Annotated in this window: 34 protein-coding genes, 5 tRNA genes, 2 rRNA genes, 1 pseudogene and 1 other annotated feature; of the genes and pseudogenes, 35 read left to right on the top strand and 7 right to left on the bottom strand. The window is 28.3% G+C overall.

What is annotated here, in order from left to right; genetic code table 11:
* The 15 genes from GPX08_RS06675 to GPX08_RS06605 form a co-directional block, all read left to right on the top strand.
* A 23S ribosomal RNA gene (locus GPX08_RS06675) occupies nt 1-125 on the top strand; the annotation flags it as partial.
* A gap of 86 nt (nt 126-211) precedes the next feature.
* Nucleotides 212-328 (top strand): 5S ribosomal RNA (gene rrf / locus GPX08_RS06670).
* Between the two features lie 8 nt (nt 329-336).
* Nucleotides 337-412: transfer RNA gene (locus GPX08_RS06665), tRNA-Ala, on the top strand.
* 212 nt (nt 413-624) lie between these two features.
* Nucleotides 625-1134 carry an HDIG domain-containing protein gene (locus GPX08_RS06660; RefSeq protein ID WP_156626060.1) on the top strand — a complete coding sequence of 170 codons (510 nt, stop codon included), beginning with the start codon at nt 625-627 and terminating at the stop codon, nt 1132-1134.
* Nucleotides 1135-1152: 18 nt separating this feature from the next.
* The gene (locus GPX08_RS06655; protein WP_156626059.1) at nt 1153-1659 is read left to right on the top strand and encodes an HTH domain-containing protein; all 507 of its coding nucleotides are present in this window, start codon (nt 1153-1155) and stop codon (nt 1657-1659) included.
* Nucleotides 1660-1672: 13 nt separating this feature from the next.
* Entirely contained in the window at nt 1673-3085 is a 1413-nt protein-coding gene (locus GPX08_RS06650; RefSeq protein WP_156626058.1) for an FAD-dependent oxidoreductase, read from the top strand.
* Nucleotides 3078-3329 (top strand): DUF1667 domain-containing protein, encoded by a 252-nt coding sequence (locus GPX08_RS06645; RefSeq protein WP_156626057.1) that lies wholly within the window; start codon nt 3078-3080, stop codon nt 3327-3329. Before GPX08_RS06650 ends, GPX08_RS06645 begins: the two co-directional genes overlap by 8 nt.
* A gap of 51 nt (nt 3330-3380) precedes the next feature.
* Nucleotides 3381-3579, top strand: a binding site (T-box leader).
* Nucleotides 3580-3637: 58 nt separating this feature from the next.
* Nucleotides 3638-4915 (top strand): serine--tRNA ligase, encoded by a 1278-nt coding sequence (gene serS / locus GPX08_RS06640; RefSeq protein WP_156626056.1) that lies wholly within the window; start codon nt 3638-3640, stop codon nt 4913-4915.
* Nucleotides 4916-5209: 294 nt separating this feature from the next.
* Nucleotides 5210-5300: transfer RNA gene (locus GPX08_RS06635), tRNA-Ser, on the top strand.
* Between the two features lie 245 nt (nt 5301-5545).
* A tRNA-Ser gene (locus GPX08_RS06630) sits at nt 5546-5636 on the top strand.
* Nucleotides 5637-5659: 23 nt separating this feature from the next.
* A tRNA-Ser gene (locus GPX08_RS06625) sits at nt 5660-5750 on the top strand.
* Between the two features lie 276 nt (nt 5751-6026).
* The gene (locus tag GPX08_RS06620; protein WP_156626055.1) at nt 6027-6971 is read left to right on the top strand and encodes an ROK family protein; all 945 of its coding nucleotides are present in this window, start codon (nt 6027-6029) and stop codon (nt 6969-6971) included.
* Nucleotides 6972-7161: 190 nt separating this feature from the next.
* Nucleotides 7162-10593, top strand: coding sequence for a helicase-exonuclease AddAB subunit AddB (gene addB / locus GPX08_RS06615; protein WP_156626054.1), 3432 nt, complete (start codon nt 7162-7164; stop codon nt 10591-10593).
* A gap of 3 nt (nt 10594-10596) precedes the next feature.
* Nucleotides 10597-14391 (top strand): helicase-exonuclease AddAB subunit AddA, encoded by a 3795-nt coding sequence (gene addA / locus GPX08_RS06610; protein WP_156626053.1) that lies wholly within the window; start codon nt 10597-10599, stop codon nt 14389-14391.
* Between the two features lie 172 nt (nt 14392-14563).
* Complete coding sequence (locus GPX08_RS06605; protein WP_156626052.1) at nt 14564-15199, top strand: DUF4428 domain-containing protein; 636 nt, start codon at nt 14564-14566, stop codon at nt 15197-15199.
* Between the two features lie 92 nt (nt 15200-15291).
* On the opposite strand, the gene GPX08_RS06600 is transcribed toward GPX08_RS06605, so the two are convergent.
* A complete protein-coding gene (locus GPX08_RS06600; RefSeq protein ID WP_156626051.1) occupies nt 15292-16650 on the bottom strand; it encodes a CCA tRNA nucleotidyltransferase in 1359 nt (452 codons plus the stop codon).
* A gap of 933 nt (nt 16651-17583) precedes the next feature.
* On the opposite strand from GPX08_RS06600, the gene GPX08_RS06595 reads away from it, so the two are divergent.
* On the top strand, nt 17584-18009 hold the full coding sequence (locus GPX08_RS06595) for a L,D-transpeptidase family protein (RefSeq protein ID WP_156626062.1): 426 nt from the start codon (nt 17584-17586) through the stop codon (nt 18007-18009).
* A gap of 96 nt (nt 18010-18105) precedes the next feature.
* Here GPX08_RS06595 and GPX08_RS06590 read toward each other — a convergent pair whose 3' ends face one another.
* Nucleotides 18106-19341, bottom strand: a complete 1236-nt coding sequence (locus GPX08_RS06590) for a L,D-transpeptidase family protein (RefSeq protein ID WP_156626050.1) — start codon at nt 19339-19341, stop codon at nt 18106-18108.
* A gap of 151 nt (nt 19342-19492) precedes the next feature.
* Here GPX08_RS06590 and GPX08_RS06585 point away from each other — a divergent pair, with 151 nt between their 5' ends.
* From GPX08_RS06585 to GPX08_RS06560, 6 genes are all read left to right on the top strand, one after another.
* Nucleotides 19493-20254 carry a DUF1189 domain-containing protein gene (locus GPX08_RS06585; RefSeq protein ID WP_156626049.1) on the top strand — a complete coding sequence of 254 codons (762 nt, stop codon included), beginning with the start codon at nt 19493-19495 and terminating at the stop codon, nt 20252-20254.
* A 227-nt stretch (nt 20255-20481) separates the two neighbouring features.
* Nucleotides 20482-21390, top strand: coding sequence for a sensor histidine kinase (locus tag GPX08_RS06580; protein WP_156626048.1), 909 nt, complete (start codon nt 20482-20484; stop codon nt 21388-21390).
* Nucleotides 21391-21471: 81 nt separating this feature from the next.
* Nucleotides 21472-21548, top strand: a tRNA-Arg gene (locus GPX08_RS06575).
* A gap of 167 nt (nt 21549-21715) precedes the next feature.
* Complete coding sequence (locus tag GPX08_RS06570) at nt 21716-23125, top strand: NAD(P)-binding protein (protein WP_156626047.1); 1410 nt, start codon at nt 21716-21718, stop codon at nt 23123-23125.
* A gap of 148 nt (nt 23126-23273) precedes the next feature.
* Nucleotides 23274-24413: a DUF1887 family protein gene (locus tag GPX08_RS06565; RefSeq protein WP_156626046.1), complete on the top strand. Its 1140-nt coding sequence runs from the start codon at nt 23274-23276 to the stop codon at nt 24411-24413.
* An 86-nt stretch (nt 24414-24499) separates the two neighbouring features.
* Nucleotides 24500-25864, top strand: coding sequence for a 6-phospho-beta-glucosidase (locus GPX08_RS06560; protein ID WP_156626045.1), 1365 nt, complete (start codon nt 24500-24502; stop codon nt 25862-25864).
* Nucleotides 25865-26111: 247 nt separating this feature from the next.
* On the opposite strand, the gene GPX08_RS06555 is transcribed toward GPX08_RS06560, so the two are convergent.
* Both GPX08_RS06555 and GPX08_RS06550 read right to left on the bottom strand, forming a co-directional pair.
* Entirely contained in the window at nt 26112-26915 is an 804-nt protein-coding gene (locus tag GPX08_RS06555; protein WP_156626044.1) for an SIS domain-containing protein, read from the bottom strand.
* 35 nt (nt 26916-26950) lie between these two features.
* Entirely contained in the window at nt 26951-27844 is an 894-nt protein-coding gene (locus GPX08_RS06550) for a phosphatidylserine decarboxylase (RefSeq protein ID WP_156626043.1), read from the bottom strand.
* A gap of 348 nt (nt 27845-28192) precedes the next feature.
* Between GPX08_RS06550 and GPX08_RS06545 the strand changes: the two genes are divergently transcribed.
* From GPX08_RS06545 to GPX08_RS06530, 4 genes are all read left to right on the top strand, one after another.
* A complete protein-coding gene (locus GPX08_RS06545; RefSeq protein ID WP_156626042.1) occupies nt 28193-28519 on the top strand; it encodes a DUF1622 domain-containing protein in 327 nt (108 codons plus the stop codon).
* A gap of 150 nt (nt 28520-28669) precedes the next feature.
* Nucleotides 28670-30394 carry a 2Fe-2S iron-sulfur cluster binding domain-containing protein gene (locus GPX08_RS06540; RefSeq protein ID WP_156626041.1) on the top strand — a complete coding sequence of 575 codons (1725 nt, stop codon included), beginning with the start codon at nt 28670-28672 and terminating at the stop codon, nt 30392-30394.
* A gap of 344 nt (nt 30395-30738) precedes the next feature.
* Nucleotides 30739-31521 (top strand): flagellar motor protein, encoded by a 783-nt coding sequence (locus tag GPX08_RS06535; protein ID WP_156626040.1) that lies wholly within the window; start codon nt 30739-30741, stop codon nt 31519-31521.
* A gap of 1 nt (nt 31522) precedes the next feature.
* On the top strand, nt 31523-32257 hold the full coding sequence (locus GPX08_RS06530; protein WP_156626039.1) for an OmpA family protein: 735 nt from the start codon (nt 31523-31525) through the stop codon (nt 32255-32257).
* A 37-nt stretch (nt 32258-32294) separates the two neighbouring features.
* Here GPX08_RS06530 and GPX08_RS06525 read toward each other — a convergent pair whose 3' ends face one another.
* Nucleotides 32295-33116: a pentapeptide repeat-containing protein gene (locus tag GPX08_RS06525; protein WP_156626038.1), complete on the bottom strand. Its 822-nt coding sequence runs from the start codon at nt 33114-33116 to the stop codon at nt 32295-32297.
* Between the two features lie 195 nt (nt 33117-33311).
* Here GPX08_RS06525 and GPX08_RS06520 point away from each other — a divergent pair, with 195 nt between their 5' ends.
* From GPX08_RS06520 to GPX08_RS06485, 8 genes and pseudogenes are all read left to right on the top strand, one after another.
* On the top strand, nt 33312-34121 hold the full coding sequence (locus GPX08_RS06520; protein ID WP_156626037.1) for a Cof-type HAD-IIB family hydrolase: 810 nt from the start codon (nt 33312-33314) through the stop codon (nt 34119-34121).
* 268 nt (nt 34122-34389) lie between these two features.
* Entirely contained in the window at nt 34390-35643 is a 1254-nt protein-coding gene (locus tag GPX08_RS06515) for an MATE family efflux transporter (protein WP_156626061.1), read from the top strand.
* Nucleotides 35644-35776: 133 nt separating this feature from the next.
* Nucleotides 35777-36064, top strand: coding sequence for a hypothetical protein (locus GPX08_RS06510; RefSeq protein ID WP_156626036.1), 288 nt, complete (start codon nt 35777-35779; stop codon nt 36062-36064).
* Nucleotides 36065-36145: 81 nt separating this feature from the next.
* Nucleotides 36146-36603 (top strand): annotated as a pseudogene (locus GPX08_RS06505) (GNAT family N-acetyltransferase).
* 22 nt (nt 36604-36625) lie between these two features.
* Nucleotides 36626-37081 (top strand): NUDIX domain-containing protein, encoded by a 456-nt coding sequence (locus tag GPX08_RS06500; protein ID WP_156626035.1) that lies wholly within the window; start codon nt 36626-36628, stop codon nt 37079-37081.
* Nucleotides 37082-37131: 50 nt separating this feature from the next.
* Nucleotides 37132-37704 carry a methyltransferase domain-containing protein gene (locus GPX08_RS06495; RefSeq protein ID WP_156626034.1) on the top strand — a complete coding sequence of 191 codons (573 nt, stop codon included), beginning with the start codon at nt 37132-37134 and terminating at the stop codon, nt 37702-37704.
* Nucleotides 37705-37764: 60 nt separating this feature from the next.
* Nucleotides 37765-38010, top strand: coding sequence for a hypothetical protein (locus GPX08_RS06490; protein WP_156626033.1), 246 nt, complete (start codon nt 37765-37767; stop codon nt 38008-38010).
* A gap of 116 nt (nt 38011-38126) precedes the next feature.
* Nucleotides 38127-38585, top strand: coding sequence for a GNAT family N-acetyltransferase (locus GPX08_RS06485; protein ID WP_156626032.1), 459 nt, complete (start codon nt 38127-38129; stop codon nt 38583-38585).
* 212 nt (nt 38586-38797) lie between these two features.
* On the opposite strand, the gene GPX08_RS06480 is transcribed toward GPX08_RS06485, so the two are convergent.
* Complete coding sequence (locus tag GPX08_RS06480; protein WP_156626031.1) at nt 38798-40408, bottom strand: ATP-binding cassette domain-containing protein; 1611 nt, start codon at nt 40406-40408, stop codon at nt 38798-38800.
* A 475-nt stretch (nt 40409-40883) separates the two neighbouring features.
* Between GPX08_RS06480 and GPX08_RS06475 the strand changes: the two genes are divergently transcribed.
* Nucleotides 40884-42194 carry a sodium-dependent transporter gene (locus GPX08_RS06475; protein ID WP_156626030.1) on the top strand — a complete coding sequence of 437 codons (1311 nt, stop codon included), beginning with the start codon at nt 40884-40886 and terminating at the stop codon, nt 42192-42194.
* A 396-nt stretch (nt 42195-42590) separates the two neighbouring features.
* Here the strand turns inward: GPX08_RS06475 and GPX08_RS06470 are convergent.
* A partial coding sequence (locus tag GPX08_RS06470; protein WP_156626029.1) for a UTRA domain-containing protein occupies nt 42591-43147 on the bottom strand: 557 nt, incomplete at its 5' end.

Raw genomic sequence — 43147 nt, 5'->3', positions numbered from 1 at the left:
ATGAGATTTCCCATAGCATAAGCTAGTAAGACCCCTTGAAGAACACAAGGTTGATAGGTCAGAGGTGTAAGTGTGGTAACATATTTAGCTGACTGATACTAATAGGTCGAGGGCTTGACCAATAAAAATTTGGAAATGTTAAAATTATTCATATGCAATTTTCAGAGAACACTCTGAAAAAAACAAATTAGAGATTTTAAATCTCACAGCATCTGGTGATGATGGCGTAGAGGAAACACTCCTTTCCATTCCGAACAGGAAAGTTAAGCTCTACAGCGTCGATGGTACTGCACGGGCGACTGTGTGGGAGAGTAGAACGTTGCCAGGTTTTTTCATGGGGGTATAGCTCAGTTGGGAGAGCACTTGCCTTGCACGCAAGGGGTCAAGGGTTCGAATCCCTTTACCTCCACCAAGAAGTTATGGAAACATAGCTTCTTTTTTTTATAAAAATTTATATATTAGTGAATTATCAGATAAAGTAAATAAAGTGATACATATAATTGATAATAAAAAAATATAGTGTTATTATTTTTATTGTAGTAAGTATAATATAATCTAGTTATAGATTTTAAATATATAAATTATATTAGTTTATGTACAATAGGTAATTAAAAGGGTGAAAAAATGGCTTTTTATAGAGTAAAACAATTTATTTGGGGATTTACTTCTTTATTTAAAGAAATAGATTATACATATGTAACTAAATTTTTAGATGAAAAGGAAATGGATATTTTTAATAAGATTAAGCATAATGATAAGCATCATTGTATTAGAGTTTGTAAGGACTCTATAAAGATGAGAAATGATTTAAATATTGATGTAGATATGTATATGCTAGGTAGAGCTGCTCTTTTACATGATGTCGGTAAGAGCTTTCGTCATTTATCTTTAGTAGAAAAGTCTGCTGTTGTTTTATTAGATAAAGCTACTAAAGGTAAAATAAAAAGATTTAATAATATAAAGCAAATAAACGTATATTATAATCATCCTAAGATAGGACTTGATATACTTAAGAATAATGGGTTTGAGAATGATAAGGAATTACTACAGGTAGTTAGATATCATCATAATAAAGTTATTGATGAGAGTAATGAAATTCTTAGAATAATAAAGGTATGTGATGATAAAAATTAAGTTTAAAGAGGTGAGGTTATGACTTCAAAGAAAAGAAGAGAAGAAATAATAAAGTTATTGGTTAATAGTAATTCAGCTATTAAGGGAACAAAACTTGCAGAATTATTTTCTGTAACTAGGCAGATAATAGTTAAAGATATTGCTATTCTTAGAGCTGAAGGAAAAAACATTATTGCTACTCCAGATGGATATATATTTAATAAGGATATAAATAAAATTAAAACTATAATAGCAGTTAATCATAATAGTAAGGAAACTATGGAAGAATTAGAGATAGTAGTTAAATATGGTGGAATAATAGAAGATGTTATAATAGAACATCCTCTCTATGGAGAATTAAGAGGCAATTTAATGATTAAAAACCTAAATGATTTATATAAATTTGAAAAAAAATTTAATAATAATAATGCAAAACCACTTTCAAATCTGACAAATGGAATACATCTTCATACTATTGCAGCAGATAGTGAAGAAAACATTGAAGAAATAAAAAGGGAATTAAAAGAAAGAGGATTTTTATTATAGGGGGTTTTAAGTTATGGATTATGATATTCTAATACTAGGTGGAGGCATAATAGGATGTGCTGTAGCTTACGAGTTATCTAAATATAATTTTAATATTGCACTAATAGAAAAAGATTATGATATAGCAGATGATATTTCTTTTGTGAATACATCTATTGTTTATGATGGCTCCGAGACATCTGATGATATTATGGCTGGTCTTGAGTATATAGGAAACTATATAATGGAAGAAATTTGTGAGAAGTTTAATGTACCTTTTAAAAAAATTGGTGCTTTAAGGGTAGTTAATGATGAGAATGGCGTTAAAAAGCTTGAGGAGATGTATGATAGAGCAAAAAGAAGAGGTATTAATGGAGTATATCTAATAGATGATAAAGATGCATATGATATAGAACCTAATATAAAGCAGAATATAAAGAAAGGACTTTATTCAGAAAATATAGGTATTGTAGCTCCTTATGATTTAGCAATAGCTTATGCAGAAGTGGCTGCGGATAATGGAGCAATATTTAGATTAGAAGAAGAAGTTTTAAATATACAAAATCTATCTAAGGGATTTAGAGTAACTACAAATAAAAATAAATTTACTTGTAAGGTTGTTATAAATACGATACCTCATGAGATCTATATTAGGGAAAATGGAAAAGTAGAAGATAAAGAGCTTGAAAATGAAGGAAATAAGTTTAAAAATATGAGCTATTTATTAGTTGATGATAATTATGATAATAAGCTAAATAAAATAGTAATAGAAACTTTTGATAAAGATACATTTGTTTTAAGTACTCCAACGACTACTACTGGATCTTTAATAGGAATAAAGAGCACTGAAAGAACTAGCTTAAATGATAATTTAACCTATGCTAATCAATTACTTGAAGGTCTTGAAAAAAATAATATAAATAATTTATTCAGAGAAAGTTATAATAAAGATTCAATGGTTATAGATGAAAGTGAAATAGATAAGGGATATATAAGAGTTACTGGTACTCATTATGGAAAAATAACTATAGCGCCAGCAATAGCAAAAATGCTATGTGATTCTATTGCAAGTAACTTAAACTGTACTCTAAAGAAAAATTTTATAGATAAAAGAAGAGAAGTATATAAGTTTAGGGAATTAAGCAAAAAAGAAGCTAATGAAATAATAGCATTAGATAAAAAATATGGGAAAATAATATGTGTATGTAATAATATTTCAGAAGGAGAAATTGTTGATTGCATAAGAAGACCATTAGGAGCCAGAACAGTTGAGGGTGTTAAGAGAAGAACTGGTTCTGGATTTGGGAACTGTCATGGATCTTACTGTTATGAAAAAATAGTAAATATACTCGCTAGAGAATTAGATAAGAATGTTACTGAAATAGTTGATGACTCAAAGAATTCTAAAGTAATTTCAAGCAGAATAAAGGAGTTTAATGATGTGTAATTTAAACTATAATGATAGTAATAAGGACATATTTACATCTATAGTAAGAGTAAAAGGAAGTTTAAAATATAAGGTAGTACCTGTTAAATCAAATAAAAAGGTAGATAGAAGCCTATGGATAGAGATATCTAAGGTTTTAGGTAGAATATATGTAAGTACTCCTGTAAAAGTAGGAAATATAATATGTAAGAATGTTCTAAATACAGGCATAGATATTATATGTACAAGGGATTTATCAGATTAACAAATATTATTGACATAAATATTTTTTTATAATATATTAAGAGTAATCTAATAAAAACTGTTGAAGAGGCTAGTAATATAATTTTTATTTTTAGAGAGTCGATGGTTGGTGTAAATCGATATTAATATTATATGAATCCACCTTGGAGGGACTGTGATGAGCAGTACGGTCTAAACCGTTATATTTTTTGAGTGAATAACAGCTTTTTGTTATTAATTAGGGTGGCAACGCGGAATCTTTCGTCCCTTTATAGGGGAGATAGGTTCTTTTTTTATTTTTAAAAACAAATTAAGAGAGGAGAAATAATAATGTTAGATTTAAAATTTGTAAGAGAAAATCCAGAGAAGGTTAAGGAAAATATAAAAAATAAGTTTCAAGACAATAAACTTCCATTAGTAGATGAAGTAATAGAATTAGATAAAAAGCTTAGAGGAGCTAAACAAGAAGCAGAAGCTTTAAGAGCTGACAGAAATAAATTCTCAAAGCAAATAGGAGCTTTAATGGCTCAAGGGAAGAGAGAAGAAGCAGAAGAAATTAAAAAGAAGGTAACTTCTAATTCAGAGCGTTTAGCTGAACTAGAAATTAGTGAAGGTGAGTTAGCTGAAAGAGTTAATCAAATAATGCTGACATTACCAAATATAATTGATCCAAGTGTTCCAATTGGTAAAGATGATAGTGAAAATGTAGAAGTTGAACGTTTTGGAGAGCCTAAGGTTCCAGATTTTGAAGTTCCATATCATACAGATATAATGGAAAAACTAAGTGGATTAGATTTAGATAGTGCTAGAAAGGTAGCAGGAAGCGGATTCTATTACTTAATGGGAAATGTTGCAAGACTACATTCAGCAATAATTTCATATGCGAGAGATTTTATGATAGAGCGTGGATTTACTTATTGCATTCCTCCATATATGATTCGTAGTGAAGTTGTAACAGGAGTTATGAGCTTTGCTGAAATGGATGCTATGATGTATAAAATTGAGGGTGAAGACTTATACTTAATCGGAACAAGTGAACATTCTATGATAGGTAAATACATAGATACTATATTACCTGAAGAATCATTACCACATACTTTAACAAGTTATTCTCCTTGTTTTAGAAAAGAAAAAGGAGCTCATGGAATAGAAGAAAGAGGAGTATATAGAATTCATCAATTTGAAAAACAAGAAATGATAGTTGTATGTAAGCCAGAAGAAAGCATGGAATGGTATGAAAAATTATGGGTAAATACTGTAGATTTATTCCGTTCTTTAGATATACCAGTTAGAACTTTAGAATGTTGCTCTGGAGATTTAGCAGATCTTAAAGTTAAATCTGTAGATGTTGAAGCTTGGTCACCAAGACAAAAGAAATATTTTGAAGTAGGAAGTTGTTCAAACTTAGGAGATGCACAAGCTCGTCGTTTAAAGATTCGTGTAAATTCTAAAGATGGAAAATATTTTGCTCATACATTAAATAATACAGTTGTTGCACCACCAAGAATGTTAATAGCATTTTTAGAAAACAACCTAAATGAAGATGGTTCAGTAAATATCCCAACTGCACTTCAACCATATATGGGAAATATGAAGGTAATTAAATAATTTTTAATTTAAAGGCTAAATCTAATAAAACAGATTTAGCTTTTATTTTTTATATAAACAAGTAATGTACATTTATTGATTAAATAGGAAAATTATTCGAAGAAAGTGATGCTATTATTATTTCAACTCCAAATGAAGTAAAAGATTCTATTTTTTCTGAAGAAAAATATAGTTTTAAGATAAATGATGATGTGATAAAAAAGCTATATTAGCACTTTAAAAAAATATTTATATAAAATATTGACATAATATTTTTATGTTGATATAATCATATTTGTCGCGAGGCTAGAATATGGAGAGATGGTCGAGCTGGCTTAAGGCACCGGTCTTGAAAACCGGCGTACCTTTGCGGGTACCGTGGGTTCAAATCCCACTCTCTCCGCCAATTAGAGAACATCTAATTTTAGATGTTCTTTTTTAATAAAAAATATAAAATATAAAATTTAATAATTAATAATATAAGAATTATAGTATTGATTATTAATGAAATAATATTTTAAATCTAAATATAAAAACAGAAGCTTTTTTATATAAATTTAAAATAATAAAATATATTAAAAAAAATTCAAAATAATAATTGACAATATATATAGTGGTTGCTATAATAATATTTGTCGCAAGACGGAATATGGAGAGATGGTCGAGCTGGCTTAAGGCACCGGTCTTGAAAACCGGCGTACCTTTGCGGGTACCGTGGGTTCAAATCCCACTCTCTCCGCCATATAACCTTTATAGAAGGCACATGGAGAAATACTCAAGTGGCTGAAGAGGCGCCCCTGCTAAGGGCGTAGGTCGGGCAACTGGCGCCCGGGTTCAAATCCCGGTTTCTCCGCCAAAAGCATCTAATTTAATTAGATGCTTTTTTTATTATATAAAAGAATATATAGTGCAAATAAAATCGAAAGCATTTATAGAAGAATTAAGTTATTACAAAGATTATTACAATATATAATAGATATCTTGATTCATAATTTAATACAAAGTTTAAATGAAAAATATAGAATTGGGTTACATATTATAAAATGATTTAATGATGTTGTAAACAATTTCCCAAAATGATATACTGTCCTTATTAAAAGAGGAATTAAAAAGACTATATAGGGGGATTAAAATGGATAAGAAATATGTAGTTGGTGTTGATTTAGGCGGAACAAAAATATATACTGCACTAGTTGACTTAGATGGAAACATGATAAAAGAAATAACCATAAAAACTGAAGCTCATAAAGGTGATAAAGCAGTATTAGAGAAGTTAATAAGTACTATAGATACAGTTTTAGAAGGTACAGACATTAATGAAGTTAAAGCAATAGGAGTTGGTTCTCCAGGGCCACTAGACATAAAAAAGGGGTTAATAGTATATACTCCAAATTTACCTTTTAAAAATTTTAATATAGTTCAACCTATAAAGGAAAAGTACAATATACCTACTTATTTAGACAATGATGCAAATGCAGCTACATTAGGTGAATTTATGTTTGGTGCTGGAAAAGGTAGTAGAAATATGGTCTATGTAACTGTTAGTACTGGAATAGGTGGTGGAGCTATAATAAATGGTAGCTTATTCAGAGGAAGTACTGCTAATGCCTTAGAAATAGGACATACAACAGTTATGAAAGGTGGTCCAAGATGTGGATGTGGTAATACTGGATGTGCTGAAGCCTTAGCATCAGGAACAGCTATAATGAAGAGAGGCAGAGAAGCTGTAGCAAGTAAAGTAGAAACATCATTAAAAAATTATGATGAGGTAACAACAAAAGAAGTATTCATAGAAGCAGAAAAAGGTGATAAAGTATCTCAAGATATATTAAATGATGCATTGTCATATCTAGGAATTACAATTGCGAATATTGCAAATTCATTTGATCCAGATAAGATAGTAATAGGTGGTGGAGTTAGCCAAGCTGGTAATATAGTTTTTGAAAAGATAGATTATGAAATGGAAAGAAGATGTTTAAAGATAATCTATGATAACTGTAAAATTGAAAAAGCTGTTTTAGGCGGTAAGGCAGGAGTATTAGGAGCAGCAGCACTAGCTATTTTAGAAGGAAAGTAATATTGTAAATATAAAAGCTTCCAATAATATAAATTAATCTACTTATGAAGTGTTCTAGTAGATTTATATTGTTGGAAGTTTTATTTTGATATAATCCTTTATAATTTCAATTTTGTAATAAAAGAATTATAATAATATAGAAAGCAAAATTTGGATATAATTTAGATATAAAATAAATAGGAGAGTAATTATGGGTATTAGATTTATTTTTGGTAGAGCGGGGACTGGAAAAAGTAGGTTTTGTTTAGACCAAATAAAAAAGAAAATAGATAATAATAATGATAGTAATAAACTAATACTATTAGTTCCAGAACAATATACTTTTGATACTGAAAAAAAGTTTCTAGAAATAGTAACAGAAAAAGGATTCTTAAGAGGTGAAGTATTAAGTTTCAAGAGAATGGCCCATAGAGTATTTGAAGAGTGTGGTGGAAGAACTGACATTAAAATTAGTGATTCAGGCAGAAACATGCTTATATATAAAATATTAAAGGATAAGGCCGATGAATTAGACTATTTTAATAGAATGACTAAAGAGCAAGGATTTTCATCAGTAGTTTCTAAGCTTATAACTGAGTTTAAGAAATATAATATTTCCATGGAAATGTTGAACTCTAAAGAAGAAGAGATAAATGATGATGAATTAAAAGTTAAACTTAAGGATTTAAAATTAATATATAATGAATTTAATGATACTCTTCACAAAAAATTTATTGATGGAGATGATGAGTTAACACTTTTATATCATAAATTAATCGATTGTGATATATATGATGATTCGGAGATATGGATAGATGAATTTACTACATTTACTCCTCAGCAATTAGAAGTAATAAAAATCCTTGCTAAGAAAGCTAAAACTGTAAATATTACTTTATGCAGTGATAGTTTGAGTAATGGAGTAAGCATAGATTATACAGATGTTTTTGATGCTATAAAAAATACAGAAAACTCAATCTTAAACATAATGAAAGAAGGAAATATATCCTATTTAGAACCAATTAACCTAAATAAGGGTGAGTCTTATAGGTTCCTAAATAATGAAGCTCTAAAGCATTTAGAGAAGCATTTCTTCACTTATCCATTTAAACCTTATAAGAGTGAACCTAAAAATATTAGATTATATAAGGCTAACAATAGTTATGAAGAGGTTGAAACTGTCGCTAAAGACATTTTGGAGATGGTAAGGGATAAGGGATATAGATTTAAAGATATTGCTGTTGTATGCAGAAATATAGATGAGTACGAAAAAATAACTACTGTAATATTTAACGATTATAATATTCCCTTCTTTATAGATAAGAAGAGAGAGATTTTAGATAATCCATTAGTTGTACTTATAGTTTCATCTCTAGAAATATTGATAAATAATTGGTCCTATGAAAGTGTCTTCAAATATTTAAAAAGTGGATTAATTAATATTGAAGAAAAGTACATAGATGTATTAGAAAACTATGTATTGGCTAATGGAATCAAGGGATATAAATGGATTAAAGACTTTTATGATAAGGAAGAAATATCAGAAGAGGAAAATATACTATTTGAGATTATGGAGGAAGTTAGAGAACCACTAATAAGTCTTCATAATAAAATAAAAGGGAAGAAGACTGTCAAAGACATAACTACAAATCTTTATAATTTTTTAGTTGAACTTAAAGTTTTTGATACCCTTGAATTATGGCTTGAAGAATTTGAAAGCTTAGGACTTCAAGATAAGATTAAGGAATATATACAAGTACCAGAAATGGTTATAGAAATTTTGGACCAAGTAGTAGATGTCTTAGGTGATGAAGTAATAGATATAAAAGAATTTACTAAGATATTAATATCAGGATTTGAAGAAAAGGAAGTTGGAGTTATTCCAATGGCTTTAGATCAAATAAATATTGGTGATATCTCTAGGGTAAAGGGAAGAGACGTAAAAGCTTTATACCTAATTGGTGTAAATGATGGCGTATTACCAGCTGTTAATAAGGAAGAGGGAATAATAAGTGATAGAGAAAGAGATATGCTTAGAAATATCGGTATTAGATTAGCATCCGATACTAAGAGTAGGGCTTTTGAAGAGCAATTTATAGTTTATACAGCGCTAACTATTGCTTCAGAGTATTTAATGGTAACCTTCCCTATGGCAGATTTTGAAGGTAAGTCGCTAAGACCATCAATAATAATACCTAGGCTTAAAAAGATTTTACCAAAACTAGTTGAGGAAAGTGAAATATATAATTTAAAAGAAAATAATGATAAGTTTAGTAAGATAACAGCACCTACACCTACATTTAATGAACTTATTTCTGCCTTAAGAATGGAGTTTGAAAAAGAGCAAGTAGATGAATATTGGGCTCAAGCATTCAAGTGGTTTGAAGAAAATGAAGAATTTAATAGTAAAGCAAGTAGAATGTTTAAGGGATTAACTTACACAAATTTAGTAGAGAAAGTTCCTAGAGAGAAAATAAGAAGGTTATATCAATCAGAGAATAAAAAACTTATATTTAATGTTTCAAGAATAGAGAAATATGCTCAATGTCCATTTTCATATTATGTTCAATATGGTCTAAAGGCAAAGGATAGAAAAGTATATGAGTTTTCTGCACCTGATTTAGGTTCATTTATGCATAATATATTAGATGACTTTACTAATAAAATTAGAAGTGAAAAGATATCTTGGTCAGAGTTAAACAAAGAGAGATGTAGAGTTATAGTAAATGAATTAGTTGATAGAAAGCTAGAAAGTGATACTAATTCAATTTTAAATAGTACTAAAAAATACAAATATTTTGCTGATAGATTTAAGAGAACTATAACTAAATCTGTTATGGTTATTTCTGAACAGATGAGAAAAGGAAGTTTTGAAATATTTAGAAATGAATTTGAATTTGGTGGATTTAAAGATGGGGAACCTATTAAGATAGATTTACCTTCAAAGGAAACAGTTTATCTAGTAGGTAGAGTAGATAGAATAGATACTCTAGATTTAGATGGAAATACTTATATTAAGATAGTTGACTATAAATCAGGAGCTAAGAAGTTCAACTTAACAGAAGTTTATTATGGTCTTCAAATTCAACTTTTAGTGTACTTGGATGCTCTTATAAAAAATTCAAGATATATATTAAAAAATCAAGCTCTTCCAGGAGCAATATTATATTTTAGAATAGATGATCCAATAATAAAATCTAAAAAACAATTAACAGAAGAAGAAATAAAGGAAAGTATATTAAAAGAGCTAAAAATGAGTGGACTATTACTGAAAAATATTGATGTAGTAAAAGCTATGGATAATGATATGGAAACATATTCTTTAATAATTCCAGCAAGTATAAAGAAGGATGGAGATTTCTCCTCAAATAGCTCAGTAGTTACTGAGGAGCAATTTAATATATTAAGAAAATATGTTAATGATAAGATGGCGGAATTATGTGAAGAAATGTTAAGTGGAGATATTAAGATAACTCCTTGTAAAAATAATAATACTCCATATTGTAATTATTGTGATTATTCATCAGTATGCCAATTCGATACTTCAATAGAAAATAATAAATATAAGATAATATTTAAAAAGAATAATAATGATGCATGGAAGCTAATAAAAGATGAAGTTGAGAGAGGGGGAGAAGCATAAGATATGGGTAGCACAAAATGGACTGAAGATCAATTAAAGGCGATTACTACTAGAGAATGCAATCTTTTAGTTGCAGCTGCTGCTGGTTCAGGAAAAACTGCAGTTTTAGTAGAGAGAATTATAAGAATAATAACAAATGAAGATAATCCTATAGATATAGATAGGCTTTTGGTAGTTACATTTACATCGGCTGCTGCTGCTGAAATGAGAGAAAGAATAGCAGATGCCATATCTAAGGCACTAGAAGTTAACCCTAATTCGAAAGTATTGCAAAGGCAACTTACATTATTAAGTAGAGCTAATATTACTACGATGCACTCTTTTTGCTTAGATGTAATAAAGAACTATTATCATGTAATTAACTTAGATCCAACCTTTAGGATTTCTGATGAAACAGAGAATACTCTATTAAAACTTGAAGTAATAAATGATATGTTTGAAGATTACTACGAAAGTGAAGATGAGGATTTCAGAAATTTAATTGAGGCATATAGTTCTTCAAAAAATGATGATAAGCTAAAGGACATAATTCTAGATTTATATAGATTTTCTATGAGTGGACCATGGCCGGAAAAATGGTTAGTCAATAGCTCTGAGAGTTTTAATATAAGTAGTATTAAAGATTTAGATAATACACCTTGGATAAAGATACTTAAAGAAAGTATTTGGATAGAGGTTGATGGTTATGTTAAGACTTTAGAAAAAGCCATAGATTTAATAAAAGATACAGATGGATTAGAAGCTTACCTACCTACATTTTCCGATGATTTAGAGATGTTTAAAAGAGTTTTGATATCATTAGATAAAGGAATTGAAGATATATACAAAGAGATTAGCAATATATCTTTTGGTAAGCTAAAGGCTGTAAGAAAGAATAATGTTAGTGACTTAGAGGCCTTAGAAATAGTTAAAACTATAAGGGATAGTATAAAAAAGAAAACATCTAAGCTTATAGAAGATAGTTTTTCTATGCCAATTGAGGATGCTTTAGATGGATTAAAAAAGTCGTATCCTTATATGAATATGCTTAGTAAATTAACTTTAGACTTTATAGATAGATTTAAGACTAAGAAAAGAGAAAAAAATATTTTGGACTTTAATGACCTTGAGCACTTATGCTTAAAAATATTAATTAATAATGAAGAACAAAGTAATTCTGATGGAAGTATAAAAGAAGGAAATAGTGAATCTCTAGAGCCTTCTAATGTTGCAATAGGCTTTAGAGAATACTTTGATGAAGTATTAGTTGATGAATATCAAGATTCTAATAATGTTCAAGAAGCTATTATTGAACTAGTATCAAGAAAAAGTCTAGATAACCCTAATGTATTTATGGTTGGAGATGTAAAACAAAGTATATATAGATTTAGGCAAGCAAAACCAGAATTATTTTTAGATAAGTATAACAATTACTCTCTTGAGGATAACGGTAAAAATAGAAAAATACAGTTATATAAGAACTTTAGAAGTAGAGAGGAAGTAATTAACGGAGTAAACTATATATTTAAAATGGCTATGTCTAATACTGTAGGTGAGCTTGAGTATAATGATGAGGAATCATTAAATTTAGGTGCTAATTTCAAGGAGAATGAAGATGAAAGTGCAGAAATAGCAGGACCTATAGAGCTTCATATACTAGATAAGTCTGGTGGTGGAGAAGAAAATAATGAAGAAAATCCAACAGAAGATAATGATAGTAATAATGAAGAAGAGGAAGATATTGATTCAATAACACTTGAAGCAAGAATTGTTGCTTCAAGAATTAAAGAGTTAATGTCAACAGAAAACAAAGATAACAAAGTATTTAAGGTATTAGATAAAGAAACAGGAGAATATAGGCAGCTAAAATATAAAGATATAGTTATACTATTAAGAGCTACTAGGAACTGGTCAGAAGTATTTTTAGAAGAGCTTGGAGCATGGGGAATACCTGTCTATGCAGATACAGGAAGTGGATACTTTGAAACTATAGAAATAAGGACTATTATGTCAGCGTTAAAAATTATAGATAATCCTATGCAAGATGTTCCCATGATTTCAGTTTTAAGATCACCTATAGTTGGTTTCTCTGCCGAGGAGTTAGGGGATGTAAGATTATTAAATAAGGATAAATATTTCTATGAGATAATAAAAGAGATTACAGAGGGTGTACATGAGGTTAATGAAGAGCTTAAAAATAAATGTACGATATTTATTAAAAGTCTAGAGAAGTGGAGAAGAAAATCAATATATACTCCAATAGATGAGTTCATCTGGTATTTATATATGGATACAGCTTACTATGGATATGTAGGTGCGATGCCTAATGGTAAGTTAAGACAGGCGAATTTAAAGATTTTATTCCAAAGAGCAAAGCAATTTGAAAGTACTAGCTTTAAAGGGCTATTTAACTTCATTAACTTCATCAATAAGTTAAGAAGTTCTTCAGGGGATATGGGTAGTGCTAAGGTACTTGGAGAAAATGAAGATGTAGTTAGAATAATGAGTATTCATAAGAGTAAAGGGCTTGAATTCCCAGTAGTATTTACTTCAGGTTTTGGAAAACAATTTAATCTTATGGATTTAAATAAATCAATACTATATCATGATGATCTAGGTTTTGGACCAGATTATGTAGATTTAGAAAAGAGAAATTCTTATAGTACATTAGCAAAGGAAGCAATTAAGAAAAAGATTTTATTTGAAACCTTATCTGAGGAAATGAGAATATTGTATGTTGCCTTTACTAGAGCTAAGGAGAAACTTATAATTACTGGAGCAGTTCGAGATTTAGAAAGCTCTATAAATAAATGGATGACTTCAGCTGCCTTAGACAATGATATAATTCCAGCATCAGAAGTCCTTAAAGGTAAGAACTATTTAGATTGGGTTGGAATGGCTTTATGTAAACATAGAGATGGTGAAAAGTTAAGAAATGTAATTGGAAGCAGAAGTAGTTTAATAAATAATGATGAATCAACATGGGATGTGAAAATGTGGACTAAAAACAAACTGACTGTGGATAAAGATGAAGCAGCTGTTGATGAAAATTCAGAAGATGAATTGTTTATTAACTCTCATATAAATTATATAGATAAGGAAATAGAAAGAAGACTGGGATATAAATATAAGTATAGTTTGGCTGAAGGTTTACCTAGTAATGTTTCAGTATCTGATTTAAAGAGGGCTCTTTATGAACATGAAGATGATAGTGTATTGACTGTAAATATATTTAAGGATAAGCAAGTATTAAAACCTAAATTTCTTCAAGAAAAAAGGGGATTATCGCCTTCAGAAAGAGGTACTGCAGTTCATTTTATAATGCAAAAGTTAGATTTAAACAAAGTATCTACTAAAGAAGAAATAAATAATCAAATATATGAAATGAAGGAATTAAGTTTAATTTCTGAGGAAGAAGTTAAAGCTGTGGATAAGGTTAACTTCTTAGGATTCTTTAATAGCAAACTAGGAAAAAGAATGTTATCATCATACGATGAGGGAAGTTTAGTAAAGAGAGAATTACCATTCTATACTGAAATAAGTAGTTTAAATGTGGATAACTCTTTACCAGGGGAAATATACGAAAATGAGAAGGTAAGGCTTCAAGGGATAATAGATTGTATATTTGAAGAAGAGGATGGAATAGTTTTATTAGATTACAAAACAGATTATGTAGAAGTAGGTAATGAAGACAAAGTTATAGATAAATATAGAGTTCAATTAAAGTACTATAAAGAAGCAGTTGAAAAGATTACAGGAAAGAAAGTCAAAGAAAGCTATTTATACTTATTTGGGATAGGTAAGGAAGTTTTATTATAATTTTAGAAGTATGTGAAATATTAATAGCTATATCAATTTATAAATGTATTGATATAGCTATTTTTTCTATTATTTTATTTCAATTTCTTATTTGTAGACAGATTAATGGGAATAGTGCTATAGTAAAAATCGATAAATTTATATCTAAGTATTTTAACAAGGTGGTTGAACTATGAAAAAAGAATGTGCTGTATGTAATATAAAAATTGGATTATTTAGTCCTAAATTTAACTTAATTGATGGAGTAATTTGTCCGGCTTGTGCAAGTAATGCTATGGCAAAAGATAGGGTTGCTTTAAGAGCAGGAAGGTTGACTTGTGAAGAAGCTAGAAAAAGTATATTAAATAATAAGGTACATAAAGAGAATATAGATAAGTTTATACCTACTTCATCTCCTCATCCTAATATAGCAATAGATTTAAATAATAAAAAAATTAAATTAGTTTCAAAAATAAATGGAGAGCATTTTGAGGAGATAATAGACTTTGATAAGATTATTTCGTGGGAAGTTCTAAAAGATTCTGAAACAATATATAAAAAAGAATGGTTAGGTAGAGCTGTAGTTGGTGGAATGCTGTTTGGTGAAACAGGTGCAGTAATTGGGGCAGCGACGGGAGATTCTAAAAATAAGACAATAATTAAAAGTATTAAACTTAGAATTACCATTTCAGATATTGATAATCCTATAAGATTTATTCATATCCACGAAGGAGCAGACTTAGAAGTAGGTAGTGATAATTATAATCGAATCGTCGATAGTACGCAAAGGCTAATTGGCGTAATTGAAAATATACAAAACTATCAATAAAACAACAATATATAAACTAATATAAATAACATATAAAATTATATTAGTATATTATCTATAAATACTGTAATGGATATAGAAGAAGAGTTGAATTACTCTTCCTCTATATTAACTAAAAAGCTTGTAGCTAAATTTAATAATTTTTCTTTTGAATTTAAATCAGGATTTTCTAAAACTGAATTTAATAAGAAATTTAAAATATCACCTAGTATTTTTCCGGGTTTTAATTCAAGATTGGAAATTAAATCTTCACCAGTAATTTTCAAATCTTTTATTTTAAGAGGTTCCTTATTATTAATTATTTCATTAGCTAAGTTCTCAGTATATCGTACTTTCTCTAAAAATATTTTTGGATTATCTAAAGAGTTTATATCAGCTCTTTGAAGAGCAAATAATAAGTTTATATTATCAATACCCACATCATTTAATAGTTTCTTTACCTCATATTTAGTAGGCATTACATTAACATTTAAAACAAGATGATGCTCTATAAGTTTTGAGATAATCTTAATAGTATTATTATCAAATCTCAATTTAGATAATATCTTTTTACACATTATTGAACCTTCAAGACAATGTCCAGGAAATCCATAAAAACTTCCATCATGTAATGGTGTTAGAGTATTTAACTTACCTACATCATGCAAAAGTGCAGCTAATCTTAATAATAAATTATTTTCAGTATTATCTATTACTTTTAAAGTATGAGTAAATACATTTCTATTATGATTAGTGCATTTAGGAGAAAAATTATATAGTAAATTAATTTCAGGTAAAATAATTTCTAAAAGATTTGTATCTCTTAGAATTTCAAATCCTTTAGATGGATTTGAAGAAATCAATATTTTACATATCTCATCTCTGATTCTTTCAGCACTTATATTTTCTATTAACTTATAATTATTCTTAATTGCAGTATAAGTATTTTCCTCTATATCAAAATCTAGCTGGCAACTAAATCTTACTGCTCTAAGCATTCTTAATGCATCTTCTTTAAATCTTTTATCAGCATCTCCAACGCATCTAATGATTTTATTTCTTATATCCATAACTCCATTAAAGTAATCAATTAACCCCATATTTTCATTATAGGCTAAGGAATTTATAGTGAAATCTCTTCTAGATAAATCTTCCTTAATATCAGTTACAAAATTAACTGAAGAAGGACGTCTATTATCTATATAATCTCCCTCTGTTCTATAAGTTGTAACTTCATATGGTTCATTGTTTATAAGAATGGTAACAGTACCGTGCTTTAATCCAGTAGGTATTGTTTTATCAAATAAAGATATAGTTACCTCAGGCTTAGCAGAAGTGGTAATATCATAATCTTTAGGTAAATTACCTAATAAAATATCTCTAACACATCCACCTACCATAAAGGCTTCAAAATTGTTTTTATAAAAAGTATCAATAATAAATTTAACTTCAATTGGAGTATTTATTTTCATTGCTTATCCTACCTTTAAAATATATATAAATAAATGATACCATAAAATGAAATCAGTTCAAAAGTTCCATGATATTTTGTATGATATAATACTTATGTAAAGTATAAACGAGGTGGAATAGATATGAAGAATAAAAAAGTCATGGTCTTAATAGCAGTTATTTTATCATTTATATTCTTACTTATTCTTAGCATTTCTATGTATAACTCTAATAAAGAAAAGCTAGAGATAAAAACTATAGAAAATCTAATAATTAGTGGAGAGTATGAAGATGCTTTAGAGGAAATAAAGAATTCTAAGGAGAATGAAGTCTTAAGCTTATACAAAGATATAATTGAGGACTTTTTAACATTGAAGGAAGAGGAAAATATTGAAATCAAGGAGGAAAAGATTTCAATATTTAAAGATAAGTACAAGAAGGATATTGAGAGTGATATTTTTGAGGCGTTAAATAAAGATATCTCAAAGATAGAAGATAGTATTAATGATTACTATGATGAAATTAGTAGTGAGAAAGAAAAAATAAATAAGGCTATAGAAGAGGATATAGATAGTGTAGAAGACTTAATTAAATCTTTTAAGGAGAAATATCCTAAAGAAGATATTTCAGAAATAGAAGGTGAATATAATAAAAAAATTGAAGAAATAAAGATTGAAGAAATGAAGATTAGTAATGAAAAGAGTAATGATGCTAACTCTATATCTGAAAATGGTAGTACAGTAAGTAATAATGATGAGAAAAAGACATTAGGAATAGCAGATACTAATGCAGCGAAAAATTCAAGTCAAATTGTAACAGTAGTAAGCAAGGGTGGCTCCTATGGAGAATTAGTTTTTTGGGAAAAAGATAGTTCAGGTAATTGGAATGAATTAGATAGAGTAGCAGCTAGATTAGGGCAAAATGGTTTAAAAGATGCCAGTCAAGTTTATGAAATGGATAAGTGCACACCTACAGGTATATATACATTAACAGAGGCTTTTGGAATTAATTCTAATCCTGGTAGTGGAGTTACATATAGACAACTTGATGGTACAGAGTATTGGGTAGATGATGAAAACTCTCAATATTATAATACTATGCAGTTTGGTGAGCCTAATGGAAGATGGACGTCAGCAGAAAAGCTTACAGATTTTCCTGGATATTATAACTACTCTTTAGTAATTGACTATAATAGATGGCCTGTGATTCCGGGTAAAAGCTCTGCAATATTTATACACTGCGATATGGGAATATATACTTATGGTTGTGTTGCTATACCACAGCAAAATTTAGTTAATCTATTAAAAAGATTAGATCCATCAAAAAATCCAGTAGTGATTTTAGATTTTGACTATAACAATATTTTTAATAATTATTAATACAGTGACGATTAGATAAATTAGAATTTATTTAAAATAGTTAAATATGAATATCTTAATAAGCCAATGCATTAATGCATTGGCTTTATTTTTAAATTAATTTATTATAACTTTTGTATCATTATCTATATTATCATATATCCATTTAGAATCTTCAACTTTAAGTCTTATACACCCATGAGAAGCAGGTTCACCTAGAGTGTAATCAACTATTTCACTTTGATCCTCATTGTATGGAAGTGAGTGGAATAAGTAATCACCCATAAATTGAACCCAGTACTTGCCTCCTTGTTCATAGTCATGAGAATAGAACCATTCACCTCTATCAGTTACAGAGAAAATGCCTTTAGGGGTTTCTTCCCCTTCTATTCCAGTTGAGCTAGAAAATTCTTTTAGTAGAGTCCAATTATTCTTTTCGCCTTCATATACATAAGTCATCTGATTACTTAAATTTAAATAAATTAAATAAGGGGTTTTACTATCAATAGCTAAGGTATTTATATTATTAGGTGTTATTTCTTGAAGTATAGCGTTAGATGTGTATTCTGAATCTTCACCTTGATATTCTTCTCTAAATTGTGTCACAGAGTTAATTTTATTATTGATTTCAACTATATCATCCTTACTTAATTTACTAGCATCATAATTAGATAATATCCCTAAAGCTTTAGTATAATACTTGTTTGCTACTAACTCTTCAACACTATCTAATAAATAACTTTTATAATTTGAATAAAAGTCATTAATATAATCTTGTGCTATTTCATAGTCTTTAGGTGTATCCTTTGATACTAAATTAAAATAATCTATCGCTTTATTATAATCCTTAGAATTAAAAGCCAATATTCCTAAATTTAAATAGCTATTTTCATTTTGAGTATTGCTAGTTAGTTCATTACTACCTATTTCTGAAGAATTTGTACTAGCTACAGCAGTATTTTTAGGATTTTCTAAAGCTGATATTAATTTATTTAAGGAAGATCCAAGAATATCATAACTATCGATTTCATTTAAAATCTCTAAAGCAGTAGTATTATTTATTTCATTATTAGATAGAGCTATGCATACTTTATTAACTACATCTGTAAAATAGGTTTCTAAATCTTCATTAAGTTTATTTTTTGATATTAGCAGAGTCTTATTTTCTAATAAAGACTTTGCATTAGAATAATCATTTTTATTAAAAGCTGAATAGAATTTAGAAGTTATTTTATCATAATTTGAATTAACAAATATATTCGATGTGAATCCTAATAACGTAAACAAAACTATTAGTGAAAGGATTTTAAATATAGAAAACTTTTTATCAGTACCTTTATTGCTTTTAAACATAAATTCTCCTCCTTGAACTATATTATAATCATTAACCAAATTCACAAAAAATAATCTAATTGTTAAAAAAAATAGAAATTAGATTTATTTATAAAATCAATTTTGTATGATAGAATAGTTATTAATTACTAAAATCTAAGGAGTAACAGAAATGAAAGAAAGATTAGGCTTCTTTAATAAATTAATAATCAGTATAACTAGTGTAAAGAGATATAAAGAGTTAATGAAAGAAGGTCTATCAAAGGCAATTATATATTCTATACTTTTTTCGCTTATAATTGGTGGTATTATTGGAGGATTTAGCTACGCAGCTGTTGGATCTATGCAGGAGACAATTGAAAAGGTAATGTCAACGGATGAATTTAAATTTACCTTAGAAAATGGAATCCTAGACTTTGAGAATTCACCGCTTAAGATTGAGAAAGGACAAAGCATAGTATATGTAGATACAGATATATCATTAAGTGAAGTAGATAGTATTAGGAAAATAGTGGTTCATAAGGATTCTTCAGTATCTTTTTTGAAGGATGGAGTTTCATATAGAATGAATGGTGAAGAATTAAATTTAAAATATACGGAAATGAACTTAGTAGATAAGATAGACAATGAGGATATTATAAGTTCTCTTGGATTAATAGGAATAGTAAAATATATAGTATTTATAATTAACATATTATTAACATATTTTAATTTTATGTTTAATGCATTTATATTATCAATTCTTGGTGTTATTTTAAATAAGATAAACTATCTAAATTTAAATTATGGAGATGTATTAAAACTATGTATTTATGCAACTACACTTCCAACAATTTTAGGATTATTTATACCTCTTGGAGCTTTTTCAATGATAGTATCTGGAACCTATTTGACATTAGCTATTAATCATTTAAGAAGTGAAAGCACATTTTAATAATATATATAAGGGGAAGTATCAAAAAGTATAGACTTTGATACCCCCCTTTTATGTTAAAATAAATAAAAATATGGATAAACTATAATAATATATTTAATTAATAAAAAAACAATAATATAAAAATTGGAAAAAACTACAAAATGTGTTGTTAGAAAAATGTGCATATGGTAAACTTATAATATGGGTAAAAAAATGCTAAGGCTTGTATGAAAGGAATTATGGGGATGATTAACAATGAATTTATTAATAGGGAATTGTTACTTAAAAAAGATGACTTAAATGATTTTTTTTCAGAGAAAAATAATAGCCTTACGAATGATGAATTAATAATGGTCATAACTGAATTAGTAAACAAGAATAATAGACAAGAAAATTTTTTGTTGAATATTTCACATGATTTAAGAGGTCATCTAAATGTTATTTTAAGCATAATGCAATGCATAGATTATGGAAGTGTATCTGTTAATGATAAAAAGGCTTTAGAATATATGGGAATAGTAAAAAGAAATAGCTTAAAGATGTTAAAGCTTATAAATAACCTCATAGATACTACAAAGCTTGAAAATAATTATTATGTTTTAAATAAAAAAAATATAGATGTTATCTCTATGATAGAAAGTACAGTAAGTTGCATAGATAAGTATGCAAAACAAAAAAATATTCAATTAACTTTCGATACAAATGAAGAAGAATGTATTATGTCAGTTGATCCAGAAGTATTAGATAGGATAATTATGAATCTTTTATCTAATGCTATAAAGTTTTCGTATAGTAACACAAATGTCTATATAAATATGAATGTGCTTGAAGATTCAGTGAAGATATCTATAAGAGATGAAGGTCCTGGAATATCAAAGGATAATCAGGAAAAGATATTTAGTAGATTTTATCAAATAGCTAGTGATAGCAATATGGAGTCATCAGGAAGTGGAATTGGACTTGACTTAGTAAATTATTTAGTTAAGTCTATGGACGGTGATATATTTTTAAATAGTGAAGAAAATAAAGGTTGCGAATTTATAATTACACTACCAATTACTTTTGTTGAAGAAAAAGATGATTACTGTATAAGAAGTGATGGTAATAAGATTCAAATGTTAGAAGTAGAGTTTTCAGATTTATATAAGAATTAAGAATCTGTGGCTTGGTAAAAAAATTAGTTGCTTGATTTATTTATGGACTTATGATAATATAATTTTGTTAAAATTTTATATGCGGTGGTAGCTCAGTTGGATAGAGTAGCTGGCTACGAACCAGTTGGTCGGGGGTTCGAATCCTCTCCGCCGTACCATGGAAACCTTGTAAATGATAATTTTACAAGGTTTTTTTATTGTTTAAAAAATTATTTAAAAACATTCGAACTAAGTAATATTAAAAATATGTTGAAATTATCACAAAAAGGCGTATAATATTTGTGGGATTTACAAAAATATTCGCGATGGGGGTTATCGAATAAATATGGTAAAAAATAAATATGACGTTATTATCGTAGGGGCTGGGCCGAGTGGAATATTTACTGCTTATGAACTTACAAAGATTAGTCCAGAAAAGAAAGTTTTAATAATTGAAAAAGGAAGGTCTGTGCATAAGAGATATTGTCCTATTCCAGAGATTAATAAGTGTGTTAAGTGTAAACCTTATTGTAATATTACAACTGGATTTGCTGGAGCTGGTGCTTTTTCTGATGCAAAATTATCTTTATACGACAAAGATACAGAGGAAGTTCTTGTTGGTGGAAATCTACCAGAAGTAATAGGACATCAAAAAACTAAAGACTTAATAGATTATTGTGATACTATTTATTTAGAGTTTGGCGGAGAAAAAAATATTGCTGGAATAGAGCATAAAGACGAAATAAAAAAGATTAAGGATAAGGCTAAGGAAGAAAATATAAACTTAGTAGATATTCCTATTAGACACCTTGGCACAGAAAAATCTAGAGAATTATATGGAAAATTAGAAGACTATTTATTAAATAATGGAGTAGATATAATTTTCGGAAATATGGTTAAGGACATAATTATAGAAAATGGAGAAGCTATAGGTGTTATAGCCGAAGACCAAACTTATTATGGAGATAAAATTATTGTTTCTGTAGGAAGAAATGGAGCTGATTTCTTATCAGATTTATGTGATAAACATAATATTGAAAAAGAAGTTGGAGTTGTGGATATAGGTGTAAGATTTGAAATGAAATCTGAAGGTGACATTAAAAAAGTAAATGAACTAATGTATGAGGGAAAATTTATTTCAAATGTGGCTCCTTTTGATGATAAGGTAAGAACCTTCTGTCAAAACCCAGATGGTTTCGTTGCTGCAGAAGTATATGATAATGGTGTTTCATTAGCTAATGGACATGCATATAAGGAAAAGAAAAGCGTAAATACTAACTTCGCTATTCTTTCATCACATAAGTTTACTGAACCATTTAAAAAACCAATAGAATATGCAAATAAAATTGCTGAAATAACTAATCTATTATCTAATGGAGATGTAGTAGTTCAAAGATTTGGGGATATACTAAATGGTAAAAGAACTTGGCAAGAAGAACTTGATAATAATTCAGTAGAGGCAACTTTAAAGACTGCGATGCCTGGAGATATAACTTTAGGAATTCCATATAGAACAATGACTAATATAGTTAACTTTATCTTAGAGATGGATAAAGTAGTAAATGGATTTGCTAATCCAGATAACTTGCTATATGGACCAGAGATTAAGTTCTATTCAAATGCAGTAAAATTAGATGAGAGATTGGAAACGAATATTAAGAATTTATATGCAATAGGTGATGGAGCAGGCCTTACTAGAGGACTTATGATGGCTTCATGCTCAGGTGTATATTTAGCAAGAAACTTATACAATTAATATAAAAAGAAAGATGTATCAAAGATAGATAAAAGTTTGATGCATCTTTTTTTATTTTTAAATATCTTGAATTTTTAAAAAATCTATAAAATAAATTATGATGGGAATAATAAAGTCTATAATAAAAAATAAACAAAAGGATTGTATTATGAAAATAGATTTACTAATAAATCAAATAGATAATCATAATGAGGCGAATATTTTAGCAACAAAAAAGTATAAACCAAAAGAAGTAATATTTTTATATAGACAAGAAGATAAGGAAAAATTAAAATCACTTATAGATTTCTATAAGAATACTTTTAGGGAAATTATTTTAAGAGATCAAAAGATAGAAGAAGGTTATATAGAAGAATTAGAAAATATAATAAATATCAATAAGAATAAAGAAATTTTAATTAATTTAACAGGAGGCAGTAGAATAAACTCCTTATTATTATTAAATATCATTAAGGAAAAAGGTATTAAGTCAGTTTATTTAGATATAAAAAATAAAGATATATACACTTTCCATAATGGAGTAGATGTGGTCAAAGAGGAGTTTGAGGATATAGAATTAAACACTATATTAAAAGCATCTGGAGGAGAATTTATAAATGATAATACTGATTTTTCAAAGAAGGAAGACTTAAAACTCTTCACAAAAGCTATATATGAAAATCTTGAACTTTGGCATAGTCATAAGCAAAAGTTATATGATAGTAATATCTTTGTACATGATGTTAATAATGCTAAAAATATAAGGATAAAAATAAATACATTTGATAAGAATGAAAAGCAATTATTAATGAAGATAATAATGAAGCTCAAGTATATGGGAGAAATACAGTATGTAGAAGATAAAAATGAAATTAATATTGAGTTCAAGAATGATTATTTAAAGTCTTTTATCTTTAAAAGTGGAACATGGTTAGAAATTGCAACGAATAATATGATAAAAGAAATTAAAGAAATAGATGAAGTAAAAAGTGGAGTTATGTTTTTATGGAATGATAACAGTAATGTGGTGAGGAATGAAGTAGATGTAATAGCAATAAAGGACTCCATTCCTATATGTATTTCTTGCAAAGATAGCGATAAGTATAATGAGGATGCTTTAAATGAACTAGAAGTTTATAGTAAACAGATTGGAGGCGATAATTCTTATAAAATATTAGTAGCAACTAAAGAACCAATTAAGCTTTCAGTTAAAGAAAGAGCAAAAGAGATGAAAATTAATATTGTTATTTTTGACGGAGATGAAGAAAAATTTAAAAAGAATATTAAGAATATTATATTAAAGATTTAATTTTCAAAATTTGAAATTGTTTACCCTTTAATGTAAGTATAATGAAATTATAAGATAAATAAATTTGAAATTAGGGGGTCATTTATATGGAAAGGAAACCTTTAAAGATCGTTACAATAGGTGGAGGATCAAGTTATACACCTGAATTAGTAGAAGGATTAATAAAAAGATATGATGAGATGCCAGTAAGTGATTATTGGTTAGTAGATATTGAAGAAGGTAAAGAAAAGTTAGAAATAGTAGGTGCACTTGCTAAGAGAATGGTTGAAAAAGCAGGAGTTCCAATGAATATTCATCTAACATTAGATAGAAGAGAAGCATTAAAGGATGCGGATTTCGTTACTACTCAATTAAGAGTTGGATTATTAAAAGCTAGATGTAAAGACGAAAGAATTCCTCTAAGTCATGGATTCTTGGGTCAAGAAACTAATGGAGCTGGTGGATTATTTAAAGCTTTAAGAACAGTTCCAGTAATCTTAGATATAGCTAAGGATATTCAAGAATTATGTCCAAATGCTTGGTTAATTAACTTTACAAATCCAGCAGGAATAGTAACGGAAGCATTATTAAGATACGGAGTTCATAAGAAAGTAATTGGAGTATGTAATGTTCCAATAGGATTACAATTCTCATTTGCAGACATATTAGAAGCCGATAGAGATAAGGTAACAGTAGATTTTGCTGGATTAAACCATATGGTTTATGCAGAAAGAATCTACAATGATGGAAAAGATGTTACAGCAGAAGTTATTAAGAGATTAACAGCACCAGATGCTAAGAGTCAAACAATGGCAAATATCAAAGATTTAGACTGGGATGTTGCTACAATAAGAGCTTTTGGAATAATACCTTGTCCATATCACAGATATTACTATAAGACTAAAGATATGCTTAACGATGAATTAGAAGAATTCAAGAAGGGCAGAACTAGAGCAGAAGTAGTAATGGAAGTTGAAAAGAAATTATTTGAAATGTACAAAGACGTTGATTTAAAAGAAAAGCCAGAAGAATTATCTAAGCGTGGTGGAGCACACTACTCAGATGTTGCTTGTAATGTAATCAACGGTATTTATAATGATAAGAACACTGTAATTGCAGTAAATACAAGGAACAATGGAACATTAAAGCAATTTGATGATGATTCAGCAGTTGAAGTAAGCTGTTACATCGGAAAGAATGGTCCAGTTCCAGTAGAAACTGTTACAGATCTTCCAATATTCGCTCAAGGATTAGTTGGTCAAATTAAATCATTTGAAAGATTAGCAGCAGAAGCAGCTTACACAGGAGATTATAACACTGCATTATTAGCAATGGTAACAAATCCATTAGTAGCTGATGATGTAAGAGGAAGAAAGTTATTAAATGAAATGTTAGTTGCTAATAAAGAACATCTACCACAATTTAAGAATGTTATAGAAAAGATTGAAATGGTAGAAAGAGCTGAATTCTAAAATACAGAAGTAGCCCTTAATGAAATAGCTCATCTTAAGATGAGCTATGGATTTAAATAAATTTACCCTTGAAAAAATTGTGAACTACAAAAGAAGTTATCTTACTAATAAAGATAATAATAGTAAACTAAAGAAGAATATTATAGGAAAAAATAATTATTAAATAATATGGCGGAATATTAACCTCTTTAAATATATGTAACTAATTAAAGGTAATATTACGCCATATTTTTATTTATTTATAAAGTTATATATTCTTATATAAAATACCATATCTTAAATAAATATATTCAATTAAAAAGTTCAAATCATATGTATGAGTTTTAATATATTCACTTTTTGATTCACGTTTTGGTAAGTAAATTATGTAATTACTTCTCTTAGTGTATTTTGGATTTTCTTGCTCGGTAATAACTACTAAAGTAGCAGGACTAGCTTCGATTTTCTTCCAAAGTCTTTCATGGTAAATAGTAAATCTACCAGTTGGAGATATTAATATTGCAAGTGATGACTCATCCATTTCAGCTGCAAGTTTTTCTTGCTCTTGGACATCAGTTGCATGATAAAGCAGCTTAGACAAACTAGCTAAGTGATTTTGAAGATTTTGTGCCATGAGCTGAGAATACTGAGTACCAAAAATATAAACATTTTTGGTACTATATATAAGCTCAATAATACTGTCAACTAATTTTAGATCTATAGAATTTTTAAATGATTCTACTTCGTCAATAATTTCATTAGACATATTATTTAACAAATCATTCCTATCCACATCATAATTAATTGCTCTAGGCTTCATAAGTCCCTTATTATAACTATTTATATTAATCTTTATATTTTCCTTAAACTCTATAAAGCTAGAATAGCCAAGCTTGTGACAAAATCTAGTTATAGCAGCAGGAGAAGTATAGCATAGATCAGCTAATTTATTAATGGACATATTAGGAATAATACGTACATTTCTAAGCATTGTAATAGCTATGCTATAATTGATGTCATTTGATTTGCTACTATTTAAAAATAATAATAATCTGTAAATTAAATCCCCCATAAATACCCACTCCTTATTATTATAAATATAAATTATTATAGAATCTTTTTCTTACCGATTACTTCACCTAATAAAACCATAGACTCAAATCCAAGGTTAGATTGTTCAATTATATCTTTATCAATCTCTATAGAATCTTTCTTAAATAAAAGAATAGTTGTAGAACCGCCGAATTTGAAATAACCTTTTTCATCTCCTCTTAATACTTTTTCATTTGCTTTATAGCTTTGAATAATAGTACCAACACAAGTTGCTCCAACTTCAATATGAAGAATATCACCAAAGTTTTCTGACTTAAATGTGCACCATTCTCTTTTATTTTGGCAATATAATTTAGGAATTCTTTCAAGAGCCACTGGATTTACAGAGTAGTAATTCCCCCTAATAAAGTGATTTTCTAAAGGTATTCCATTGTCAACAAAATGAAATCTGTGATAATCAGTTGGACATAATCTTAAAACTAAACATGTTCCACCATCATATTCTTTAGCAACTTCTTTATTAGCAAGTAGTTCTTCTAAACTGTAACTAATTCCTTTAACTTGAATTAATTTATTTATTGAAATATTTTCGTAAGCAAATAATCTACCATCTCCTGGAGACATAAGTAAGTTCGCATCACTAGGAATAGGTCTAGCATCTTTTTTTAGAGTTCTAATAAAGAAATCATTAAAACTAGAAAAAGTGTCAATTGAATTTATGCTTATATCCATATCTATATTAAATTCATCTATAAATTTTTTGATTTTCTTTTTACTGAAAGCTGAATCACAAAAAGTACCATAAAGTTTTGAAAACATCTTTTTCTTTACTAAAAGTTCAGTAAGACTTTTTCCAATAGGAGATTCATAAGACCATTTTATATAATTCTCTCCTGCAACTTTTTCTGTTTCGTAGTTTTTAGTTTTTCTATTATATATGCGTATCATTTGAAACCTCATATTCTTATTTTTTATAGTATAATATGCTTCAATTAATAATCTAAACTATTATTATTTATAGAATCAAAATTTAATAGAATTAATTAAGTAAAATATTAGAATTGAAAGCATACATACTTTTTAATGTTTTTATATAAGTTGCTTAAATACTAACATTGCTTAAACATTATTAATATCAAATTTAATTTAATACAAAATAGTTATTACAACTTATATATTATATTATCATAAAAAAGAAATAAAAATCCCCATATTTATTAATTTTACTTTACTTATTATAAATTATACAAGATAATAGGGATGTTAGATTAAAAAGATTTACGGGGGTGGATCTTCATGGAATACTTTGTAGAGATGATAACGCCATTAGCGATACATATTTTAGAATCTATGGGTATAATAATAATTATTATAGGTGCTATAAAGGCATTTTATAAATTTATTTTAAGCATGATTACTAAAAATGACTATAAAATAAAAATAGAGTTTGCTCAATCTCTAACCCTAGCATTAGAGTTTAAATTAGGAGCAGAAATATTAAAGACAGTAATAGTAAGATCATTAGATGAAATGTATATATTAGCAGCGATAATTATTTTAAGAGCAGTATTATCCTTTGTTATACATTGGGAAATGAAAGCTGACACACATGGAGATCATTAGAAAAGTAAATGATAAGAAGCATTAGGTAATAATGCTTTTTTTATTATAATTTTAACTAAAAGATAGTAATTATTGAAGAGTTGTAGTACAATAGTATTGTTAATTATATAACAATACTACATTCTTTACAAAGTAATATAGGAGGCAAAAATGATTAAAGTAACTATAAATGGGAAAGAAGTTTTAGTAAATAATGAGGATAACTTATTAAAAGCTGCAAAAAGCAATGGAATAGATATTCCAGCATTATGCTTTTTAGAGGACTGTGGAAGTGTAGGGCAGTGTGGAGTTTGCCTTGTTGAAATAGAAGGTCAAGATGACTTAGTTAAGGCTTGTTGTGTAACTCCTGAAGAAGGAATGGTTATTAACACCAATACTGAAAGAGTTCAAGAGGCTGTTAAAGCTAGAGTAGCAAACTTATTAGATAAGCATGAGTTTAAGTGTGGACCATGTAAGAGAAGAGAAAATTGTGAGTTCCTAAAACTAGTTATTAAAACTAGGGCTAAGGCTACTAAACCTTTTGTTGTTGCAGATAAATCAGAGTATGTTGATGATAGAAGTAAATCTATTGTAATAGATAGAACAAAATGTGTTACTTGTGGAAGATGTGTTGCAGCTTGCAGAACTAAAACAGGCACAGAATCTATAAAATTTATTGAAGTTGATGGTGAAAATATAATTGGACCAGAAAATCTAAAATGTTTTGATGATACTAATTGCTTACTATGTGGTCAATGTGTAGCTGCATGCCCTGTTGATGCTTTATCTGAAAAATCTCATATGGATAGAGTTAAGGATGCATTAGAAAATGAAGAAAAGCATGTTATAGTAGCTATGGCACCATCAGTAAGAACTGCTATGGGTGAGCTATTTAAAATGGGATATGGGGTAGATGTAACTGGAAAGATATATACTGCTTTAAGACAATTAGGATTTGATAAGATATTTGATATAAACTTTGGAGCAGATATGACTATAATGGAAGAAGCTACTGAATTAATCGAAAGAATTAAGACTGGTGGTTCATTCCCAATGTTTACATCTTGTTGTCCAGCGTGGGTAAGACAAGTAGAAAACTATTATCCAAATCTTTTAGGAAACTTATCTACAGCTAAGTCTCCTCAACAAATATTTGGAACAGCTAGTAAGACTTATTATCCAACAATTTCAGATATAGATCCAAAGAATGTATTTACTGTGACTATAATGCCTTGTACTGCTAAGAAGTATGAAGCAGATAGACCCGAAATGGAGAACAATGGATTAAGAAATATAGATGCAGTAATAACTACTAGAGAATTAGCTAAGATGATTAAGGATGCAAAAATTGATTTTGCGAAGCTTGAAGATAGTGAAGCTGATCCAGCCATGGGAGAATATACTGGAGCAGGTGCCATATTTGGAGCTACTGGTGGAGTTATGGAAGCAGCTTTAAGAACAGCTAAGGATTTCGTGGAAGGAAAAGACTTAGAAAACATAGAATATGAAGAGGTAAGAGGATTAGCTGGAATTAAAGAAGCTACAGTAGAAATAGGCGGAGAAAACTATAATGTAGCTGTAATTAACGGTTCATCTAGCTTATTTGATTTTATAAATAGTGGAAAGATTGAAGAGAAGAAATATCACTTTATTGAAGTAATGGCTTGTCCTGGAGGATGTGTAAATGGTGGTGGCCAACCTCATGTTAATGCTTCAGATAGATTAACTATGGATATTAGAAGCGTTAGAGCATCAGTATTATATAAGCAAGATAAGAATTTAAAGAAGAGAAAATCTCATGAAAATGTTGCTTTAAATAAGATGTATGATACTTACATGGGTGAACCAGGACATGGTAAAGCTCATGAACTACTTCATATGAGTTATAAAAAATAATAAATGTAAAACTTAATATATTTATATAAAAAATAAGGTGTGAAGTATAATATTATATTTCACACTTTTTTTATAAACTTTATACATAATATTAATCTATAGATTGCTCTTCAAATATAGAAAAACAAGCTGTTACCTAAATTATTAGAGCATTTCTTTGATTTCTTGGACTATAAAAACACTATTTTTAAAGTATTGTAAGGTACATTATTATAGTTACTGTAAACAGTCGAAATTGAGAAAAAAAGGATGAATTTAATATAAATAGTAAAATTGATAGTAAATATAATTATCCATATAATATGAATTATTATATTCTTTGAATAAAAAGTGGATGGTGTACTATGGATGTTACAATTATTATTAGTCTTATTTTTTCTTTTATTTGTATAATATTAGGCTTTACATTAGAGGGAGGAGCTTTAGGAGCATTATTACAACATACTGCAGCAATTATAGTACTTGGTGGTACCGTTGGAGCAGTAGGTATTTCTACTTCAGGAAAGGTTCTGAAGAGATTCCCAAAGGTGTTATTAGTAGCCTTTAAGAAAAGAGAAAGTAATACTATAGAAAATATCAAGTTTTTTAAGGAAATGGCAACAAAGACGAGAAAAGATGGATTACTTAGCATAGAATCAAATATAAATGATACTAGTATAGATCCTTTTATTAGAAAGGGGCTACAAATGATTGTAGATGGAGTTAATCCTGATATAATAAAGAGCTCATTAGAGACAAGACTTGAACAAATATCAGAAAGACATCATCAAGGTATTGATATATTTGAAGCAGCAGGTGGTTACGCACCTACTATGGGTATTATAGGTACAGTTATGGGACTAGTTCAGGTATTAGGAAGCTTAGATGATCCTGATGAACTTGGACCTAAAATAGCAGTAGCATTTATAGCAACGCTTTATGGTATAGCAACTGCTAATTTAATCTGGTTACCTATAGCAAATAAATTAAAAGCTTTAAATGATGAAGAAATAATTGAAAAAGAAATGTGTATAGAAGCATTATTACTTATTCAAGAGGGTGTCAGCCCTACAGCTATAATGGGCAAGCTGGAAGGATATTTAACTGAAAGTGAAATAGAAACACTATACTTGGGTGAGGAAGTTTAAAATGAAGAAGAGAAAAGAAAAACCAGAAAATAGTGAAAGATGGCTTCTTACATATTCTGATCTTATAACATTACTTATGGTATTCTTTGTAGTTTTATATTCAGCATCGAATATAAATCAAAAGAAATATGAGAAATTAGCGAGTTCTATGAACTCTGCCTTTACTGGAGGTACAGGAATAATTGATTCTGGGGCAGGAGGTACTAATGAAGGTTCTAGTGATGAAGGAGAATTGAAACCTTTAGTTCAAAGTGAAGAAGAAAAGCTTCAAGGAATAGAGGGACAAGTTGATGAGATGATTAAAAAAATGGGATTAGAAGGTAGTGTATCTACAAGTATAGAAGAAAGAGGATTAGTAATAAGTTTCAATGACAGTATATTCTTTGAGAGTGCAAAGGCAGAGATAATGGAAGATATGAAATTAAAATTAGTTTCGCTATCTACACTATTAAATAAAATTGATAATTATATTAGAGTAGAGGGACATACAGATAATGTTCCAATAAGAAATGAATACTTTAGTTCAAATTGGCAGTTGTCTTCTACTAGAGCATCTAATGTAGTTGAATATTTAATTAATAATGGAGGAATATCCCCAGATAGATTGTCTGCAGTTGGTTATGGAGAATATAGACCTATTGCAGATAATAGTACTAATCAGGGAAGATCTAAAAATAGAAGAGTAGATATACTTATATTAAATAATAAGTATGACAATATAGAAAATAATAATTAAAGCAAAAGGACTGCCTTTCCAGACAGCCCTTTTTATTTTATCTTAGCCAATGGCTTGGTTTAGTTATGTTAATTGGTAGCTTAGTGTTCCTATCACCTTTAGCTGAATTAATTTGTGCTTGAGTAAGAAATATACTTCTGCTAAGATCGGCTCCACTGAAATCAGCATCACGTAAATCAGCACCAATAAAGTCAGCTCCAGTTAGATTCATACCTTTAAGGTTTGCAGCTATAAGGAATGCACCTCTAAGATCAGCACCTTTTAGATCAAGTTTTCTAAGGTCTTTACCGAAATAGGATTTTGATTTAGGGCTATTATTTGACTTTGATGAATTTCTACGAATCATATCACTAGTTTTTCTAAGAAAAACATTAACTTTATCTCTATGCTCATCAATATTAATTTTTAAAAGTGAATTCATATCTAATAATGTTAAGGTATTAGTGGAATCTAATAATAGCTTAATTTCTTCTTTTATGTTTTTATCCGTTTGTAAATGAAAAGCCTCATTAAGATACCATAACATTTCATGAAGTTGCCTCATTACATAAAATGATTCAAACATTTTTTCTGCATGTTTAGAATCACTTCTCCAATCTTCACCCTTACATGTAATTTGTGAAATCTTTTGACCAGCACCAAAACAGTCATAACCGATACATCCCTTTAGGCCTTTAGTATAAAGGTCTTTATGAACAGAACATTTATTATTCTTCTGTAGATTTATACATGGTTTACCAGCATCTTTATTTTGAGGAAAGCCATCAGATTTTGAGAAGTATAGTGATACACAACAGAGACCAAAACACTTTTCACAATCTATTTTTAAATTTTTAATATAATCATTTCTATTGTTCATATTTATTTACTCCGTAGTTTTATTAATTTTCATATATTCATCCTTTAAAATAATTACTATATTTTAATTATATATTAGTATGGATAATAATTACATATATACTTACTTAAATAAGTCAATTTTATATATTAAAAATTTTATTATCATAATTATGTTATAATCTTTAAGGAATAATTATTTGGAGAGTGGAATTTAATGAAATATTTAGCTAGTGATTTAGATGGAACATTATTAAATGAAGAGCATGGTATAAGTGAAGAAAATATAAAGGGTATTATAGAGTTTAAGAAAGCGGGAAATAAATTCATTATCTCAACAGGAAGAAGTTTAGCTTCAATATATGATTTATTTAGTGATTATCCCGAAATAGAATATGATTATATAGTAGCATGTAATGGAGCTATAGTATTAGACAAAGATAAAAATATAATACATAGCAAATCTGTAAGGAATGATATAGCTGAAGATATATTTAAAGAATTTATAGATAATGAAGATGTATGTGTACATTTTGAATCAGAGGGAGAGCACTATCTTGTAGATTCTAACATACCTGATCTAGAGAGTGTATCTCAAGAAATGAGAGATTTATATAATCATTTTAAATATAGAGTTTCTAAAGAGGAGTTATTTAATAATGTTAGTGAAAGAGAATACTCAATAATAAGCTTATTTTCTAAAAATGCAGATAAGCATGTTGCAGAAAAAGCAAAGAATATTTTATTAGATAAGTTTGGGGATAGTTTAGAGGCTTTTAGAAATCAATTTTTTGTAGATATAGCACCTAAGGATTGCACTAAAGGAAATGGTCTTAAAAAGATACTTGAATTAAATAACGTTAATGAGGACAAGTTATATGCAATTGGAGACTCATTTAATGATATTTCTATGTTTAATTTAACAGAGAACAGCTTTACTTTTCATTATGCCGAAGATGGTGTAAAAGAAATAGCAAATAATCACGTTTCTAGTGTTGAGGAATGCATTAAAAAGATTATGAATTAATAATAAAAAATATTGACAGTATCAATATATTATTATAAGATTTTATAAAATGAAGAGTTTTGAATAATTATATCGCCGGATATATTATTTGTATAACAAGCATTAGAAATTTATACCGTTAGGCCTTGGGTATAAGTTATCTAGTGCTTTTTTATTCTTTATTTAGTGAATTTTTTAGATATTATAGGAGGATATTTCATTGAGAGTAGAAGCTAAGAATAATATTTTAAATGATTTTATAAAATATGTATCTTTAAATGTTTTTAGTATGATAGGGCTTTCTTTTTATATACTTGCAGATACATTTTTTATAGCTAATGGAGTAGGGAGTATAGGCCTTACAGCTCTTAACATAGTTTTACCATTATGGAGTTTAATAAGCGGTATTGGATTGATGATTGGAGTAGGAGGCGGAATAAAGTACTCTATCCAAAGAGGTAGGAACAATGAAAGTGGGGCTAATAAAGTTTTTACCCATTCTGTAGTAATAGGAATAGTAGTAGGTGCAATAATTACTGTAGTCGGAGTATTGTTTCCTTATGATATTGCGAGGATATTAGGTGCAGATAATGAAGTAATACCATTAGCAGGGAAGTATTTAAAAACATTATTATCTTTTTCTTGTGTTTTTATATTAAACAATATATTAACATCATTTGTTAGGAATGATGATGAGCCTAATCTAGCTATGATTGCAATGATTGTAGGGAGTTTAAGTAATGTAGTATTAGACTATATTTTTGTTTATCCTCTTGGAATGGGCATGTTCGGTGCAGCACTTGCAACAGGAGCAACACCTATATTAAGTATATGTATTCTATCACTTCACTTTATAAGAAAGAAGAATAAATTTAAGCTTATTAAGTGTAAAATTAAATTAGGATATATTAAAAATATTGTATCTCTAGGATTACCATCATTTGTTACTGAGTTTTCATCAGGAATAATTATACTATTATTTAATTTCACTATATTAAATATATCTAATAATACAGGGGTAGCAGCATATGGGATTATCACTAATATAGCATTAATAGTAGTTTCAATATTTACAGGTGTAGCACAAGGAATTCAGCCAATTATAAGTAAGAGCTTTGGTGAAGGTAATACTCATGATATAAAAGTTATATATAGGTATGGATTAATAACAGCTGTAGTACTTGGATTAAGTTGTTATGCAATATCATTTGTATTTTCCCAGGAAATAGTCAGCTTATTCAACAATGAAGGAGATGCTTTACTTTCATCAATGGCAGTTGAAGGAATGAAAATTTATTTTGTAGGTTTTATTATAATGGGAATTAATATAGTTACTACATCATTACTGGCATCTATAAGCAAAGCTAAAGAATCCTTTACTATTTCAATATTAAGAGGATTTTTAGCAATAGTACCTTTAATATTAATTCTACCTAGATTTATAGGAATGACTGGTGTTTGGATTACTATTCCTTTAGCAGAAGCTATTACTATTCTAATTATTATATTTGGCTTTAGAAAAACTATTTTATTGAAGAATTAAGATAGTAAATAGTAGGTGTTAAAATTTACAATATAATATAAAATAAAGATAATAGGAATTTGACCAATATATAAATGAAATTAATATTTAAGGGTTTTATATAATAAAAAAAGAATATATAAGGAGGGTTAATATGGCGATTAAAAGTTGTGAAGATTGCTCAAATAAGTTTACTTATGCTGATTCTTTTAAAGCTACATGGGGATTAGGGATAGTTCAGTGTGATAATTGCAACACCAAATATATTATGGGAAATGGGTGGAGACTATTAACATATGTACTGCTTATATTGCCATTGATATTACAAGGCTTTTTAAGGACTTATTTAAAATCAGCTACGCTAGTAGTTATTATGGTTTATTTAGTAACAGTCTTAATAGTAGTTCCACTTTTAACGAGTTTTAATAGAAAATTAAATTAATAGTAATTATAGATAATATTAGTATAAGAAAATTACCTGTAGATTTATAATAATCTACAGGTAATTGATTATGGAGGTAATATGGATAATCTTGAATTTGTAACTGGAGCTAAGGAGTTAATTGATTTAGTACAGCCGTTATGGGAAAAATTAAATAAGTATCATGAGATTACTCAAATTATTTCTCCGATAAATATAAAAATAATACTTTTGAAAAAAGAAAAGGTAAATTTTTAAGTGATAAAACTTCAAAAGTTAAAGTTGATTTAATAAGAGATATAGAGAAAGACTTATATGTAGGATATTGTGTTAGTACTGTAGATGTAGACTTAGTTGGAGAAATTGATTCTTTATTTATTGAAGAAGAGTATCGTAAGTATGGATTAGGAGATAAGTTAATGCAGAGAGCTATAGAGTGGCTTGATGATAATAAAGTAAAGTCCAAGATTTTAGGTGTAGTAGAGGGAAATGAAAATGTATTAGAATTTTATAAAAGGCATGGATTTTATAAAAGAACAATAGTTTTAGAGAAAATTTAATATATGGAAAGTGATAAGGTCAATGGCTAAAGTAGAATTAACAAATATGTGTATGGTATATGATAAAAAGAATAATAAGGTCTTGGTTCAAGATAGAATAAAATCTTGGAAGGGAATCACATTTCCAGGAGGACATATTGAAGATGGAGAAAGTATAGTAGAATCAACAATTAGAGAGATAAAAGAAGAAACAGGATTAACTATATCTAATTTAGAATCTTGTGGAGTAGTATATTGGTATAATAATGAGACTGGAGATAAATATTTCATATTTAATTTCAAAACTGAAGCCTTTGAAGGAGAATTATTAGAAAAAACTGATGAAGGAGAAGTTTATTGGGTAGATAAGAGTTCTTTATTAGATCTAAATCTAGCAGATGGATTTAAAGAAAGACTGCCAATATTTTTAGAAGGTAAATATTCAGAAGGTTTTGGAATTTGGAATAGTAAAGATAATGGAATACTTAAGTACCTATAGTTAATATAGGAAATATAATAAATTTTAAAAAGGGAGATAATAGATAAAGAGTGAAGTATAGAGAATCAGGAATGCCAGAAGAGGAAATGTGGGAATCTTTTTTTAATCCAAGAGAAGTATTAATAAATATGAAGGTTGATAAGAATATAAGAAGTTTAATTGATATAGGATGTGGTTATGGAACATTCCTATTTCCAGCTAGTGACCTTGTAAGTGATAAAGTAATAGGAATTGATATTGATGAAAAAATGATAGGAATATGCAATGAAAAGGTATTAGAAAGTAGAGTATCTAATATACATTTAATAAATGGAGATATATCAAAAGAGGATACAATTAAAAGGATACAAAAGCACAAATCAAGTATCGATTATATAACATTATTTAATATTCTTCATTGTGAAAAGCCAATAGATTTACTTAAAGATGCTTATAATATATTATCAGAAGGTGGAATGATAGGTGTTATTCATTGGAAGTATGATGATACACCAAGGGGACCATCAATGGAGATAAGGCCGAAGCCTTCTGAAATTATTGGATGGGCTAAGGAAGTAGGATTTTCTTTAATAGATGAAATAGAAATTCTACCATATCATTTTGGATTAGTTTTTAGTAAATAAATATTATAGCGTAATGAATAATATGTAATTTTCATATAGTTCATAAAGGTGGTGTATTTAATGAAATCAAGGAAAATTAAATACCTTATTGTTGGAAGCACTATTTTTTGTGCTTTAATATCAACAAATATTTTATTAAAGTTAAATAATAAGGATAACAAGAGTAATTTTATTATTAATTATGATGGAAATAGCATTACTAATGAAGAAAATGAAATTAGAATAAATCCTGAAAGTAAAAATATAGGAGTAGAATTTATACCTGTTCCAGATATAAGTGAACCTATAACTTTAGATGCTTTATAGGAATATATAATAGTAAGAGAGGCACTATTTTGTTTAGAGTACCTCTCTTTTATATAATAAAATTTATAGTTAAAAACTATAATTAAGTTAGTACACAATATTTGAGGGGATTAGGGATGAATATAGAATTTAGAGAGATTGATAGAAGTAATTATAATGAATGTATAGAATTAAAAATAAGTGAGGATCAAAAGAGGTTTGTTGCTTCAAATATGTATTCTTTAGTACAAGCAGCCTATGAGCCTAATTTATATCCACTTGGTATATATAAGGATGATATCATGGTGGGATTTATTTTATATGACTTCGATGATGATATTAACGGATGGTCAATGAGCAGGTTTATGATAGATAAAAAGTATCAGAATCAAGGAATCGGAAAGATAGCAGTACAGAAATTTTTAGATTTCTTCGTAGATAAGTATGGACATATAGAACTTTATACAAGTGCTGAAGTTGATAATATGATTGCAATTAATTTGTATGAAAAAAGTGGCTTTGACAAAAGAGAAGCATTTGAATATGAAGCCTCAGGAGTAAGGTATAGAGAAATTAGAATGGTTATTCAACTATAAATAAGTGATTAAATAGATTTTGAAGTATATAGAGAGTCTAATTAAAATATTTTTTGCTCATATAAACAACAGTAGGTAGTTTTGATGTTACACAAAACTACCTACTGTTTTTATTTAATATCCTATAAAAGAATCATTAATCAACATATTATTAGCAATTCTGAAAGAATTACCTCCTAAATTGTTAATTATTAATTGCTAATTGTACTAGGCTATTTAGTTTTACCTGAGAACTCTAGGTATTCATCGTAGCTCATAGTTCTATCTACAATTGATCCATCTGCTTTTATATCAATTATTCTATTAGCTATAGTTTGAATAAATTGATGGTCATGAGAAGCAAATAAAACAACGCTCTTATAATCTCTTAATCCGTTATTTACAGCAGTGATTGATTCAAGGTCTAAGTGGTTAGTAGGTTGATCTAAAACTAATACATTAGCATTTGTAAGCATCATTCTAGATAACATACATCTAACTTTTTCTCCCCCTGATAATACGCTAGCTTTCTTTAAAGCTTCTTCTCCAGAGAATAACATTCTTCCAAGGAAACCTCTTAAATAAGATTCAGATTGTTCTTCAACAGTATTGCCAGCATATTGTCTTAACCAGTCAACTAAGCTTAAATCACAATCATCAAAGAATTCATTATTATCTTTAGGGAAGTAAGCTTTAGTTATAGTTATTCCCCATTTGAATTCTCCAGCATCTGCTTCCATTTCTCCATTTATTATTTTAAATAGAGTTGTTATAGCAATTTCATTATCTCCAACGAAAGCAATCTTATCATCTTTGTTAATTCTGAAGCTAACATTATCTAAAACTTTAACTCCATCAATAGTTTTAGTTAATCCTTCAACAGTTAATATTTCATTACCAACTTCTCTTTCAGGCTTAAATCCTACAAAAGGATACTTTCTGCTTGATGGTTGTATATCATCTAAAGTAATTTTATCTAATAACTTCTTACGAGATGTTGCTTGCTTAGATTTAGAAGCATTAGCGCTAAATCTTGCGATAAAGTCTTGTAATTCCTTGATTTTTTCTTCTTTCTTCTTGTTTTGATCCTTAGACATTTGTAATGCTAATTGGCTTGATTCATACCAGAAATCATAGTTACCAACGTATAATTTGATCTTTCCAAAGTCTACGTCAGCCATTACAGTACATACTGTATTTAAGAAGTGTCTATCATGGGATACAACTATTACAGTTCCTTCAAATCTTAAAAGGAAATCTTCTAACCAGTTAATTGATTGTATATCTAAGTGGTTAGTAGGCTCATCTAGGATTAGTATTCCAGGGTTTCCAAATAAAGCTTGAGCTAAAAGAACCTTAACCTTATCTCCACCGACTAATTCTGACATCTTCTTATAGTGCATGTCAGTTCCTATACCTAAACCTTGAAGTAATGAAGAAGCATCTGATTCAGCTTCCCAACCATTCATATCAGCAAATTCGCCTTCTAATTCAGAAGCTCTTATACCATCTTCATCAGAAAAGTCTGGCTTTGCATATAAAGCATCCTTTTCTTCCATTATTTCATATAATCTTTTATTACCCATTATTACTGTTTGTAAAACTTCATATTCATCATAAGCAAAATGATCTTGTTTTAAAACAGACATTCTAGTATTTGGAGCAACACTAACATCACCTGTATTTGGCTCTATTTCACCAGATAATATTTTTAAGAAGGTACTTTTTCCAGCTCCATTAGCACCTATAACTCCATAACAATTACCAGGTGTGAATTTTATATTTACGTCTTCAAATAACTTACGTCCACCAAATCTTAAACTTACGTTTGATACAGTTATCACTAAAAACCTACCTCATTTCTAAAATTATTCATTTCGTTATTATAACACAAAGTAAGTATAATTTCATTGAAAGGTGTAATAATATTTAGGAAATTTAATGGAAACTAAGTAAATTATTAAATTTTGGGGTTTTTTTAAGTTGACACTTGAAGAATATGGTGTTAATATTCATTTTAAATATAATTTTAGGAGAACAGAAATGACGAGAGCGATTAACTTTAAAAGTGAAAAAGTTAATAAAAATTATTATTATGGCTATTATAGGTAGGTCTTGTATTTATAATTAATTATAGATGCAGGCCGGTAGTGAAATTAAGGTTTGTATCTATGATGGTTGTAATTATTAGTTATGCTCGCAGTAATTTAGTTAATTGACCACATAGATAAGTCTATGTGGTATTTTTATTTAGATAATTAACCACATAGTAAATACTATGTGGTTTTTATTATATTTACATAAGAAGGAGAGTAGGTTATGAAGAAGAGAGAACACTTCACAAGTAGGGCAGGATTTATAATATCCTGTATAGGAGCAGCAGTAGGGCTAGGAAATATATGGATGTTTCCATATAGACTAGGGCAGAATGGAGGAGCGGTATTTTTAATTCCATACTTCATATTTGTTTTAGTTTTAGGTTCTGTAGGTCTTATCACAGAATTTACTTTTGGAAGGTCAGCTGAGGCAGGCTCATTAACAGGAATAAAAAATGCCTTTGCAAGAAAGAAGTTAAAAGGTGGATTATTAGTAGGAGCTATACCAGCAATAGGATTAGCTGGAGTATTTATGTTTTATAACGTAGTGGTAGGATGGATCATTAAGTATTTTACATTAAGTGCAACTGGAGAATTAAGTAGTATAGAGATAAGTTCATATTTTGATAACTTTGCAGGAAGTAAGGAAACTATAATATGGAATGTTATTGCTATATTTATTGCACTTATTATTGTTATTGTAGGAATAAATAAAGGGATAGAAAAAGCTAATAAGATAATAATGCCTATGCTTTTTATAATTTTTATATTGCTAGCTATTAGGTCTTTAAGTTTACCAGGATCTATGGAAGGAGTTAAATACCTTTTAACACCTAAATGGGAATACTTATTTAAGGTAAATACCTGGGTAATGGCACTTGGACAAGCATTTTTTACTGTTTCCTTAAATGGATGTGGAATGGTTGTTTATGGAAGCTACCTTAAGAGAGATATAGATATTCCTAGGTCAGCATTAACCACAGCAGTTTTAGATACTATGTCAGCATTACTAGCATCATTTGTAATAATGCCAGCAGTATTTGCTTTTGGACTAGACCCAATGTCAGGGCCACCATTATTATTTATAACATTGCCAACTATATTTAAATCAATGCCAGTAGGTGGATTAATATCAACATTATTTTTCTTAAGCGTAATTTTTGCTGCCATAAGCTCATCTATTAATATGTTAGAGGGGCCAGTAGAAGCCTTAATGTCCCAAAGTAAATTAAGTAGAAAGAAGGCAACTATATTAATAGCAGCAATATTATTTGTTCTATCTATACCATTAAACTTAAACATGGATTTATTTAATAAATTCTCTGATTTTATTACAATAGTAGTTTCTCCATTGGCAGCATTAATAGTACTTATTGTATTTTACTTTATGAGAGATAAAGAAGAAATTCTAAATGAAATAAATATGGGGGCTAAAAGAAAAGTGGGCAATAAGTTTCTTGTATTTGCTAAGTATGGATTTACATCAATAACTATTTTAGTAATAATTTTAGGTGTAATTTATGGTGGGATATAAATGGAATTAAGATTTAGGTATTAATCTAGAATTAAACAAAAAAAATAAGGTTTTGTCACACAATGAAAAGTTAATAATGAAGAATGAAAAATTAATGAAAAAACTCCCTAAGGAGTTTTAAAAAGTAATTAACTTTTAGTAGTTCTTTATTTGGTCTACTTGTGTGCCAATGTCATTAAGTTAAGCTCAAATCCATCTAAGAATACATAAATATTCTTAGATGGATTTTATTTTAGTTTAAGACTTTAATAGAATATCTTACTCATGCTGCTTAATTGGACTTTTTTTATTACTGTCTACTTGATAGGTACAATATTAAATGGATACACAAAATATTTACAGGCTCGCATATATTCTTACATTTCTATGTTAGAATTGTTATTCATTACATATTAATTATTTTGTTAAAGTGTATTCAAATTTAATTTTGCTTGTATCTATGTAACTTTTTGTATATTCTACAATTTGATTTTCTTTTGAAAAGCCAATAAACTCAAAGCAGTATACAAAATGATTTTTTTTAACATTTAGCATTTCAGCAAGTGAATCTGATGCGGGTATAATAGTTAATTTTCTATCAAAAAAAGATGGCTTTAAGTTCTTTTTTTGCATGTAATCATAAAGAGATACTCTAGAAAAGTCATATTCATCAATGTCAGGGAATAGATTCTTTGGCGTATAGAAATATTCAAGTGCTATAATCTCTTTATTTTGATTTAATCGTTGTCTTGTAAGTGAAAATATTTCTTTATCTTTTGGTATGTTAAGCTTAGAAGAGATGCTACTGTATCCGTTAAATGTTGATTTATTTATTACTTTGCTATAGCTGTTAATTCCTGATGCATTTAATCTTGTAGATATACTAGAAAAAGTTTTGTCATCAAAAATTCCAACCATAAAATTTTTGTGTTCTGAGCATACATAAGTTCCTGATCCTGGAACGGAATAAAGTA

The organism is Clostridium tertium (assembly GCF_902652255.1).
In the GTDB taxonomy this organism is placed as follows: Bacteria; Bacillota; Clostridia; order Clostridiales; family Clostridiaceae; genus Clostridium; species Clostridium tertium_A.
Note: the sequence above shows the minus strand (reverse complement) of the source record. Positions and strands in the feature narration are given on the sequence as shown.

Coding starts and splice junctions, on each gene's coding strand:
- GPX08_RS06660 (WP_156626060.1), top strand. CDS start 625: ATGGCTTTTTATAGAGTAAAACAATTTATTTGGGGATTTACTTCTTTA.
- GPX08_RS06655 (WP_156626059.1), top strand. CDS start 1,153: ATGACTTCAAAGAAAAGAAGAGAAGAAATAATAAAGTTATTGGTTAAT.
- GPX08_RS06650 (WP_156626058.1), top strand. CDS start 1,673: ATGGATTATGATATTCTAATACTAGGTGGAGGCATAATAGGATGTGCT.
- GPX08_RS06645 (WP_156626057.1), top strand. CDS start 3,078: ATGTGTAATTTAAACTATAATGATAGTAATAAGGACATATTTACATCT.
- serS (WP_156626056.1), top strand. CDS start 3,638: ATGTTAGATTTAAAATTTGTAAGAGAAAATCCAGAGAAGGTTAAGGAA.
- GPX08_RS06620 (WP_156626055.1), top strand. CDS start 6,027: ATGGATAAGAAATATGTAGTTGGTGTTGATTTAGGCGGAACAAAAATA.
- addB (WP_156626054.1), top strand. CDS start 7,162: ATGGGTATTAGATTTATTTTTGGTAGAGCGGGGACTGGAAAAAGTAGG.
- addA (WP_156626053.1), top strand. CDS start 10,597: ATGGGTAGCACAAAATGGACTGAAGATCAATTAAAGGCGATTACTACT.
- GPX08_RS06605 (WP_156626052.1), top strand. CDS start 14,564: ATGAAAAAAGAATGTGCTGTATGTAATATAAAAATTGGATTATTTAGT.
- GPX08_RS06600 (WP_156626051.1), bottom strand. CDS start 16,650: ATGAAAATAAATACTCCAATTGAAGTTAAATTTATTATTGATACTTTT.
- GPX08_RS06595 (WP_156626062.1), top strand. CDS start 17,584: ATGGATAAGTGCACACCTACAGGTATATATACATTAACAGAGGCTTTT.
- GPX08_RS06590 (WP_156626050.1), bottom strand. CDS start 19,341: ATGTTTAAAAGCAATAAAGGTACTGATAAAAAGTTTTCTATATTTAAA.
- GPX08_RS06585 (WP_156626049.1), top strand. CDS start 19,493: ATGAAAGAAAGATTAGGCTTCTTTAATAAATTAATAATCAGTATAACT.
- GPX08_RS06580 (WP_156626048.1), top strand. CDS start 20,482: ATGATTAACAATGAATTTATTAATAGGGAATTGTTACTTAAAAAAGAT.
- GPX08_RS06570 (WP_156626047.1), top strand. CDS start 21,716: ATGGTAAAAAATAAATATGACGTTATTATCGTAGGGGCTGGGCCGAGT.
- GPX08_RS06565 (WP_156626046.1), top strand. CDS start 23,274: ATGAAAATAGATTTACTAATAAATCAAATAGATAATCATAATGAGGCG.
- GPX08_RS06560 (WP_156626045.1), top strand. CDS start 24,500: ATGGAAAGGAAACCTTTAAAGATCGTTACAATAGGTGGAGGATCAAGT.
- GPX08_RS06555 (WP_156626044.1), bottom strand. CDS start 26,915: ATGGGGGATTTAATTTACAGATTATTATTATTTTTAAATAGTAGCAAA.
- GPX08_RS06550 (WP_156626043.1), bottom strand. CDS start 27,844: ATGATACGCATATATAATAGAAAAACTAAAAACTACGAAACAGAAAAA.
- GPX08_RS06545 (WP_156626042.1), top strand. CDS start 28,193: ATGGAATACTTTGTAGAGATGATAACGCCATTAGCGATACATATTTTA.
- GPX08_RS06540 (WP_156626041.1), top strand. CDS start 28,670: ATGATTAAAGTAACTATAAATGGGAAAGAAGTTTTAGTAAATAATGAG.
- GPX08_RS06535 (WP_156626040.1), top strand. CDS start 30,739: ATGGATGTTACAATTATTATTAGTCTTATTTTTTCTTTTATTTGTATA.
- GPX08_RS06530 (WP_156626039.1), top strand. CDS start 31,523: ATGAAGAAGAGAAAAGAAAAACCAGAAAATAGTGAAAGATGGCTTCTT.
- GPX08_RS06525 (WP_156626038.1), bottom strand. CDS start 33,116: ATGAACAATAGAAATGATTATATTAAAAATTTAAAAATAGATTGTGAA.
- GPX08_RS06520 (WP_156626037.1), top strand. CDS start 33,312: ATGAAATATTTAGCTAGTGATTTAGATGGAACATTATTAAATGAAGAG.
- GPX08_RS06515 (WP_156626061.1), top strand. CDS start 34,390: ATGATAGGGCTTTCTTTTTATATACTTGCAGATACATTTTTTATAGCT.
- GPX08_RS06510 (WP_156626036.1), top strand. CDS start 35,777: ATGGCGATTAAAAGTTGTGAAGATTGCTCAAATAAGTTTACTTATGCT.
- GPX08_RS06500 (WP_156626035.1), top strand. CDS start 36,626: ATGGCTAAAGTAGAATTAACAAATATGTGTATGGTATATGATAAAAAG.
- GPX08_RS06490 (WP_156626033.1), top strand. CDS start 37,765: ATGAAATCAAGGAAAATTAAATACCTTATTGTTGGAAGCACTATTTTT.
- GPX08_RS06485 (WP_156626032.1), top strand. CDS start 38,127: ATGAATATAGAATTTAGAGAGATTGATAGAAGTAATTATAATGAATGT.
- GPX08_RS06475 (WP_156626030.1), top strand. CDS start 40,884: ATGAAGAAGAGAGAACACTTCACAAGTAGGGCAGGATTTATAATATCC.